The 47314-nt window shown below is 61.8% G+C and carries 44 protein-coding genes; 26 read left to right on the forward strand and 18 right to left on the reverse strand.

The window, feature by feature from the left end:
• Positions 1–218 precede the first annotated feature (218 nt).
• On the reverse strand, positions 219–2129 hold the full coding sequence (locus CN311_RS07175) for a heparinase II/III family protein (RefSeq protein ID WP_097572635.1): 1911 nt from the start codon (positions 2127–2129) through the stop codon (positions 219–221).
• Positions 2130–2245: 116 nt separating this feature from the next.
• Here CN311_RS07175 and CN311_RS07180 point away from each other — a divergent pair, with 116 nt between their 5' ends.
• Positions 2246–3487: a glycoside hydrolase family 5 protein gene (locus CN311_RS07180; protein WP_097572636.1), complete on the forward strand. Its 1242-nt coding sequence runs from the start codon at positions 2246–2248 to the stop codon at positions 3485–3487.
• A gap of 130 nt (positions 3488–3617) precedes the next feature.
• Positions 3618–5507: an asparagine synthase (glutamine-hydrolyzing) gene (asnB, locus tag CN311_RS07185; protein ID WP_097572637.1), complete on the forward strand. Its 1890-nt coding sequence runs from the start codon at positions 3618–3620 to the stop codon at positions 5505–5507.
• A 12-nt stretch (positions 5508–5519) separates the two neighbouring features.
• Here asnB (CN311_RS07185) and CN311_RS07190 read toward each other — a convergent pair whose 3' ends face one another.
• Positions 5520–6641, reverse strand: coding sequence for a glycosyltransferase family 4 protein (locus CN311_RS07190; RefSeq protein WP_097572638.1), 1122 nt, complete (start codon positions 6639–6641; stop codon positions 5520–5522).
• Between the two features lie 171 nt (positions 6642–6812).
• Here CN311_RS07190 and CN311_RS07195 point away from each other — a divergent pair, with 171 nt between their 5' ends.
• On the forward strand, positions 6813–8252 hold the full coding sequence (locus CN311_RS07195) for an oligosaccharide flippase family protein (protein ID WP_097572639.1): 1440 nt from the start codon (positions 6813–6815) through the stop codon (positions 8250–8252).
• A gap of 69 nt (positions 8253–8321) precedes the next feature.
• On the opposite strand, the gene CN311_RS07200 is transcribed toward CN311_RS07195, so the two are convergent.
• The 4 genes from CN311_RS07200 to CN311_RS33325 all read right to left on the reverse strand — a co-directional run bounded on the left by CN311_RS07200 (position 8322) and on the right by CN311_RS33325 (position 12677).
• Complete coding sequence (locus CN311_RS07200; RefSeq protein WP_245440765.1) at positions 8322–9035, reverse strand: WecB/TagA/CpsF family glycosyltransferase; 714 nt, start codon at positions 9033–9035, stop codon at positions 8322–8324.
• A gap of 86 nt (positions 9036–9121) precedes the next feature.
• Positions 9122–10459: a UDP-N-acetyl-D-mannosamine dehydrogenase gene (wecC, locus tag CN311_RS07205; protein ID WP_097572641.1), complete on the reverse strand. Its 1338-nt coding sequence runs from the start codon at positions 10457–10459 to the stop codon at positions 9122–9124.
• Complete coding sequence (gene wecB / locus CN311_RS07210; RefSeq protein WP_097572642.1) at positions 10452–11606, reverse strand: non-hydrolyzing UDP-N-acetylglucosamine 2-epimerase; 1155 nt, start codon at positions 11604–11606, stop codon at positions 10452–10454. The genes wecC and wecB overlap by 8 nt, the downstream gene beginning before the upstream one ends.
• Positions 11607–11957: 351 nt before the next feature.
• Positions 11958–12677, reverse strand: a complete 720-nt coding sequence (locus CN311_RS33325) for a hypothetical protein (protein WP_245440766.1) — start codon at positions 12675–12677, stop codon at positions 11958–11960.
• Between CN311_RS33325 and CN311_RS33330 the strand changes: the two genes are divergently transcribed.
• On the forward strand, positions 12564–13223 hold the full coding sequence (locus CN311_RS33330) for a glucosamine inositolphosphorylceramide transferase family protein (RefSeq protein WP_425351055.1): 660 nt from the start codon (positions 12564–12566) through the stop codon (positions 13221–13223). The two genes, CN311_RS33325 and CN311_RS33330, sit on opposite strands and share 114 nt — an antisense overlap.
• 14 nt (positions 13224–13237) lie before the next feature.
• Here CN311_RS33330 and CN311_RS07220 read toward each other — a convergent pair whose 3' ends face one another.
• A complete protein-coding gene (locus CN311_RS07220) occupies positions 13238–14536 on the reverse strand; it encodes a VpsF family polysaccharide biosynthesis protein (RefSeq protein ID WP_245440768.1) in 1299 nt (432 codons plus the stop codon).
• A 163-nt stretch (positions 14537–14699) separates the two neighbouring features.
• Here CN311_RS07220 and CN311_RS07225 point away from each other — a divergent pair, with 163 nt between their 5' ends.
• Both CN311_RS07225 and CN311_RS07230 read left to right on the forward strand, forming a co-directional pair.
• On the forward strand, positions 14700–16262 hold the full coding sequence (locus tag CN311_RS07225; RefSeq protein ID WP_097572644.1) for a GumC family protein: 1563 nt from the start codon (positions 14700–14702) through the stop codon (positions 16260–16262).
• A gap of 8 nt (positions 16263–16270) precedes the next feature.
• Positions 16271–17419 (forward strand): glycosyltransferase, encoded by a 1149-nt coding sequence (locus CN311_RS07230; RefSeq protein ID WP_097572645.1) that lies wholly within the window; start codon positions 16271–16273, stop codon positions 17417–17419.
• Positions 17420–17442: 23 nt separating this feature from the next.
• On the opposite strand, the gene CN311_RS07235 is transcribed toward CN311_RS07230, so the two are convergent.
• Entirely contained in the window at positions 17443–17652 is a 210-nt protein-coding gene (locus CN311_RS07235; RefSeq protein WP_097572646.1) for a hypothetical protein, read from the reverse strand.
• A gap of 692 nt (positions 17653–18344) precedes the next feature.
• Between CN311_RS07235 and CN311_RS07245 the strand changes: the two genes are divergently transcribed.
• A complete protein-coding gene (locus tag CN311_RS07245) occupies positions 18345–19460 on the forward strand; it encodes a hypothetical protein (RefSeq protein ID WP_097572648.1) in 1116 nt (371 codons plus the stop codon).
• 29 nt (positions 19461–19489) lie between these two features.
• Here CN311_RS07245 and nadE read toward each other — a convergent pair whose 3' ends face one another.
• Genes nadE through asnB (CN311_RS07265) form a run of 4 tightly spaced genes read right to left on the reverse strand, consistent with a single transcriptional unit; the run spans position 19490 to position 24280 of the window.
• Positions 19490–20497 (reverse strand): NAD(+) synthase, encoded by a 1008-nt coding sequence (gene nadE / locus CN311_RS07250; RefSeq protein ID WP_097572649.1) that lies wholly within the window; start codon positions 20495–20497, stop codon positions 19490–19492.
• Positions 20494–22041, reverse strand: a complete 1548-nt coding sequence (locus CN311_RS07255) for a class I adenylate-forming enzyme family protein (protein WP_097572650.1) — start codon at positions 22039–22041, stop codon at positions 20494–20496. Before CN311_RS07255 ends, nadE begins: the two co-directional genes overlap by 4 nt.
• Before the next feature lie 22 nt (positions 22042–22063).
• Entirely contained in the window at positions 22064–22324 is a 261-nt protein-coding gene (locus CN311_RS07260) for an acyl carrier protein (RefSeq protein ID WP_097572651.1), read from the reverse strand.
• Between the two features lie 18 nt (positions 22325–22342).
• Positions 22343–24280: an asparagine synthase (glutamine-hydrolyzing) gene (gene asnB, locus CN311_RS07265; protein WP_097572652.1), complete on the reverse strand. Its 1938-nt coding sequence runs from the start codon at positions 24278–24280 to the stop codon at positions 22343–22345.
• Between the two features lie 349 nt (positions 24281–24629).
• On the opposite strand from asnB (CN311_RS07265), the gene CN311_RS07270 reads away from it, so the two are divergent.
• From CN311_RS07270 to CN311_RS07300, 7 genes are all read left to right on the forward strand, one after another.
• Positions 24630–25811 carry a carbohydrate kinase family protein gene (locus tag CN311_RS07270; RefSeq protein ID WP_165779620.1) on the forward strand — a complete coding sequence of 394 codons (1182 nt, stop codon included), beginning with the start codon at positions 24630–24632 and terminating at the stop codon, positions 25809–25811.
• A 27-nt stretch (positions 25812–25838) separates the two neighbouring features.
• Positions 25839–26615, forward strand: coding sequence for a glutamine amidotransferase (locus tag CN311_RS07275; RefSeq protein ID WP_097572654.1), 777 nt, complete (start codon positions 25839–25841; stop codon positions 26613–26615).
• Between the two features lie 25 nt (positions 26616–26640).
• Positions 26641–27411, forward strand: coding sequence for an ATP-binding cassette domain-containing protein (locus CN311_RS07280; RefSeq protein ID WP_097572655.1), 771 nt, complete (start codon positions 26641–26643; stop codon positions 27409–27411).
• Positions 27412–27446: 35 nt separating this feature from the next.
• Positions 27447–28433, forward strand: a complete 987-nt coding sequence (locus CN311_RS07285; RefSeq protein ID WP_097572656.1) for an autoinducer 2 ABC transporter substrate-binding protein — start codon at positions 27447–27449, stop codon at positions 28431–28433.
• An 82-nt stretch (positions 28434–28515) separates the two neighbouring features.
• Complete coding sequence (locus CN311_RS07290; protein ID WP_245440769.1) at positions 28516–29424, forward strand: ABC transporter permease; 909 nt, start codon at positions 28516–28518, stop codon at positions 29422–29424.
• The gene (locus CN311_RS07295) at positions 29421–30377 is read left to right on the forward strand and encodes an ABC transporter permease (protein ID WP_097572658.1); all 957 of its coding nucleotides are present in this window, start codon (positions 29421–29423) and stop codon (positions 30375–30377) included. The genes CN311_RS07290 and CN311_RS07295 overlap by 4 nt, the downstream gene beginning before the upstream one ends.
• A gap of 3 nt (positions 30378–30380) precedes the next feature.
• A complete protein-coding gene (locus tag CN311_RS07300) occupies positions 30381–31697 on the forward strand; it encodes a M20 family metallopeptidase (protein ID WP_097572659.1) in 1317 nt (438 codons plus the stop codon).
• A gap of 11 nt (positions 31698–31708) precedes the next feature.
• Here CN311_RS07300 and CN311_RS07305 read toward each other — a convergent pair whose 3' ends face one another.
• Complete coding sequence (locus tag CN311_RS07305) at positions 31709–32542, reverse strand: LysR family transcriptional regulator (protein WP_245440770.1); 834 nt, start codon at positions 32540–32542, stop codon at positions 31709–31711.
• 341 nt (positions 32543–32883) lie between these two features.
• Between CN311_RS07305 and CN311_RS07310 the strand changes: the two genes are divergently transcribed.
• The 5 genes from CN311_RS07310 to CN311_RS07330 all read left to right on the forward strand — a co-directional run bounded on the left by CN311_RS07310 (position 32884) and on the right by CN311_RS07330 (position 37170).
• Positions 32884–33552 (forward strand): phosphoribosyltransferase family protein, encoded by a 669-nt coding sequence (locus CN311_RS07310; RefSeq protein WP_097572661.1) that lies wholly within the window; start codon positions 32884–32886, stop codon positions 33550–33552.
• Positions 33553–33749: 197 nt separating this feature from the next.
• Positions 33750–34322: an aminotriazole resistance protein gene (locus CN311_RS07315; RefSeq protein WP_097572662.1), complete on the forward strand. Its 573-nt coding sequence runs from the start codon at positions 33750–33752 to the stop codon at positions 34320–34322.
• A 19-nt stretch (positions 34323–34341) separates the two neighbouring features.
• Positions 34342–35868, forward strand: a complete 1527-nt coding sequence (locus CN311_RS07320) for an ABC transporter ATP-binding protein (protein WP_097572663.1) — start codon at positions 34342–34344, stop codon at positions 35866–35868.
• Positions 35865–36545 (forward strand): energy-coupling factor transporter transmembrane component T family protein, encoded by a 681-nt coding sequence (locus CN311_RS07325; RefSeq protein WP_097572664.1) that lies wholly within the window; start codon positions 35865–35867, stop codon positions 36543–36545. The genes CN311_RS07320 and CN311_RS07325 overlap by 4 nt, the downstream gene beginning before the upstream one ends.
• Before the next feature lie 106 nt (positions 36546–36651).
• Positions 36652–37170, forward strand: coding sequence for a phosphoribosyltransferase family protein (locus tag CN311_RS07330; protein WP_425351056.1), 519 nt, complete (start codon positions 36652–36654; stop codon positions 37168–37170).
• A 62-nt stretch (positions 37171–37232) separates the two neighbouring features.
• Here the strand turns inward: CN311_RS07330 and CN311_RS07335 are convergent, their stop codons facing one another.
• Positions 37233–37757 carry a hypothetical protein gene (locus CN311_RS07335; RefSeq protein ID WP_097572677.1) on the reverse strand — a complete coding sequence of 175 codons (525 nt, stop codon included), beginning with the start codon at positions 37755–37757 and terminating at the stop codon, positions 37233–37235.
• A gap of 299 nt (positions 37758–38056) precedes the next feature.
• On the opposite strand from CN311_RS07335, the gene CN311_RS07340 reads away from it, so the two are divergent.
• Genes CN311_RS07340 through CN311_RS07360 form a run of 5 tightly spaced genes read left to right on the forward strand, consistent with a single transcriptional unit; the run spans position 38057 to position 42578 of the window.
• The gene (locus CN311_RS07340) at positions 38057–38941 is read left to right on the forward strand and encodes a cytochrome c oxidase subunit II (RefSeq protein WP_097572666.1); all 885 of its coding nucleotides are present in this window, start codon (positions 38057–38059) and stop codon (positions 38939–38941) included.
• A gap of 22 nt (positions 38942–38963) precedes the next feature.
• A complete protein-coding gene (ctaD, locus tag CN311_RS07345; protein ID WP_097572667.1) occupies positions 38964–40733 on the forward strand; it encodes a cytochrome c oxidase subunit I in 1770 nt (589 codons plus the stop codon).
• The gene (locus CN311_RS07350; RefSeq protein WP_097572668.1) at positions 40730–41434 is read left to right on the forward strand and encodes a cytochrome c oxidase subunit 3; all 705 of its coding nucleotides are present in this window, start codon (positions 40730–40732) and stop codon (positions 41432–41434) included. The genes ctaD and CN311_RS07350 overlap by 4 nt, the downstream gene beginning before the upstream one ends.
• A 13-nt stretch (positions 41435–41447) precedes the next feature.
• Entirely contained in the window at positions 41448–42170 is a 723-nt protein-coding gene (locus CN311_RS07355; protein ID WP_097572669.1) for a heme-copper oxidase subunit III family protein, read from the forward strand.
• A gap of 9 nt (positions 42171–42179) precedes the next feature.
• On the forward strand, positions 42180–42578 hold the full coding sequence (locus CN311_RS07360; protein ID WP_097572670.1) for a cytochrome C oxidase subunit IV family protein: 399 nt from the start codon (positions 42180–42182) through the stop codon (positions 42576–42578).
• A 73-nt stretch (positions 42579–42651) separates the two neighbouring features.
• Here CN311_RS07360 and CN311_RS07365 read toward each other — a convergent pair whose 3' ends face one another.
• Positions 42652–43470: a DUF2189 domain-containing protein gene (locus CN311_RS07365; protein ID WP_097572678.1), complete on the reverse strand. Its 819-nt coding sequence runs from the start codon at positions 43468–43470 to the stop codon at positions 42652–42654.
• A 292-nt stretch (positions 43471–43762) separates the two neighbouring features.
• On the opposite strand from CN311_RS07365, the gene CN311_RS32505 reads away from it, so the two are divergent.
• A complete protein-coding gene (locus tag CN311_RS32505) occupies positions 43763–43918 on the forward strand; it encodes a hypothetical protein (RefSeq protein WP_165779621.1) in 156 nt (51 codons plus the stop codon).
• On the opposite strand, the gene CN311_RS07375 is transcribed toward CN311_RS32505, so the two are convergent.
• From CN311_RS07375 to CN311_RS07385, 3 genes are all read right to left on the reverse strand, one after another.
• Positions 43911–44189, reverse strand: coding sequence for a hypothetical protein (locus CN311_RS07375; RefSeq protein ID WP_097572672.1), 279 nt, complete (start codon positions 44187–44189; stop codon positions 43911–43913). The two genes, CN311_RS32505 and CN311_RS07375, sit on opposite strands and share 8 nt — an antisense overlap.
• Positions 44190–44325: 136 nt before the next feature.
• The gene (locus tag CN311_RS07380; RefSeq protein WP_097572673.1) at positions 44326–45315 is read right to left on the reverse strand and encodes an ATP-grasp fold amidoligase family protein; all 990 of its coding nucleotides are present in this window, start codon (positions 45313–45315) and stop codon (positions 44326–44328) included.
• A gap of 3 nt (positions 45316–45318) precedes the next feature.
• Positions 45319–45897, reverse strand: coding sequence for an NUDIX domain-containing protein (locus tag CN311_RS07385; RefSeq protein ID WP_097572674.1), 579 nt, complete (start codon positions 45895–45897; stop codon positions 45319–45321).
• Between the two features lie 213 nt (positions 45898–46110).
• On the opposite strand from CN311_RS07385, the gene CN311_RS07390 reads away from it, so the two are divergent.
• Entirely contained in the window at positions 46111–47214 is a 1104-nt protein-coding gene (locus CN311_RS07390) for an NADH:flavin oxidoreductase/NADH oxidase (RefSeq protein WP_097572675.1), read from the forward strand.
• The last annotated feature ends 100 nt before the right edge of the window (positions 47215–47314 follow it).

Consider the following 47314-nt stretch of genomic DNA (forward strand, 5'->3'; position numbering starts at 1 on the left):
TGAGATGGCTATCCGGCGAACTGCGCAGCAAGAAAAGTGCCAACCCACTGCATGTCGCCTGCAACCAGGCGGCTTCTGCGGATGCGACGGGCAAAAGCATGCCGGATTATTTGCGCCAGACTAGCAGATCAACCCTAACAAAACCGCTAAATGTCCAAACGTAATTAATATCGAATGCGGCTGGACACCCGCCAGCCAGCCCGCGTCGGCCGCCTGTCTTATCGTTGCGAACGGGCGATCGCGGCGAGGTGTATCTGGATGCCGTCCTCTCCCACTTCGCCATGCCAGGCGAGGCGTTCGGCCGGCTGCCTGGCGCCGAAACGTGGTGAGACCCAGCCACCCTGCCCCGGCGCGTCGCCGCCAGCGCGGATGTCGACCGCCGCGTCCGGAAAGCGGATCGCCAGCAGCGGCTCATCACCGCGCAACACCGTGACCGTGGCTCCGTCCCGGCTAGCGCGGAGGCCGGCGGCGAGTTGGAAGACGATTTCGGCCACGCGCCTGCCGCCAAGCAACTGGTCGGTGACCAGGATGCCATCCGCCTGTTGCGCAACGGTGCGCTGATGCACAACGCCGAAGCGGCTCTTATATCCGTCATGCCGGGCACGCAGCTTCCAGTGCCGTCCCCGCTCGCTCTGCGCCAATGCCGCAACCGCCTTGTGCGACCAGTTGAACGCCCCGGTCATGATGCTTTGGCTTTTCCCGTCGATATTCAGCGTGTTGTGCGCCGGCGTGGACCGGAACCAGTCGCGCCAGCCACCGCCCGAACCATAAAGCCAGGTGCCGGGATCGACCAGCACCGGCTCGCCATCGATGCACATTGTGAGCGACAGCGCATCGGCGTGGCCGTGGGCCGCTATCGAGAGGTAGCCAAGCGGGCCGTGGTCGAATGTCAGCTCGACATCGCGGCCATTCATCTCCCCGCGCCAGATGGAGAGCCCGCCCTGCACGAATGTTTGCAACCCTTGCGCCGCCGGCGCCGGCGCCGTCGGCGCCCCAAAGAAAAGCGAACGAAAATCGTCGGGCTCCGGCATACTCCCGGGCATCCCCAGCAAGCCATGGATGGCGGCTGCGACGGATCGGACATAGCCCGGCTCGTCTCCCAATGTCAGGACACGGCCTTCATCGTCGTCGCCAAAGCCGATGGCATTCCGTGGCAGCCAAGCCACGAAATCGGCGAACGCCGCCAGACGCGCTTCCGCTGCCGCTGGAAACGGCTTGCCTGCCTGACGCGCCGCAGCAGTGCACAGCAAGATGAGTTCTGCCGTGAAGGCTGCGTAAGTCGGGGTCTGCTCGGCACCGGCGCCATCAGCAAGAATTTGCTTGTGCACCTCGGCCAGCAGAGCGTTGCGGGCAGCGGCGGATTCGGTCCCGAGCGCCAGGCTGATCAGGTACTGGCCGGCCAGTTCCGCGACGAGATGGTTATTGGCGGAGGAAAAACGCGACGGAAACCGCGGCAGCCAATAGGCGCTTGCCGCCAGTATTTCGCCGACGCGCAGTCGTGTCGCCGCGCCAAGCCGGTCGCCGACGAGATCCAGAGTGACGATCAGGCTGATGGCCCGCAACGCCACTTCGATGCCGGAGGCCCAGCCAATGCCCCGGAACGGCGGGTTGGCGGAATGCCAACTGTCGATCGCCGCCTCGATGGCTGCCCCAGCCTGATCGTCGCCGGCGAGAAGCAGGTGGGCTGCCAGCGGCGGCAATTGCTGCAGCCGGTTGATCTCCCAGATGTATTTTACGTCGCCGCGGTCATCGCGATGGCGAAAATCGATATCGAAAGTGTGGCTCTCGGGGCCTGGCCAAAGCTTGCCGGTCACCGGATCGAGACGCCAAAGCTCGGGAGCAAACAGCTGATCGCGGTCGCGCCGTGGCCATGTCTGCCCAAGTGCGGAAAATTCGCCGCTAAGCGTATTCTGCGCCGCCGCCTCTATGGCTTGCCGCTGCGTCGGTGTCGCGGCCAGCACGGCATCGCGCAATCCGCGCAGCACCTGGTGCAACGGGGGCGAAGGATACCGCTTCCAGCCGTCGTCACGGCGCCGCGAAACGATCCTTCGGCGCTGCTCGTCCAGCCTGTGCAACACCTCGGCCGGCCCCATGCTGCGCAATCGGTTGATGTACCAGCCGATCCTCATACGCGTTCCGCCAAGGTTTCTATCCTTGTATACCATGCTGCCGAAAAGCCGCGCCGCGGCAATCCTCTTTTCCGCACCTGCGGTTAATATCTCGACCCATGATGCGGAGAGTGGCGATGAAAAGAGTGGTGTGCGTTGCAGTCTGGCTGCTCGCCATTGCGACAGCGGCCGGGGCTGCGCCAATTCGCCTCGAGCGCGGCGTTGGCGTGCATGAATGGCTCAACTGGTCGCCGGTAGGCAAAGATGGAGCCTACAGCTGGCCACCCTACCGCAGTGAGCAGGAATGGCTTGCGGGACACAGGCCGCTGACCGATTGGCCGGGCGGCGACGAATTTGCGCGCATTCGATCGATGGGCTTCGACTTCATCCGGCTGAGCGTCGACCCCGGTCCTCTGCTTGCCAGCGAGGGCGCCAGACGACAGCAGGCGCTGGACATACTTGCCGCCGCGGTCGAGCGGGTAACATCGACCGGCCTCAAGGTGGTTTTCGACCTGCATGGCGTCACTCAGGTTCGGGCCTATAGCATGGAGATGATCTATGGCGGCGCCGACAGCGAGGGTGTCGCCCACTATCGTGAAATGGTCGTGGCGGTCGCCACCATGCTGGTCAAGATCGGCACCGACAAGGTAGCCCTCGAACCTTACAACGAGCCGGCATATTACCCCTGTGATTCCAGCGGAAGCGATGACTGGCAGCGGATCATGGCCGGCACGGTCCACGACATTCGCATGGTCAGCAGCGAGCTCACCATCGTTGCGACCGGAGCCTGTGGCGGCAGCATTGCCGGATTGGTCAACCTCACTCCCAGCTTTGACGATCCGAACCTCTACTACAGCTTCCATATGTACGAGCCGCACAGTTTCACGCACCAGCGGCCCGACGAGGCAAACGCCTTTGCCTCGGGCCTTCCGTGGCCAGCCAGCAGCAGTACGCCCGAAGTGGTGAGCGAATTGCTCAAAATCCGCATGGATGCGGCCGGCTTGAGCAAGGTTGAGCAGGTGATGAACATGGCCACGGCCCAACAAGCGATCACCCGATATTTCGCGCAGGACTGGGGCCAGGGCCAACTCGAGGCGAGCTTCCGCCAGGCGCTCGATTGGGCTGAGGGACATGGCATTCCGGGCCGGCGGCTCTTCATGGGTGAATTCGGCGTCATCCTCATGTCCGCGGACGGTCGCATGGGCGCACCCGATGCCGACCGTCTGCGCTATCTCTCAGCGGTGCGCCGGGAGGCCGAACGCTTCGCGATCCCGTGGTCTGTCTGGGAATTCTCCAATCCCTATGGAATGACCCTCATCCTGCCCGATGGGCCGGCGGTCCCGGACCCGGAGATGCTGCAAGCGCTGGGCCTGCCGTAACCTCGCTTCGCGGGTCAAGCTTGGCTTCAATCCTCCGGCGGTTTCCTAACGATGCGGCCTGTCAGCCACCAAGTGTTTAATACATTCGGTGTTAGTAGCGTCGTGAATACGAGTATCCGGGGGAGAGACGATGTGTGGAATTTCCGGCTGGATCGGGCGGAGAGTCAAGAATCCGCAAGACCGCGCTGCCAGAATGTCAAACGCATTGCGGCATCGCGGTCCCGATGCTGAAGGCACCGAGATCCTGGACTTGAATACCGGCGAGGATCAATTGGCATTGGTGCATCGCCGACTGGCGATCATTGACCTGAACACCGATTCAAATCAGCCCATGCAGATCGAGGACGGCCGCCTCAGGATCATCTTCAACGGCGAAATATACAACTACATCGAGCTGCGCCAGGAGCTGATCGGCCTCGGTCATCGTTTTCGAACGCGCTCCGATACCGAGGTGCTGCTCAGAGCCTATGATCAGTGGCGCCTGTCCATGTTTGATCGATTGAGCGGCATGTTTGCTTTTGCGATCTGGGATGCTCAAAGCCAGGAATTGATCCTTGGCCGGGATCCCTTCGGCAAAAAGCCGCTTTACCTCATGCAAAGCGAGAAATTGCTGTCGTTTGCTTCTGAGATCAATGCGTTATTGTCGTCGCAGCCGGATGCACGGCAACTCGATCTGGGCGCTGTGCACGACTATCTGAAGTGGCGTTACGTGCCCGGGCCGCGCACGCTTTTCAAACAAATCCGCAAACTCAACCCCGGAAGCTATGCTGTATGGTCGCAAGGGACAGTGACGGAAATGCGTTACTATACGCCTCCAGATCAGACGGATCTGACCGAGGATATCGACGAAAAAACCGCCAAGCGACGATTTTTGGAACTGCTCGACCGTTCCGTCGAGATCAGAATGCGCAGCGATGCACCCTTTGGTGCCTTTCTCTCCGGAGGGCTCGACTCCTCGGCAATCGTCGCCCTGATGACCAAGCACAGCGACAAGCCTATCCGTACATTCTCGGTCGGTTTCAGCGAACCGACTTACAGTGAGCTCCCATTCGCCCGACGCGTCGCCGATCACTTCAAGACTGATCATTGCGAGTTGGTCCTTCAAGCGGACGACCTGATTGACCACCTGCCCAAGTTGAGTCGTCATCTGGGGGCGCCTGTTTCACAAAGTTCGGACATTCCAATTTACCTGATGTCGGAGCGGGCCTCGCAGGACGTCAAGATGGTGCTCACTGGGGAAGGAGCAGACGAGATTCTGGGCGGCTATCCCAAGCATCGCGCGGAGACGCTGGCTGGACTCTACCGGTCACTTGTTCCGGCGCTGCTGCATGACAATCTTCTCGCCCCCTTGATACGCGCCATGCCTGGCGCATCGGCCAAGTTCGATACATTTGCGCGAAGCGCGGGCGAAAGGGACTTTGCCGCCCGGATGATCTCCTGGTTTGGAGCTTTGACAGCACGCGAACACGATCGCCTTATCGGCGCGTCCGCCAATTGCCGCAAGGAACGCAACGACTTCCCGTTCTCCTCGAGCGCGCAGGCGTCCCATCTTCGCCGCGTGCTGTTTTTCGATCAGACGTCGTGGCTGCCCGACAATCTCCTGGAACGAGGCGACCGTATGATGATGGCCGGTTCAATCGAAGGAAGAATGCCGTTCCTCGACCGCGATCTGGTTGCCTTTGCCAGCTCGTTGCCCGATCGCTACAGGCTGGGCCGGCGGCACAGCAAGCAGATCTTGCGCGACAGCATGGCCGACATGCTTCCTGAGGGGATTCTCCGTCGCCGCAAAATCGGCTTCAAGGTGCCAGTCGCGGAATGGTTTCGCGGGTCGATGAGGAACTACGTACACGACCATCTCTGCTCCCCTCATTCCGTCATCCGTGCCTATTTGAGCGCCAAGGAGCTTGATCGGATCGTCTCGGAACACGTCAAGGGCGCCGCGGACCACGAAAAGCTGATATGGGCGCTGTTGAATTTGGAGATATTCCACCGCGAATTCGCGCTTGGAGCGCCGCAGTGACGCCATAGGGCGTCAGCGCTTGACCGACTGGGCGGCCTTTGAAGCGGCTGACCTCCAGACATCGCAGATTGCGCCGACAAACGGTGCGAGATCGAGCCGCTCCCGATGCACCGCAATAGCGCCGGCGCCCAGGCGCTCGCGCAACGTCTTGTCCTCGACCAGCCGTGTCAGCGCCTTTGTCAACGCCGCGACGTCGCCGGGCGGCACCAACAGCCCGGATTGCTCGTTGGTGACGATATCCTCCACGGCGCCGACAGGCGTCGTCACCACCGCGAGACCGGCGGCCATCCCTTCGATGACCGAGACCGGCAGGTTTTCGGCAAAGGAGGGCAGCACCAGAATATCGGCCGAAGCGATCAGCGACGCGACCTCATTGGGCCCGACCCATCCGGGAAAGGCAACGCGCTCGGCAAGGCCCAGTTCGGCAGATCTCGTTCGTGCCGTCTCGACTTCGCCATCGCCGGCGATCGTGGCGCGCCAGCCCTTGATGGCCTTCATGCGGTGCAGCGCATCGCACAATTGCGGCACGCCCTTGCGATCGCCGATACGGCCCAGGAACAGGATATGAACGCTGTCGCCGCCGCCGACATGCGCCAGGGATGGAACTTCAGTGGCATTGGGCACGATCACGATGTTGTCGGCGGCGCCTGGCGCCCGGCTTGCGATGAAGTCGCGCCAGATGCGGCCCAGAACCACAACGCGGCTGGCATGCTCGAACATCTGCCGGATACGGTGGCTGATGAAGCTGCGGTCTTCATGCCAGAACGTCTGGTATTCTGCTCCATGCAGATGCAGCACATAGGGAATGCCGAGCAGCCGCGCGCATTTGGCAATCACCAATTTGCGGTAGGTGCTGCCATATCCCGACAGGTTGATGTGAACGACGTCGGCATGCCCGACGACGCGTGCTGCCAGCATCCGAAAGCAAAAGCCGGCCATATAGAAGGCCGACAATGCGACTGGGCCCGAACCGCGGCTGGGAAGAAAACGCGCAGCGATATCGGCGCTCCCGTGCCGTCTGAGCCCTTGATCGAGCGTGGCCATGATGCGGTCGATGCCGCCCTGCCCCGAAACGCCCGAGGGCGTCGCCACCAGGACATGTATTTTTCGATTGCGGATGAGGCGCTGCAGCATGACGGGATTTCGCATAGCACAAGCCGCGTAACTGGAAAGCTAAGGTTCCCCATAAGGTTTACGACAAATCTCTTGTCTCAAACTCAATCTGTTCACCCTTCGCTGTCATCGTGCTGGTGTTTCCGCCGGTCGACAGTTAATCGAAGTTGAACTTTCCAGGAACTACCCCCTTTGCTGCTCCGCTCCACGCTCATCTATGCTCCGGCGATCCTGCTGACGCGCATCTCCGCGCTGCTCTTGCTGGTCATCGTGACGCGTCTGATCGACCAGACCGAGTATGGCCTGCTGACCCTGGTGGTGACCGTTGGCGAAATGACCGACATTGCCGTCACCAACTGGCTGCGCATCGCCTTGCTCAGGCTTGGCGGCAAGGGCGATGTCAGCCGTGGCAGCCTGATGCTGGCCGGACGGGTGCTGCTTGCCTCCACGGCGCTGGCGCTGATTGTATCCGTGGTCGCCTCGGCATTGATCGTGCCGGAGCGCTGGGTCGAGTTCTCGATCGCCGTCGGCAGCTATCTCATAGCCGGTGCCGTCGGGCGCTTCGCGTTGACGGTGCTGCAGATGCAGCAGCGTCATTCGGTCTATTCGATGCTCGAATTCCTGCGCGCGGTGCTGCAACTCGCGCTGCCGATCGGCGCTATCATGTTGTTCCAGGATTCCTTTCTGACGGTTTCGCTTGGCACCAGCCTCGGCGTTTTGATCGCCGGTATCGTGGCGGGCATCATGGCGTCCCGGCGCGTCGTTGCCGGTCCGCCACGCTTCACCCAGAAGGAGTTCTTCGTCCTCGGCGTGCCCCTAGTCATCATGGCGCTGGTGGGCTTCGGCCTCCACAGCGCGGAGCGTTTGTTCCTCAAGGTCTATTACGATGCCGGCGCCGTGGCGATCTTCGCTGCAGCCTATGCGCTGGCCCGCCAGCCGATCGATATGGTCGCCAATGCCATCAACATGGGCGCCTTCCCCGAGGTCGTCAGCCGGTTCGACGAGGAGGGATCCGCGGCTTCGGGCCGGCTGCTGTCGCAATTGATGGCTTTGATGATCCGCCTTTGCCTGCCGGTTGCAGCCATGCTGGTCGCACTCAGCAGCGACATCACGCAGCTCCTGCTGCCCTCTGCGTACCACGGCCGCGTTGGCCTGCTCTTTCCGATCATTGCCTTCAGCGTGCTGTGTGGCAACCTTACGAGCTTCGTTTATGGCACCGTGGTGCACGCGCACAAGCGGCCGTGGCTGCTGATCATCGCCACTTCGTTCGGCTCGGTAGCGACAATCGCGTTGTCCGTGCTGTTGATCCCTCCGATGGCGGAGGTCGGCGCGGCCTTGGCGCTGGCGGGCGGATCGCTGGTAGGCTTCGTTGCCTGCGTCGTGATCAGTGAGCGGCTCACGCCGGTGCCGGTGCCGTGGCGCGACATCGGCGTTTCGGTCGTCATCTCATTTGCCGCTGGGTTGGCCGCGAGCATTGCCAGCGCTTTGCTCGCTGGTGTGCCGGCCATCTTCTCGCTTATCGTGGCCGGCACCGCTGGCGCGGTGGTTTTCTTTGGGTTGACCTGGCTTTTCCACCCCGCGGCCACGATGCAATTCGTCGGCAAGCTCCGGGCGCGGCTACGAACCGCATAAATGGGTGTTATGCCGTGACGGCCTGAGCGCCAAGCGGTTCCAGCTTCGGGGCCGTTCCCGAAGCGGAATTCATGAATTGACGTTTCGGCGCTGCTGACGGTTCCAAAATTCCCGCAATAGCAGCCCTGCATAGGCAGTGTTGGTATCGTAGTAGCGGCGCCAAAGGCGGCGCGGTTCCTGTGCAACACGAAACAGCCACTCCAGACCGGCCGCCTGGATCAGTTTCGGCGCCCGGGCAACCTTGCCGCCATAGACATCGAAACTGCCGCCCACGCCCATGACGAAGCTCGGGGCGAGTTCGTCGCGATAGCGCTTGAGAAAGCGCTCCTTGCGCGGCGTCGGCATGGCCACCAGCAGGCAATTGGCGTCGGAGGCGTTGATCGCCTCGACAATTGCGGCCTCGTCTTCAGGTTTGAAATAGCCATTGCGCATGCCGGCGACGACGAGGTTCGGATGATCCTTGGCAAGTCGCTTTGTAACGGCATCGAGAACGTGCTGTTCGGCGCCCAGGAGGTAAGGTCTGAAGCCGCGCTTAGCGCATAGGCCCAGCAGATTGATCATGATGTCGACGCCGGCCACCCGCTCCGGAAACTCGACGCCGCAAAGACGCGCGCCCCAAAGCACGCCGATGCCGTCTACGTTGATGACGTCCGCCGTCGCAACATCCTCTTGCAATTCGGCATTCTTGCGCATGTTCACCAGCTTGGCGACATTCACCACCACATGATGCAGCGGCCGCCGCAGGGTCATCGCCTCATCGGCGATTGCCAGCGTCTCGGCCATGGTCAGAGCATGGAGCGGAGCGCCAAGGAACTCCCGGCGCCGTGACGCCAACAGAGAATGCCGTGCCCATGCGGAGTCGTGCGCGTTCATGCTGCCTCATCCCTGTTTGCCGGGAGTGCCTGGCGTTCAAGCTGCGCTTTTTTTCCCTCGATGCGGGCATCGGGCTTGCGTGCCTTGCGCCACGTCCACAGACCCCTTGTGTCGACGAGCTTCTTGTCCTTAAGCGCTTCGGGGTCGACAAAATTGAACTGCCGATGATCGACCAGAAGGACGACGATATCGCATTTGTCGATGGCGGAGAGTGCGTCGGTAAAGACGATGCCCCTGCCCTCCAGCTCATGCGGCAGCGCATGAGCGTTGGGTTCGGCCGCGACGATCTTCAAATTGGGGATGTCGGACAGGAGCTTCACCACTTCGACGGCCGGGCTCTCGCGCATATCGTCGATGTTGGGTTTGAAGCTCAGCCCCAGACAAGCGATCGTCTGCTTGCGGGAAGGGTCGAGCAACGCCTGGATGTCCCTGACCACCGACATGGGGCGCTCGGAATTGATCCGGCGTGCCGAAGCTATCAGCCGCGTGCTGTTGGGCGCGGCGTCGATGATAAAATACGGATCGACCGCGATACAGTGACCACCAACGCCCGGGCTCGGCTGGAGGATGTTGACGCGGGGATGCCGGTTGGCGAGATCGATCACCTCCCAGACGTTGAGCGACAGATCCTGGCACACCGCCGCAAGCTCATTTGCGAAGGCGATATTGACGTCGCGGAATGCGTTCTCGGTCAGCTTCACAAGCTCCGCGCTTTCGGCCTGGGTCATGAACAAGTCACCAGCAACGAAGGTTGAATAAAGTGCCGCGGTCCGTTCGGACGATTTGCGCGACAGTCCACCGATCGAGCGATCGTTGTTGATCAGCTCGGTCAGCACCTTTCCCGGCAACACCCGCTCGGGCGAATAGGCGACCAGGACATCGGCCTCCTCGCCATGCGCGAGAGGAAACTTGAGATCGGGCCGCAACTCGGCAAGCAGCCCGGTCATGATGCGCGTCGTGCCGACCGGCGATGTCGATTCCAGCACCACGAGGTTTCCCCGCTTCAGCACCGGGGCGATGCTTCTTGCCGCCGCAAGCACGTAGCTCACATCCGGCCTGTGGTCTTCGGTCATCGGCGTCGGCACGGCGATGATGTAGGCATCCGCCGGCTGCGGCGTGTTGAATGCTTTGAGCTTGCCGTTGGCGACGACCTTCTGGATCAGGCCGTCGAGGTCCGGCTCGACGATATGGATTTCACCCCGGTTGACCTTCTCGACCACAGCCTCGTTGACGTCGACGCCGATGACGTCGAGCCCGCGACTGGCAAAAATGGCGCAGGTCGGCAGGCCGATATAGCCCATGCCGATAACGGAAACGGTCTTGATGTCAGCCATGATGCAGCAGTTCCTCAACGATCCGGTTACTGGCCCGGCCATCGCCATATGGGTTGTGTCGTTCCGCCATGCCGCGATAGGCCACTTGGTCATCGAGTAGACTATTGGCATTGGACAGGATTTTCTCGATATCGGTGCCGACGAGACGCGCGGTGCCCGCCGTGATCCCCTCGGGTCGTTCGGTGTTCTCGCGCATCACCAGCACCGGCTTGCCGAGCGAAGGCGCCTCTTCCTGCACGCCGCCGCTATCGGTCAGTACTAGGTAGCTCTGCTTCTGCAGGTACAGGAACGGCAGATAGTCCTGCGGGTCGACGAGATGGATGTTCGGCACGCCCTCCAGTTCCGCATTCACCACCGAGCGCACATTGGGGTTGGGATGAACCGGGTAGACGATCTGCACGTCCCCGCGTACCGCCAATCCCTTCAGCGCCGCACAGATGCGGTGGATGCCGCCGTCGAAATTCTCACGGCGATGGCCAGTGACGAGGATCATTCTCTTGGCGGGATCGAGGAAGGGAAACCGGGCCGCGAGCTTCGCGCTCATCAGCCTGTCGGCGTCGATCGCACCAGAAAAATGCAACAGCGTGTCGATCACCGTGTTGCCGGTCACAAAGATGGAGTTTTCAGCCTTTCCTTCGGCGATGAGGTTGTCGCGCGCCTGAACGGTCGGTGCGAAATGCCAGGTAGCGATCTCGCCGGCGATCTTGCGGTTCAGTTCCTCTGGAAAGGGAGAATTGATATCGTGGCTGCGCAATCCCGCTTCGATGTGGGCGACTGGAATGCGCTTGTAGAAGGCAGCCACGGCGGCAGTCATCGCCGTCGTCGTGTCGCCCTGTACGAGGACGATATCCGGCTTCGCCTTCTCCAGCACTTCGGCCATGCCCAGGAGCACGCGAGAGGTCACGTCGAACAACGTCTGGCCAGGCTGCATGATGTTGAGGTCGTAATGCACCGGCAGGCCCGTCAGTTCGATCACCTGGTCGACCATCTCACGGTGCTGGGCGGTGATGCATGTTTCGGTGACGAAACCTGGATGGGCAAGTGCTGCACGCACCACCGGAAAGCATTTGAGCGCCTCCGGCCTCGTGCCGAATACGATCAGCAGTTTTTGCCTGGAAGGCAGTTTTGGATGTGAAAGGACGTTCATTGCTGATCCTGGGCGGCTGCAAGACCGATAATAGCGGCAGAAAGCGGCTCCGTGGTGCCAAATCTTAATATATGATTAACAGCCAAGACCCTCTTATTCTCCCCTGATAAGCCTTTTGAAAGTCTAGGCAGATAGGTAGTCTACGAGGACAGTCTTGAAAAAGAACATATTCGATTGAGTAACATTTTAATCATCGGCCACGCCGACGGATCTCGGCGCTGGGAAAATGAACTTCTGAGGCGATTGAAGGCGGCTGGCCACGTGGTTTCAAGTGGCTTGGCGCAGGCGCCCGCGCCCGCCGCGCGCGGGCTGGACACGGTGCTTGATATCGAGAGCCGACGCTTCGGCCCCTCACTGGCAAGCCGCTCCGAGCCGTTGCCATCTGGCGATCCAGGTCCTGTCGACCTCATAGTCGATCTTACTGCCACTGCCGCGCGACGAGGCACGCCGGTCCTGACGCTCGAATTCTGCGGCCAAGGCACCTTTCTCGCCGGTCTGACCGAAATGCTGGCCGGCCACCGGTCGCCCGAACTTGCCGCTCGCCTCGATGGCGTTGCCGTCGCCAAGGGACGGCCCATGCTCAGCGATCGGCTCTGGCTGTCTCGCAGCTGCAACGACCTGCTCGCCGGAGCCATATCGCTGGTTGCTCAAAGCGTTGCCCGCTTTTTTGCGGGCGAACTTGTGCCAATTGCCGACAGCCCAGCGCCAATCCCAGGCAGCCACGGCTTTTTCCGAAACTATCTGCCTTTTTTCTGCAAGGGGTTGGCCGACCGCGTCATGCAGAAAGTCAAACTTGGACGCCGCCCCTTCTATTGGCAGGTTGCCTATCGGCTGATCGACGGGCCAGGCGTAGCCGAAACCGGACAACTGGACGGCACCCCGTTCACTGCGCTTGCCGACGACGGCCAGCGTTTCTACGCCGACCCGTTCGTCCTCGATCGCGATGGCCGCCACTATCTGTTTGTCGAGGAATTTCCCTATGCCACGGGTCGCGGCGTGATTTCGGTCGCTGAACTTGGTGATGACGGTATTTTCGGCGTACCGAGGGTGGTGCTGGAAGAAGCGCACCATCTGTCCTATCCGCAGGTGTTCGCCCATGCTGGCGAAATTTTCATGATCCCCGAAAGCAGCGCGGCGCGCGAAGTTGTGCTCTACCGTGCCGCGCAATTTCCAGATCGCTGGGTACGCGACACCGTGCTGATCGCGGACAGGAATTTCAATGACGCCACGCTGCTCGGATCCGATGGGCGCTTCTGGCTGTTGGGAACGGAGTGGTTCGGTCACGGCAGCGCGTCGGACACGATGGTCGTTTATTCGGCGCCATCGCTGCGCGGGCCATGGACAGCCCATGCGCTCAATCCCATCGCTGTCGACCACTCGGCCACTCGACCCGGCGGCGCCTTTATCCGGCAGGGCGACGCTCTGGTGCTGCCGGTGCAAAACGGGTCGAGAGCCTATGGCGGCGGACTGGGGCTGATGCGGCTGGAGCGGCTTGACGATTTCGACGTCCGTTTTACGCCGCCCCGCCCGATCGAGCCGGGGACGGCATGGGCCCGCGCGGGCATCCACACGCTCAATCGCGCTGGCAAGGTCGAAGTTGTCGACAGCGCCGGCTGACTGTTTCTCGAGACCTATCGGACCCGATCCAGTTTCGGCTTGGCTGCAACAGCGGTCGAAGATTTGACCTCCGGCGGATTTCTATAGGCAAGCAGCAACACCACGATGATCGTCATCTCCGGCGTTTTTGACGAAAGCGCATTGTTCGACAGCGCGGCAAGCAAGAACGTTATGGTGCCGATCCATGCCGGCAGTGGCGCCCCGCGCAGCAGCCGAAAAATGAACCAGAATATCAGCGCCGTAAACAGCAGGGCGATGGGCAAGCCGAAGAGCATGACGATGACCACCGGCGCGCTTTCGATGTAGGGCAGATGCAGCTTCTCTCTGACGATCGCCAGCAGGTCGTCAACGTTCATGCCAAATAGGATGTCTTTCCAGCTAACCAGTCCGAACACCTTGTAGATGGTCACCCGGGCCATGAAGTTTTCATCGAAGATCGTGTTGCTGAAGCGGTTCAGCAGCCCGCCAGAAACCAGCACGGCCAACAACAGTGCGCCGCCCGCCAGGGTAAACAGCAGCACGACAGTCTTGGCCTGCCGCTGGTGCTTGAGCGTCAGGCGCGGCCAAGGCACGAACAACAGCAGGATGAGGGTTTCTCCGGTCGCGAGCATCAGGGCGGCGCGGGCGCCTGAAGCAGCACAACCGACGAACAACACGAAGATGGCCATCACCCGCACCCATATGCGCCAGTGCGTGAGCGGCACGAATCCGATTGCCGTGGCGCAGAGCGCGCCCAGTGCCAGCGGGTGCGCCGACAGGCCGGTTGGCCTGAACTGCAATTCGTTCAGACCGTAAGGCAGAAGCCGATGATGGGTAAGCGCTTCGATCGTGCCGATCACAGCGCTTAGCATAGCCATGCCAAGCACCACGTCCCCCAACGCCCGCCGCACATCGGCGTTCAATGCCAGCATCAGCAGACCCGCGGCGCCCGCGACCAGATAGGTATCGATGATGAACCCGGAAGAACCCGCACGGCCTGTGATGAACAGATACGGCACCAGCGCGAAGGTCAGCGCCGAATAGCGCATCAGCGCCTTGAACAGCCCAATTTCGTCGCCCCGTAGCAAAAATGGTCGGCTGAAAAGAACGAAAGCAAGCAACAGGAAGATGGCATAGGTGCCGAAATGCAGTTTCTCGTAAAACGAACCGCCCTGGGCCGTATAGTCGACGACCATGTTCATTATCTGCGGCGATACCGTGAAGCGAAGCAGGAACGCGAATGCCGCGCACAGGAAAAACAGCAGCGACAGCGCGTTTTGACGGCGCGCCTGGCTGGACAGCAATCGTTCCGATCCGGCGGCGGTAGAGCTCATGGCCATCCAAGCGGGTATTCAAAGGCATCCAGGCCAATGACGTTCATTCAAGATTCAATGAACGGACGTGGCGCGTAAAATGGTAAATAAGCCAACTTGGAAAATGAGATGTTAACGATGTTTCTGTAAGCAGGGCACGCGTAACGAATAATAGGGTTGCATCATGCCTGCCGCCTCCGGCCCATCCTCCCCGTCCGCGGCGGATTCCGATATCAGCGCACTCGAACGGATCGCCAATGCGCGGCGCAGGGCAATGCTGCAACAAGGTGCCCAAGCCACACAACGCGTCGCCACGCCGGTCGTGCCTTCGCATGCATCCGAGCCAGTCGCGACGGTGACGCTGGACAAGATCGGCGATTTCCTCGAACTCGATTTTCGACGCCTGTTTGTCTGGCTGCGGGCCGGGCTCGCCGCGGCATGCATGCTGGCCGTGGTCGGCGGCGTCGTCGGTGCCGCCTATGGACTGCTGAGCAAACAGCGTTATACCGTGGCGACGGAAATCCTCATCAATCCTGCCAATTTGCAGGTTGTGGAAAACGATCTCTATTCGCAACCGGGCCAGGTCGATAGCCAGATACTCAACGCGCGCAGCAAGCAGCGGATCTTGACCTCGGGCAATGTGCTTGCGCGGGTAGTGGACGAGCTCAATCTGACCAGCGATCCAGAGTTTTTCGACCCGGACCGGAGCGCCACCGCGTCCGGAAGTGGAGCCAGCGGCGGCAAGTCCGATCCAAAGCTCATCGCCCAGGAGAGCCTGGCGGAGCGGGTCAGCGTCACTGCAGATGAAACGTCGTTCGTCACTACCCTCGAGGTATCGGCGGAAACCGCCAGCAAGGCGATCCTGATCTCGCAAGCCATAGTCAAGACCTTTCAGGAAGAGCTGGCCGAAGCGGAATCTGCTGGCGCCGGCCGTGCCGCGGCTGCTCTTGACAGCCGGCTTGGCGAGCTCAAACGCGGTGTGCAAACGGCAGAGGAAAAGGTCGAGGCCTACAGGCGCAGCCATAACCTGTCTACCAGCAACGGTCAGCTTGTCAGTTCGCAAACGATGACCCAGCTCAACAGCGAAATTGTGGACGCGCAATCGCGCGTCATCGCTGCGCAATCAAGTTACGACGCCCTGATTGCCTCCGGTGTCAATGGGGCCAATCCTGACCCTACGGTTTCGGAAGCGCTCGCGGCGCTGCGCGAAAAGGCAAACGGCCTGCGACAGCAAATCGATTCACAATCCATGACCTTTGGTCCGCGCCACCCGACGATTGTCAGGCTCAAGACGGAATTCGAAACTGTCAGTTCTCAACTCAGGGCGGAGTTCTCCCGCACCGTCGGCACGGCAAAAGCCAACCTGGACAAGGCCAAGGCTTCATTGGCTTCTCTCAGCGCTAGGATGAACGACCTGAGGGGCAACGTTTTCAGCGACAGCGAGTCCGAAGTGGCCTTGCGTGAGCTTGAACGCGACGCCGCTTCGAAGAGAGCGGTCTATGAGAGCTTCTTGTCACGTGCGCGCCAAATCGCCGAGCGCGAGCAGATCGACACCACGAATGTACAGGTGATTTCGACCGCAGTACCGCCACAACGGCGCTCATGGCCGCCGCGCACTCCCCTGGTAGCAGGCGCGGGAGCTTTCGCCGGCTTTGCCCTGGGCATGCTGCTTGCCATTGCCATGGGCATCATGCGCGACATGCGGCAGCCGCCGAACCGATCGAGCGTTGGCGCCAGCCGAGCCTGAACCCAGGCATGGGAAAGCGCGTTATTTTTCATGTTGCCAGTCTCAGGGGCGGCGGCGCCGAGCGCGTCTTCGTCCTCATGGCAAATGAGTTGGCGTCGCGTGGGCACGATGTCACGCTTTTTACCTGGAACGCGGAAGGGCCCAACGCCGCGCTACGCTCCCCTGGCGTGCATCTGGTCGATTTCAGCCTTCCTATCCGGGGTGAGGGTTACGGCAAGTGGGCAACACTGAAAGGCCTCTTGCGAAGCGCGCGTTTGTTCAAATCGCTCGATCCCGATGCAGTCTATAGCGCCCCCGAATTTGCCAATCTGGTCATGGCGCTGGCGCTTTCACTGGCGCGGAGCCGGGCAAGGTTCTTTCCAAGCTTCCACGCGGCCGCCTCGCTGCCTTCTGGCAGCCTCGGTGCAAGAATGGCGGTCTGGCTTTCCGCGCTGGTTGCAGCGCGCGCAACCAAAGCCATCACCGTCTCAGTGGGTGTCGGCCGCGATATCGTGGCGCGCGGCTTCCCCAGATCCAAGGTAGTCGTCATCCACAATCCCCTGCCCCCGGCCGCGACGCCACAGGCATATGCCTGGCAGGAAGAATTGGCGGCGATGGGCGACGGCCCGGTCATCGCCACAGCCGGGCGCCTCGTGCCGGTCAAGGATCATCTGACCTTGCTGCGGGCCTTCGCTCTCCTGCGCGCCAGCCGCCCTGCCCGGCTTGTCATCTTCGGCGAAGGTCCGCTGGCCGCCGAGTTGCGCGCCTATGCCGAAGGATCAGGTATCCGTGCCGACGTACTCTTCGCCGGCTATGTGAACGATCCTGCGGCCTGCTATGCCGCAGCCGATCTGTTCGTCCTTTCGTCGACGAGCGAAGGCTTTGGCAATGTGCTGGTCGAGGCGATGGCTGCCGGTGTTCCCGTAGTCTCCACGGATGCGCCTCATGGCCCGCGCGAGATCCTTGCCGACGGCCGTTTCGGCGCGTTGGTGCCGGTCGGCGATGTCGCTGCCCTGGCAAAGGCAATGGCCGAGATGCTGGACCATCCGACTTCCGTCGACATCCTGAAGAGCAGAGCGACGGATTTCGACGTTGAAAGGATCGGCGATCAATACGAGGCGTTGCTCCAGCCAGGGCGCATGGCAGCAGACTTGCCGCATGATGCTTCTAAGATTTAGGCGCGATATCTTCGGCCCCGTGCCTATCGGCCCAATGGTTGCTTGGAAAGTGAAGCAAGCTCGGCTTCGTCAACGACCCCCGCCATGTAGTTGGCGATAATTCGGGACGCCAGCGCCTCGTTTTGACCGACAGAGTATCCTTCAAGCTTCAATTGCTCGAATATCCGACCGAGCAGAGCCAGCTCTGATGGATCAAAAATACCCGCCTCCTTAGCCCTTCGACGGATCGCCATGAAACCTCCGTTCAACGGACCGATGCTTCTCGAAAATCATTAGCTTGTCCGAGTAGCCGATCGGCACCTTGGCTGCGCATTTTTCACATTTGAAACTGGCAACTACTTTGAACCAGGACCCTTTCCTGACGATCGAGTGCGAGCACTCCGGGCACTCATATTCGAAATCAACATCAAGCAGATCATTGGAAAGGGTCATTGCCACTCCTCAAGGTTTCTTTTTGGTGCCCTGCCGGCTGCCAGCGCGATCTGGAAGGCGATGGAGCCCTCCACGGGTGAGTGAGGGCAACGCTAACGCGAGCGTTGGCATTGCCTGCTTATGGCGCGGCCTCGCCAAGGCCCCTCATGAGGGTTTACTGAATTAGGCGGGAAACTATTCCAAGGAAGTGGCGGCTTTTCCAGCGGACGTACAGCGGCAAGGGTGATCCGAGCCGACAAAACTCAATTCGCTACAAGAACTTTAATTTCGGTTTACCCGAAGTTGGTAACAGCAAGTACCCCGGTTTTCATCCGGCAAGCAAAGGGCCTGTCTTGCTGCAGCATCAAAATTCACCGGTCAGCCGCAGCAACGATTGCAACTGGTTGAGATTGCACCCCTTTTCCTGCGAACGCCTGACGTCCGTCGCGATGGCCGATGAGAACCCCTGGGTTGCGATGGCCCGTGGGCTGGACCTCGGCGCCGGGAGTTGGGCTTGAGCACCATCCGCGCTCTGGAAGCTGGCGACCTTCAGGCTGTCGCGGGCATGTTTCAACGCGTGCTGCGCAAGGACCGGACCGAAGCATCGGCCTCCCTTGTCGAGTACATGAGACGATTCTATCTGGACGCGCCCGGTGGCGGCAGTGACCTCCGATCGCTTGTCCACGTCAACGACGCCGGTCGCGTTTCCGGATTTGTCGGCGTTCATACGTTGCCGATGACGTTCAGCGGCCGGCAACTGCGCGCCGCGGCCTGCAGCTCGCTGATGGTCGAGGATCATGAGCGCGACCCCATGGCTGGTGCCCGCCTGCTGAAGGCTTTCCTGGATGGTCCGCAGGACATCTCCTTCAGCGAGACGGCCAATGATATTTCCGCGAGATTGTGGACCCGGTTGCGCGGCGTGGTTCTGCCGCAATACAGCCTCGACTGGGTGCGCGTCATGCGTCCGTCGACCTTCATGGTCAGCCTTCTCGCCAATCGCACCGGGTTTGCCCGGATGCTCAATCCGATCGCACGTGCCGTGGACCGGTTCTACTGCAGGGGAATGCAGCACAACGAGCGGCGCTGGTCCGGCGTGGCCGCGGACGGCGCAGGCCATGGCGCATTTCGAACGGCAGACATCGACAGCGGCGCATTTGCCAAACTCATCGAGCCGTTTACCGCTCACTTTGCGCTGCGCCCGGATTGGACGGAATGCCAACTCGATCATATCTTGACCGACGCAGCGCAAAAGCCGGATCTGGGCGAGCTTGTCTATGTTTCCGTGGCATCGCCGACCGGCGCCGATGTCGGCGCTTTCGCCTATTACGCACGACCGGATAGGATCGGTCGTGTGCTACAGATCCTCGCCCTCCCCGGCCAGGTGGGCTCGGTGATCGATTGCCTGATCGATCATGCCGCAGCGCGCCATGTCTGCGGCCTGCGCGGCCGCACTCAACCCGCGCTTCTGGAAGCAATGCTTGGACGCCGCATAGCTTTCGTTCCGGTGGCCTCAACCGTCGTGCACTCGCGTGATCCCGCGCTGATGGATGCTATGAAGAACGCGCAAGTCTTCCTGAATGGGCTTGCGGGCGAGCAGTGGAGCCAGCTGATCGGCGGCCGCTTCACCTGAAGCGCTTTAGTGGCCCGGCTCGAAGCAGGTCAGGTTCCGACTTCCTTAACGTCATCAACGAGTTGCGGGCGCAGGTGCAGATAGCGCGTGGCCTTTCGCTTGGCTGCGATGTCGGCCCAGACGCGTTCCACTTGCCAGGCGTCTAGCCCCGCCGCCTGCCCGACCACTTCGGCCGCCATGCCTTTGTTCAGGCCGCAAAGACAAATATCCATGCGGTCATAGGGAAGCGAGAAGTAGAACTCCTCCTGTGTCTGCGCCAGCGAGTAGGTATCGGTGGTCGGCGGCCGGTTCAGGATTTCCTCTGGGACACCGAGATAGGCCGCCAGCGCATAGACCTGCGTTTTATAGAGATGTGCGATCGGCTTGACGTCGGCCGCGCCGTCGCCGTTCTTGACGAAGAACCCCTGATCGTATTCCAGCCGGTTCGGCGTTCCAAGAACGGCGAAGTTCAGGCGATCCGCATGATAGTATTCGATCTGCTTGCGGGTGCGCTGCTTCATATTGGTGGCGGCGACGACGCCGAGATAGACCGGCAGCGGCATTCTTACTTTCGTCTGCTTGCCCTTGGGATCCTGCACCACCAGCGACGAAATATTGTAGCCCTCGCTCTCGAGCGCGTTCGCGATCACGATCTTCGAAGCCCAGCCCTCGCCGTATTCCGGGACCAATTCGCGGATGAAGGCGTCTCGGCGCTCATAGCAGCCCATCGCGCGCAGGGCTGGCCCGATATCCTCCACGATGGCCTCGACACCGAAAGTGTCGGCGACAAGACGGCCGAGCCGCAGGCTTTCCGGATCGGAATCGTTTTCCGGCATGAACAGGCACAAGACATTCTGCGGGCCTGCGGCGCGCGCCGCCAACGCCACCGAAACGCTTGAATCGATCCCGCCGGAAAGACCGAGCACGAGGCCCCGCTTGCGAATCCCGCGCAACTGCTGGCGCAAGGCGGTCACGATCCTGTCCGTCTCAGCGGCGGGGTCGATCGCCAGCGCCTGCGCCAGAATTGCCTGCGCGTCCTCGCTTGGACGGACATTCATTGTGCGGCCTCCATCATTTCCGCCGCAAGCCGGCGGCTGACCTTGCCCGTATCCGTCTTTGGCAATTCCGAGCGGAATTCGATGACCTTGGGAACCATGAAATCCTCAAGATGACGTGCGCAGTGGCGCATGACATCCTTTTCGCTGAGCGTCGGGTCCGAGCGGATGACGAGCGCGCCGATCGCATGCCCAAGCACCGGATCGGGCACGCCGACGACAACGGCCTCCGCGATGCCCGGATGGGCGTGAAGCACGGCTTCTACTTCCTTCGGGGCCACTTTCTCTCCCCGCGTCTTTATGATGTCGTCCTTGCGTCCGACGAAATAGAGAAAGCCGTCCTCGTCGGTGCTGAACAGATCGCCGGTGTATAGAACCTTCTCCCAAGGGTTTGGGCCTGGCCGCAGGGTCCGTTCAGTCGCGGCTTCGTTTCGCCAGTAACCTTGCATGACATGCGGCCCGCGAATGACCAACTCACCGGCGACGCCCGGCGGTACGAGTTGCCCGTGGTCGTCGACGACGAAGGCTTCGGTGTTCGGAATGGCTATTCCGACCGATCCCGGCCGGCGATCGAGCTCCTCGGGTGGCAGATAGGTGCAGCGCTTGCATTCCGTCAGCCCGTACATCGAATAGAGCCTGACACCGGGGAAAAGGAAGCGCAGGCGTTCTATGTGAGCCTGCGGCAAGGCCGCCGCCGTGTTGGAAATATAGCGAAGGCTGGGCAGGAAGCCCGGCGTCAGGTCGCGCATCTGCAGGATCATCGCGGCCATCGTGGGCACCAGCGGAAGACCGGTGACGCCCTCCTCGCGGATACGTTCGAAGATCGCTTGAGGAAAGGCGAAGGACTTTTCGAGCACGAGCGTGGCGCCCAGTCTGACAGCCATCAGCAACTGATAGAGACCATAGTCGAAAGCAAGCGGAAGAACATTCAAAATGACGTCATCCGGCGAGTTGCACAGATAGGTGGTGATGGAGTCGGCGGCCGCATCGCAATTGCGGTGGGTCATCATCACGCCCTTGGGCCGGCCCGTTGAGCCAGAGGTGTAGATCAGCATCGCAAGATCGATGTCGATGCCGCGGTGGTCTGTCTCCCTGGCTTCGAACGTCAGGCAGTCCGCCAGGGAGGTCGCCCCTGCCGGGCATTGGTTGTCGGCGCCAATGGTGGAAGCCACGAAGATGCCGGTCTTGCCACTCGAGCCGCAAGCCTCGGCGGCGACGGGCATCAGTTTTGCTTGCGTGAGGATCGCGGCTGCGTCGCAATCGCCGATGATGTAGGCAAGCTTGTCGGCCTTGGTGGATGAGTTGATCGGACTGAACGTCGCCCCTGCCTTGAGGACCGCCAAAATCGAAACCGCGGCCTCCCAGCAATTGTCCATGAAGATCAGGACCCGGTCGTTGCGCCTGACGCCGTTCGCGAAAAGGGCGGCTGCCAGGCGGCTGGAGAGATCGTCCAGTTCTTCGTAGCGCAGCCTTTTGTCCTTGGTGATCAATGCCGTTTTGGCGGGATGGGCAGCGGCCTTGGCAGCCAGGAAATGTTCGATCCGCATAATCCCTCCTCGCCGACCGCACTTACGCCGCCAGCGCCTTTGCTCTTGCACTGATGAAGGATGAGAGACGTTCAATCGAATCCAGATTGGCCGGCACGACGTCGGAATCGACCATCGCTATGCCGAAATCGTCCTCGATGAATGCGACGAGTTCCAGCACGGCGGTCGAGTCGATGATGTCGTTCTCGATCAGCGAGGCTGTGTCCGCAAGCGGGTACGACTTGTCGCCGAACAGGAAGTTGTCGACGATGAAAGTTCTGACCTTGTCCTTGACTGTATCCATTTTTCTTTCCGTCCCTTCTCAAGCTGCTCGTGCTGCACCGACCTCTTGGCCGGTGAAGTTCTTCTGCCACAGCTGGGTCGACAAAATGCCTACGAAGGCCGCGTTGTCGCGGAACCCGGACGCAGGCTGCGTGCGGCATTTCTCATGAAGTTTTGCCACCGCCTTGGCGTTGAACAGTCCGGCGGCGGCGATGCTCGCTTCGCTCAAGGCGTCGCGGACGTAATCCAGTTCTCCAGTTCCCACGAAGGAGCTGGCGTCCGGAGCCCGGTAAGGCTGTTTGGTGCGCTCCCCGATCGCCTTCGGAAGCAGGTGCCCGGTTGCCTTGCGCAATATGTGCTTTTCCACCAACCCCTTGAGCTTCATTTCAGGCGGAAGCCTTGCTGCGAACTCCACCAAACGATAGTCGAGGAATGGAAACCGTCCCTCGATGCCGTGCGCCATGGCCATGCGATCGCCCTGGCTGGAAAGGATGTAGCCTGGCAGAAGGAAGCGGGTCTCGAGATATTGCGCCTGATGCAGCGGGTGCCAGCGCGAAAATACCTCGGGCAACCGGTCGGCCAGCTCCTCGACCGCGTTGTAACCGTTCAACGTCGCACGCAGGTCGCCTGAAAAGAATATCTTCGCCGCCGCCGTGGTCTTGAAGCGTGGCCGATGCGAGAACAGCGGGTCGTCGAGAGAGGTGTTGTCGACGCCAAAGAATGCGGACAGATACTCGACGGATTGCTGTTGCAGGCCCGGCAGATAGGGATAGAGCTTGCGGAACAGCTTTGGCCTCATGCGCGATGCCGGCTGACGCGCGCAGAACCGGCGCACACGCGCCTCCTTGAATATGTCATACCCTGCGAAGACCTCGTCGGCGCCCTCGCCGGTCAGCACGACCTTCAGGCCGGCCTGGCGAACCAGGCCGGACAATTGATAGAGCGGCGCCGGCGCCGTGCGGATGATCGGCTTCTCGGCAAAATGGATGACTTCGGGAAAGACATGGGCGATATCGCCAGCATGGCTGAGGATGGTTCGGTGATCGGCGCCAATTGCTGACGCCATCTCGGTCTGGAAGGCGCTTTCGTCATGCTCGGCGCTGTCGAAGGCTACGGAAAATGTCTGCAATTTCCGAGGCGTCATGCCGGCGGCGAGCGCCGAAACAACTGAGGAATCGAGCCCGCCCGAAAGATAGGAGCCGACCGGCACGTCGGCCCGCATGCGAAGCCTCACCGCATCGGCCAAAAGCGCCTGCAGTTGCTCAGCCGCCTGGTCCTCGTTCGTGATCTCCGACTGCTGCTCCCGATGCGGATAGTCCAGCTGCCAATAGGGTTTGATCGTGACCCGCCCCTGCTCCGCTATCATGACGCTCGCCGGCTCCAGCTCGCTGATATTGCGGAAAGCCGTGCGCGGGGCGATCGGCGCCCACAGCGTAAAGATCTGGTCGAGTGCAATCGGGTCGATCTCGGCCGAGATGCCGGGCACTTCGAGCAGGGCCTTGATCTCCGAGGCGAAGTAAAGCACCCCGTCCTTGCTGGTGTAGAACAGCGGCCGGACACCCATCCGGTCTCGCGCGAGCATCATGCGCCGGCGCCTGTTGTCCCACAGCGCGAAGGCGAAATCACCGTTCAGCAGGGACAGGCAGTCTTCGCCCATCTCGTCATAAAGCTGCAGGATGACTTCCGTGTCGCTCGACGTACGGAAGCGCCGGCCCTTGGCCAACAGCCCTTCGCGCAGCTCCAGATAGTTGAAAACCTCACCATTGAACGCAATCGTCAATTCGCCTGACACGTCCGACATCGGCTGTTGGCCGTCACCAATCCCGATCACGGACAGCCGCGCATGCCCGAGCCCGGCGTCAGGCGCCACGAATTTCCCGTTCTCATCCGGCCCACGATGGGCGATCGCCGCTATCATGCGCGAGAGCAAAGCTTCCGCATCCCGGATAGAACCGAAATAGCCCCCGAATCCGCACATTCCCAAGACTCATGTGAACCGCAACCATCGATATATAGCCGCGAAAATAGGCATCCGCGGTTAATCGGATATTTTCCCCGCGCGTGCGGTTAACGGGAAGTTAAGGCATCAATCGCGCCTGTCGGATCGCTGCCCGGCTTTTACCAACATTGCGCTCATCACGACTTGCAAATCACCTGCAGCATAATTGAAGAAATTTCAAAAACCGGCGACGCGAAGAACAGATTTCCAAAGAGACCTCCCATTCAGCGCCTATTTCGTCGCCGCACCTCAAAATTAGAACGAAAATCTATTGAGATTACGGGGCTTCGCTTGCTAGCGTTGAAGCGCTTCAATCAGGTCGATCATCGTGCAGCGCAAGCGCCCCACCATTGCAGATGTCGCACATGCCGCCGGCGTTTCCATCGGCACGGTGTCGAACTTCATCAACGATACGGCTGTCGTCAAGGACAGCACGCGCGAGCGCATCCAGAAAGCGATTTCCGACCTGATGTATCGGCCAAGCGCCTTTGCGCGCTCACTGCCGGGTCAGGCTCCGCGCCGATCCAGGGATGTCGAGGGCTTGCCGCGACTGCTCGTCGTCGGCCGTGTCAGCGTCGATTTCCTGTGCCGTGTCGATGTTCTGCCGCACCGCGACGACCGCATCACCGCGCGCCATATCGAGAAGGCTTTGGGCGGCCCTGCCGCCAATCTTGCCGTCGCCGCCGCGGCCGTCGGAGCGCCCTTCGCCCTCGATGTCGAACTGGCGACGGCCGTCGGCGACGATCCCGAAAGCGACTGGGCTCTGGCCGAGCTTTCGAAGCTCGGCGTCCACGCCTTGCCGATCAGGCGCACATTCAACAATCGCCTCTCGCAGGCGATTGTCATCATCGAACTCAACGGCAGCCGCACGATCATCAGCGAACCGTTCGAGCTCAGCGAAGTCGATCTGACCGCCAACATGGATGTCCAGACGCAGGCTCGTCCCGCCTGCCTTCACATCGAGGGTTTCCACTATGAAAGCATGATCGGCTCCATCGATCGCTTTCATCAGGCAGGTTGGAAAGTGAGCCTGCATTCGGCCGGCCTGCCCCGGAGTTCGAGAAACCCCGACGCCTTCGTGGAAATGGTCAAGCGGATCGACCTTACCTTCATCAACGATGTCATGCTGCGCGAGATCTTCGATCTCCGCACACCGCTTGCGACAATGATCCAGCAGACCCGCGACACCCTCGCCCGCATCAAGCAGCGCGGCACCGTCGTGGTGACGCTTGGCGAGTTCGGCGCGGTCGTCTTTCCCAAGAGCGGCGGACCGCAGATCGAGGTTCCGGCGCTTCCCGTCGACAGGGTCGACGCCACGGGTGCGGGCGACAGTTTCGCCGGCATCTTTCTCAGCCTGTGGCTGCACGGCGCATCCCTGGAAGAGGCCGCTCGTTACGCCGCGATCGGCGCCAGCCTGACGACGACGGCCGAAGGCGCGCAGGGACACATCGCGGATTTCGAGGAACTGAAGGCGGCACTGACGCCGGACAATATTGCGGCTGCCGGATGATGCCGCCAATCATAAGGAGATCATGCAGTGAGCAAGACAAGGGTGCTTCTGGTCGGTGAGAGCTGGGTCAGCGCGGCGACGCACTACAAGGGCTTCGATCAGTTCGGCAGCGTGACGTTTCATCTTGGCGCCGAGCCCCTGGTCAAGGCGCTGAAGGACAGTGAATTCGAGCTGGACTACATGCCGGCTCATGAAGCGGTGGAAAAGCTGCCATTTAGCATCGAAGGCCTGTCCCGCTACGACGCCATCATCCTCTCCGACATCGGCGCCAACTCGCTGCTGCTGCATCCCGATGTCTGGCTGCACGGCAAGACGGTGCCGAACCGGTTGAAGCTGCTGCGGGACTGGACCAAGGCCGGCGGCGGCCTGGTCATGGTCGGAGGCTATTTCAGTTTCCAGGGCATCGACGGCAAGGCCCGCTGGCATCGCACGGCTGTTGAAGAGGCTTTGCCCGTGACATGCCTGCCAAACGACGATCGCCTCGAAATACCGGAAGGGTTCCGCCCCTCGATAACCGGTCCGAAGGATCACCCGATCCTTGCCGGCATCGAGGGAGAATGGCCGCTGCTTCTTGGCGCCAACGAGGTCATCGCCAGGGATCGCGACGATGTCGAGGTGCTGGCATCGCTGCCGGAAGATGAAGGCGGGGCCCCCCTGCTTGTGACCGGACGCTACGGCAAGGGGCGCACGGTGGCCTGGACCTCCGACATCGGTCCGCACTGGCTGCCCAACAGCTTCGTCGAATGGCCCGGCTATGCGCGCCTTTGGAAGAACGTGCTGAGCTGGGTGAGTAAGGCCGCCTAGCAATTAACCCCAGGGGATTGTCGCCATGACCGCTCCTTTTCTCGTTGCCAGAGGGATCGCCAAGCGCTTCGGCGCGCTGACGGCGCTGTCCGGCGTCGATCTGGAAATCCGCTCCGGAGAAGTGCTGGCACTGCTCGGCGACAATGGCGCGGGCAAGTCGACCTTCATCAAGATTCTGGCGGGCGCGCATCCGGCAAGCGATGGCGAACTGGTCATCGAGGGCGTGCCGGTGGCATTCTCCTCGCCGAAGGATGCGGCAGCTGCGGGCATCGCAACGATCTTCCAGGAACTGGCGCTTTCCGAAAACCTGTCGATCTCGGAGAATGTCTTTCTTGGCCGCGAACTCAAGCGTTCGGTGCTCGGCGTTCCGTTTCTGCGCCGCGCTGACATGCGGCAGCGTGTCGACGGCCTGCTTCGGGAACTCGACGCGCATATTTCCGATCCGGAAGCGCCCGTCGGCAGCTTGTCGGGCGGCCAGCGCCAGGCCGTCGCCATTTGCCGCGCGCTCAACCTGAACGCCAAGCTGGTGATCATGGACGAGCCGACCGCGGCACTTGCCGTGGCCGAAACGCGCAAGGTGCTGGCCCTGACGCGGCGCCTGGCCGAGCGCGGCTGCGCCGTGGTGCTGATCAGCCACAACATCTCCGAGGTCTTCGAGGTCGCCGACCGCATCGTCGTGTTCCGGCGCGGCCGCAAGGTGGCCGAGCGGCTGCGTGCCGAGACCAATCCCGAAGAAATCGTTTCCTTCATAACAGGCGCTCATCCCGACGTGCGGGCGCTCGAAAAAGCCAACTAGAAATGCACGTCAAATTCCAGAGAGGTTCAAACCAAATGCTCAAGCACATCAGGAAAGCTCTTGCGATCTCGGCACTTTTTCTTGCCGTTTCGACCGCCGCCTTTGCCCAGGACAAGCCAAAAGTTGCCTTCGTGCCGCAATTGATCGGCATCCCCTATTTCAACGCCATGGAAGCCGGCGGCAACCGCGCGGCGAAGGAACTCGGCGTCGATTTCATCTACAGCGGCCCTGTCGATACCAATCCTGTCGACCAGTTGCAGATCGTGCAGAATCTCATCGACCAGGGCGTCAACGCGATCTCGGTCAGCGTTCTCGACGCCTCCAGCATCGCCCCCGTCGTCGAGGCCGCCAAGGCCAAGGGCATCAAGCTGTTCACCAGCGACAGCGACGCCCCCGACAGCGGCCGTGCGGTCTACGTCGCCCAGGCGACGGACGAAGGCCTCGGCAGCACCATCATCGACGAGCTGGTGAAGCGCGTCGGCGAGGACGCCAAGATCGGCATCGTTTCGGGCGAAGCGACGGCGTCCAACCTGAATGCCTGGATCGGCTTCATGCAGAAGCAGGCAGCGGCGAAATACCCGAAACTCAAGCTCCTGGAGCCGCAATATGCCGGTGGCACGGCGGAGCGCGCCGCGCAGATCTCCGGCGATCTGATGGCCGCCAATCCCGACATCAAGGCCATCATCGCGGTTGCGTCCACGACCTGCCCAGGCGTCGCGCAGGCCATCGAAACGGCGGGCAAGATCGGAAGCGTGATCGGTGCGGGCTATTGCAGCCCGAACACGGCGCGCTCCTACCTCAAGAGCGGCGCGTTCGGATTCACCGTTCTGTGGGACCCGGCGCAGCTTGGCTACCTCACGGTCTGGGCCGGTAAGCAGCTGATCGACGGCAAGGCATTTGAAGCGGAAAACAAGGTTCCGGGCTTCGACAATCCCGTCACTTACGATGCCGCCACAGGCATTCTCCTGCTCGGACCGCCGGCGGTGTTTACGGCCGAGAATGTCGACAAGTTTGATTTCTGAGCCGATACGGACGATGCGACAGCTCAGGAACGGGGTTTTCTCTTTGAATGGGCGCGAGTGGTCCCTGCTCGTCGCCTGTGTCTTGGCAATCATCGTTTTTTCTGTCGCATCGCCCTACTACGCCACCTCGGGCAATGCCGGAACGGTCCTGCGCAACAGCATCGAATTGCTGCTGGTCGGCTTGGGAATGATGCTGCTGCTGGCCATGGGCGGCATCGACGTATCCGTCGGCGTCGTCATGGGCCTGGCGGCGATCGGCGTTGGCCGGGCGCTCGGAGCCGGCGTCGATCCCGTTCTCACTGCTTTTGTCGGCCCGCTGACGGGTGCGCTGCTGGGCCTGCTGACGGCCGCCGTCATCGTGCTTGGCCGGATTCCCGCCATTGTCGGCACGCTTGGTCTTCTCGGTGTCTACCGCACGGCGATCTTCGTCCTGCTCGGCGGCCAATGGCTTTCCGGCCTGCCGACCGGCCTGACGCTGCTGCTTGGCACCACCATTCTCGGCCTGCCAGTCGCCGCCTGGGTGATCGCATTTGCCTATCTCGCCGTCTGGGTTGCGCTTAGGCGAACGCCCTTCGGCTTGCATCTCCTGGCCATCGGCAATTCGGAAGAAAAAGCGCGGCTGTCCGGCATCCCGGTCGTCAAGGTCAGATTTGCGACCTTCATCGTCAGCGGCGCCCTCACCGGCCTCGCCGCCACCTTCTACGTCGCCAACTACCGCAATGTCGAAATGACAGTCGGCAGCACGCTGGCGCTCGATGCGATCGCGGCCGTGGTTCTCGGCGGAACGAGCATACTGGGCGGCAAGTGCAGCCTTGTCGGCACCGTGCTTGGCGTGCTGCTCCTGAGGATCCTCCAGAACGGGCTGCTGCTGACAGGCGTTCCTTCGCTCTGGCAACCGGTGGTCACCGGCGGACTGCTGATCGGCGTGCTCGGTTTCGAGGTGCTTTCCAACCGTCTGTCCCTCTCGCAACTTGGGTGGGCCAGCAAATGAACCGCATCCGCAAGCTGCAGGGCCCGGCGCTCATTCTCGCTTTGTTGGCCCTGTTGTGGATCATCGTGATCCTCGTCCTGCTGGTGTTGAAACCATCCGTATTCAGCCTGGCAACGGTCACGACGATCCTCCAATTCTCGACCATCCTGGCGCTCGTCGCTCTGGGACAGGCGATCGTCATCATGGCTGGTGGAGCCGGCATCGACCTCTCGGTCGGCGGCATTGTTTCGCTTTCAGCCATATCCGGCATGCTCGCCCTGAAACTCGGGCTTCCTGCTTTCCTCCTGCCGCCCGCCTGCATTCTCGCCGGAGCCGTCCTCGGCGCCTTCAACGGCGTCCTCGTCACCAAGCTGTCCATCCTGCCGCTGATCGCGACGCTCGGCACCTTCTTCGTCTATTCGGGCCTGGCGCTGGCGCTGACTGGAGGAGCCGCGCAATCGGGCGTACCGAGCTGGCTGCTGATCTGGGGACGCGGCGTTTTCTCCGGCATTCCGGTTCCCTTCCTCACCATCGCAATCCCTGTCTTTGCCATCGCCGGGATCGTGCTGATGTGGACGGCCTGGGGCCGCTGGATCTACGCCATGGGGTTCAACGAGCGCTCGGCGCGTCTGGTCGGCATTCCGGTCGATCGCGCCCGGCTCATCCTCTACAGCTTGAGCGGCGTGCTTTCCGGAGCCGCCGCCCTGATCTCGCTGGCATGGCTCGGAAGCGGCCGGCCCAATATCGGGCAGAACCTCGAACTGGAATCGCTGACGGCCGCAATGCTGGGCGGCATTGCCATATTGGGCGGCCGTGGCGGCGTCGGCGGTGTCTTTGCCGCCGTCATGCTCTTGGTAACGCTCAAGACCGGGCTCTTGCAGCTTAACGTCAACACCGTCTGGCAAGTGGGCATCGTCGGCGCTCTCCTGGTGTTCGTGCTTCTAGCCGATCGACTTTCCCAGAATTGGAGATAATTCATGCCGTCTTTCGAGGACATCATTGCCAAGCGGGTCGAGGCCGAAGCCGATCGCATCGTGCAAACATTGAGCGATCTCGTGTCGTTCCCGTCGATCGTCAAGTCGAACCCGAAAGACGCCGGTCCCGGCGAAAGGGATTGCCAGCTCTATCTGCAAAAGAGGCTGGAGAAGCTGGGCTTCACCACCGATCTCTGGGATCCGGACGGGCCGGCACTTTACGAAAAATACAAAGGGCGTCCCGGCGCCAACAAGGGCCGAACCTTCGAAGGCAGGCCCAATCTCGGCGGCGTGCTCAAAGGCACGGGCGGCGGCCGCTCGATCATGCTTACCGGCCATATCGACGTCGTGCCACCGGGTGCGCCCGAACACTGGACGACTGACCCGTTTCAACCAGTCCTGAAGGACGGCTTTCTGCATGGCCGCGGCACCGTGGACATGAAAGGCGGTGTCGCCTGCATGCTGATGGCCGTGGAAGTCCTCAGGGGGCTTCAGGTGCCCCTATCGGGCGACATCGTCTTTACGACCGTGGTTGACGAGGAGATCGGCGGCATGGGCTCGCTGGCGATGGTCGACCGCGGCTTTCGCGCCGATGCCGGTATCATGACGGAGCCGACGGCCAACAAGATCGCGCCCCTGTGCCACGGAATTCTGTGGGGACGGATCATCATCGACGGCATCGGCGGCCACGCCGAGCTGACACCGAATGCCTGGTATTCGAGCGGTCCGGTCGATGCCATTCAACTGTGCAGGCAAATGCTGGACGGCATCGACATATTGAACCGCCGCTGGATGTTCGACCCCAGGAAGAACCATCCTCTCATGGACCTGCCCAACCAGATCATCGTCACTCAGCTGAACGCCGGAGAACATCCCTCCTCCATGGCCGGCCGGGCGGAGATCGTCATCGATGCGCAATATCTGCCGAGCGAAAAGGACGAGTTCGGCCTCGGCGGCAAGGTCAAGCGCGAGATTGAGGAACATGTCCTGAACATCTGCCAGGCCGATCCCTATCTGCGCGAACATCCCGCCCGTGTGGAGTGGATCCTCGATGCCGACTGCGCCGAAATTCCAGCCGACAGCCCATTCGTCAGCGTCTTCCAGGGAGCGGTCGAAAAAGCAAACCTGTCGCCGGTCCTGTCGGGTTTCGGCGCGCACAGCGATATCGGTCTGCCGACCGGTCTCGGGAAAACCCCGACCGTCAATTTCGGCCCGGGCGATCCGGCCCAGGCGCATCAGCCCAACGAGCGTGTGTCGGTGCGCGATCTCGTCGATTGCACCAAGGCGATCGCGCTGGCGATTGAACGATGGTGCCGGTGAGAGCGCGGTCTTTATTTGCCGCCGTTTTGCTCAAGGTCGTCGAAATAGACCTCGAAATAACGCCGCGCCAGGATCGAGGTCAGCGAGAACTTCCGCTCCGGCGCAACGATCAGAGATAATGTCAACGGCGGAATGCTCTTGTCACCAAGCGGCAGGTATGTGAGGCCGTCCTTCGTGTCTGTCGACGACTTGTCGGAAATTGCGGTCAGGCCGAAGCCGCAGCCTTCCCGCACCATCAACCTCATCAGTTCCAGATTGTTCGTCGTCAGGATCGGCTGAAGCCGGGTTCTGCTCTTGGCAGCGGCGATGTCGACGATGTCGCGCAGGTGAACACTGGCGTCCGGAATGATGGTCGGACGCTGAAAAAACTCGCTCAGCGATATGGTCTTTTTAGGCCGCAGGTCGTTTTCGGCTGGCACTACCGCCCTGACGTGAAAGCTCGCCGAGCGCGTGGCGGTCACACCCGGCTGAGGCGGCGGGCTGAAGGTGAGGCCGAAATCGGCCTGACCGTCCAGTACCATCTGGCGGATCCGATCGGACTCGACAACCGCGATATGGTTGGCGATGCGTGGGTGGTCTTTCATGAAGCTAGCCAGGGCACCGGGCAGGAAATCGAACACCGTTTCCTGAGACACCGCGATCTTAACCTCGCCTCGGCGCAGGCCCCTCAGTTCCTCGATCTCAAACCGGATGCGCGCAAAATCCTTTTGCCAGCTCCGCACGCCATGCAGGAGAATTTCACCGGCCGAGGTCAGCCGCATGCCGCGCGGCAGACGTTCGAAAAGGGCGACACCCAGCGCTTCCTCCGCATGGATAAGCTGCTTGTCGATCGCCGAGGCCGACACATTCAGCTTGTCCGCTGCCTTGCGGATCGACCCCAGCCGGGCGATTTCGTCCAGATAATTGGCGAACCGGGAAAACAGAACTCGCCGCATCGAGCGCCTTTCCGAGCGTCAAGAAAAAGAGAACGCTCAACACGATTTTTTTCGTTTGTAATGATGCGCCCAATCGCCGTCTATCACGTTGCGCCTCGAATCTGCGGCGTATCCCACTATGAATGGGTCTCCCGGCCGACAAGAAGGAAGCCGCCCGTAATGCTTGTCCGTCAAGGCCAGTTGCCGCCAAACGTCAGGTGCCCAGGACGCGGATGCCCAAGGATCGGGTGCCCAAGGATGGGCTACCAAGAATGCTGACCGCCACGCCAGAATTCTATCAGGCGGAAATAGCCGGCGAAGCGTTCAGCCTGCCGATCATCCAGCTCGACGACCAGCGGGCGATCGCCCTGCTGATGGTGATCGACATGGGCGTGCGCTTCGGCGATATCGTTGGCGAGGCCATCGCCCGGCATTTCGGGCCCTTCAAGCCCGACATCGTCGTCGGCAGCGCCACGTTGGGAATTCCGATCGCGATCGAGGTTTCGCGCCGCCTCGGCAAGGACCAGTACGTCATTTTGCAGAAATCGCCGAAGTTCCACCTTGCCGACGCGATGGTCGAGGACGTCCGCTCGATCACCACGGCCACACCGCAGCGGCTGCTGCTCGATCGGCGATCGATCACGCTGCTGCAGGGCAAACGCGTGCTGGTGGTCGACGACGTGGTGGCGACCGGTTCGAGCATGGCCGCCGCCATCCGCCTTGTGCGCCGTGCCGGCGCCGAGGTGCTGGGCGCCGGCGTCATTCTCACCGAGGGTCATTCCTGGCGCGACGCGCTCGGCAAGGATGCCGAACTGATCGAAAGCCTCGGCCATATTCCTCAGTTCGATGTCGTGGATGGCGTGGCGACGCCCGATCCGGCGACCGAAAGCGGCGCGTGGCCTGTTGGCGCGCCACGATTGGCCAGGACTGCGTCAAGGTAGGTGTGAAAATCGTGTCCAGCGTGACGGTAGCGTTTCAACAAAAAGAAGAAGGCGGCTGAACGCATGCGGTTCGGCCTGTCTTACGAACAATGGATGGGAGGACTTCGATCGGGGCGCTCGCTGTTCCGGTCGCGTGTTGCGTTAACTCCGGCTCTGCCGGGCATGTCCTGACGAATGCAAACAAGGGGAACAGTCAAATGCAGTCATCAACAATATCGCAAGACGAAGGCAACACCCTCTTCCCGATCGTGCTCTCCGTCGTCGCAGCCGCGGCGACAGGCGTCCTGTGGGCGTATGCCAACCCGATCCAACTGGTGCCAGGCGTAATCCAATGGCGGATTTTCGCCTTTCTGCCGCCTTTGATCGGCATCCTGCTCGGCTGGCGCAGCGGCTTTATCTGCGGCTACCTCGGCACCATCGTCTGGTCTCTGCTGGCCGGCACTTTCATCCCTGCCCATTCGTTGCTGATCGACGGCATAATGGTCGGATTGACCGGCCTGATCCCGGGGATGCTGTTCGATCCGTCGAAATTGACGTTCGACCGCGGCGTGCTGATCAGGATCGCCCTGGTCTGCCTGGTCGTTGGAGTGGTGATGGTGGCGGCCGTGTCGGCAAGCCTCGCCTATCTCGGCATCTTCCCGTTCTGGTGGGCGTTCGGCTATATCGGCCTCTCCGACATCGTGCCGATGGTCATCGGAACCCCGCTGCTGATCGTTCCGGCGCTGAAGATTCTGAAAGCCGCTCATCCGGCGGGTTTCAAACGCTTCTGAACGGCATAGACGCTTCGACGTGCTTAATATTGCGAACCTGAACCTCGGTTTCGGCGGCCCCGGCCAGGTCGTCGCCGAAGCCACATGCAGCGTGGCGGACGGTCAGCGGCTGCTGATCTGCGGTGCGGCCGGCAGCGGCAAGACGACGTTCCTGAATGCAGCGGCAGGCCTCATCCCGCGATTGCTGGCGATCCCATACTTCAGCGGAGACGTCACCCTCAGGGGGCGTCCGGTCTCCACCATCGCCAGGGACGAGCTGTTCGGCACGGTCGGCTTCGTGTCGCAGAATGTCGAGGACCAGCTATGGGACCTCAGCGTCGAGGACGCCATCGCTTTTCCAATGGAAAACCGTGGCATCGACAGGCAGAAGGTCCGCGCCCGGCTCAAGGAGCTGATCGACGACCTCAGGCTGGCGCCGCTTCTGGGACGCCGCGTGCTGACCCTGTCCGGCGGCGAACGCCGCATGGTTGCAATCGCCGCGGCCCTGGCGTCGAACCCGGCGCTGCTCGTGCTCGACGAGCCGACGACCGGACTCGATCCGGAGGCGCGTGAACGGCTGTCGCGCACACTGCGCGAAGCGGCTGCCTCGGTCTCGGCTCTTTTGATATCGGAACAGGACCCCGCCTCCCTGCGTTCCGTCGTCGACACGGTCGTCCTCTTGAAAGACAGACGGCTGTCGGCGCCGTACCGCCGCGACGACGTCCTGCCGCTGCAACGGCCCTGGCGGGAGGCGGGTATCTTGCCGCCGAACCGGACCCGCTCGCAGCGAAAACCGGTTGACCCCGGCGTGCTGCTGCTTGAAGTATCCGGCTTGACGACGCGGCTCGCGCGACCGGACGGCAAGCCGGTGCTGAGGGATGTCGGCTTTCAGATCAGGGCAGGCGAAGCCGTCGCGCTGATCGGCCGCAACGGTGCTGGCAAGACGACGCTGTTCAAGTCCATCCTCGGGCTTGCCAGGATCGCCTCCGGCTCGATCGCCCTTGACGGCGCCGACGCCAACGGCTGGACCGCTGCCCGGCGCGCCCGCAAGATCGCTTATGTGCCGCAGAACATGCGCCATATCCTGTTCAACATGACGGTGACCGGCGAGGTTGTGTTCTCCATTACCGCATCGACCGCGACGACGGCCGAGAAAGCAGTGGCTGATCTGGCAGCAACCATGCTGGCGCGTTACGGACTTTCCGAACTCGCGCAAGCCAATCCCTTCGCGCTGTCCGCGCGCCAACTGGCGCTGCTCGGCCTGGCCTGCGCGGACGCCGCCGGCGCACCGGTGGCCATCGTCGACGAACCGCTGCTGGCGCGTGATGTCGAAGGGCGTCGCATGCTCGATATATTTCTCTCCTCCATGCTCGATTCTGGCCGCGCGGTGATGCTGATCTCGCACGATCTGGAGCTGGTGGACGATGTCGCCACGCGCCTGGTGATCCTGGATGACGGCGGGATCGCCTTTGACGGCGCGGTGATGGACGGCTGGAAGAGCCCGGCCTTCGCTGCCCTTGGCTGGGCCGCGCCCTACGCCACGCCGCGGCTCGGAGGCGTTGCATGAGCCGGCTGCACGACCTCAACTTCTTCGTCAAGCTGGCGTTCGCCTTCGCGGTCATGGCGGTGGCCTGGCTGGTGCCCGGCTGGCGGTTCGGGGTGCCTTTCGCCGTGCTCTGCGTCCTGGTGCTGTGGGCGATAGGCGTCCCCGGCTTGCACGGATACGTCAAGGGCGCGCTGTTGCTCACCGCCATGGTCATGGCGAGCTGGCTGGTCAATCTCTTTTTTCAGGGCGTCAGCCTCCGCGACGCCCTGCCGGTGGCGGCTGCGATGGCTGCCCGGCTGATCGCCACGACGGCAGCGTTCTATTTCGTCATGGAGACGAGTTCGCCCGGATCAATCCTCGCCGCGGCCAGCGCCGCGCGGCTGCCGCCGATAGCGACCCTGGTCCTGTCCCTCACCTTCGGCATCATTCCGATGCTGCGGGATGATTTCGAGCGCATTGCCGATGCCCAGCGTGCGCGGGGCATGGAAGTCGATGACGTCGCCTTGCCGACGAAGCTGCGCTTCGCGCTGGCGCGCGGCGTGCCCTTGCTGGTGCAGGCCATCCGCATGGCGCATGCGATTTCCTTTTCCCTGGCAATCTACGGCTTCGACCTCAAGCGCAACCGCACGACGTGGCGCAATGTCGGCCTGATGGTCGAACCCCGCTTCCCTCAGAAGGACACCAATAATGAAACCTGACAAATCGGAGCTTGCCGCCCACCAGCTTTGGACGGTCGATGTCGCCGGCTATCCGGTCGAGCTGCCGATTGTGCCGATCAAGCCCGACTTTGCCATTTCCCTGATGATGGTGATCGATCTCGGCGTGAGGTTCGGCGAACATGTCGGCCGCGAGCTTGCCGCGAGGCTCGCGCCGCTGAAGCCGGACATCATCGTCGGCGCCGCCACTCTCGGCATTCCGGTTGCGATCGAGGTGACGCGGGCGCTTGGTCAGGATCACTATGTCATTTTGCAAAAATCACCAAAGATCCACCTGGCAGATGCGCTGGAACAGCGCATCTCGTCGATCACCTCGAAAGGCGAGCAGCGGCTTCTTCTCGACAGGGAGGCAATCCCGCTGCTGGCGGGTCGGCGCGTCGTGGTGGTCGACGACGTCGTGGCGTCCGGGTCCAGCCTCAAGGGAGCGCTCGAACTGGTGCGCCGCGCCGATGGTAATGTCGTCGGCATAGGCGTCATCCTCACCGAGGCGCGCGACTGGCAGGAAGCACTTGGCGCGGATTGCGCGCTGCTCCATAGCCTCGCTCACATACCTCAGTTCACCAGACACGGTGCCGGATGGGTGCCCATTCCGGAAACATTCCTGTAGCGCCTGCGCATCGCAGCCGCAGCTGCGATCTCCTCAAGCGAGAGCGGCCGCTGCCGACCTGCTCAAGGCAGCTCAACATTACAGGTGCTGGCGATCTGGCCGACGGCCTCGTCAACCCCGGCAAGATCGAAATCGGCTTCGGCTCGCCCCGACAGCAGCCCGAATCGCCAGGACAGCAGCAGCCGGTTCGCCGAAACCAGGCGCTTGATGCCGTCGGAGCCGTCGCGGACCAGCATCCTGCCGCGCGTGCCGACCGCCCAGCTTTCGCTGACCTTCTTGCCCTGGTCGGCGGTCACCGACATGGTGATCGTGCCCCTGGCGGAGACGGCATCGTTCACATGCAGCCATTCGCTCCAGCGCGGTTCGCCGTCCTTGCGGCAAGCGATGGTCAGCACCGGGCTGTAGCTCAGGGCGCCACCGCCGGTGATCAGCTTGTTGGTGGCATAGAGCGAGGCCGTGACCAGGCCGTCGCTGCCCTCGTCGAAGCGCCAATTGTCGAGCGCGGTGCCGGCCTGGGCGACGCCGCAGACCGAGGCAAGCAGCAATGCCGTGGCGATCGCGCCTCCGATACCAACGAGTAGCCTCAACGATGCCTCCAGCAGCCCTGCGTTTCGCAACACAGCGCAGATAATGATCAAGGCTTCGTATCGCCAGTCATCACCCCTCACTTGCCCGGATGCCTGTTGCCGCGGCGCCACAACGAAGAAGGCCGTCTTGGCAACCTGTTCTTCGATGTAGCCTTCCCCAGGCTTTTCCACATCATTGCTATGCTTTTTCGGTCAATCCGAAGACCGCACTAGAATTTCGACGGCAAATCACGCTATGATGTAACAGGCATTTTCCCGGGACGGCTTCGCGCCCCCTGAAATGCCGGGAGGAACGGGACATGGCCATAGCGCTTGTACTCGTTTTGATTGTTGTGGGCTCAGTGTTGTTCCACTTCCTGAGCCCATGGTGGTGGACGCCGATTGCTTCCAACTGGGACTATATCGACCACACCATCGTCATTACCTTCTGGATCACCGGCGTCGTCTTCGCCGCCGTCGTCTTGTTCATGGCCTATTGTGTCTTCCGCTTCCGTCATCGGGAAGGGAATCGGGCGGCGTATGAACCGGAGAGCAAGCGGCTCGAATGGTGGCTGACGGTCGTCACCGCGGCCGGAGTTACCGCGTTGCTGGTTCCCGGCCTGTTCGTCTGGAGCCGCTTCGTTAATGTTCCGAGCGAAGCGACCGATGTCGAAGTCGTCGGCCAGCAATGGCAGTGGAGCTTCCGCCTGCCCGGCAAGGACGGCAAGCTCGGCACATCCGACACCCGTGACGTCACGCCTGAAAATCCGCTGGGCGTCATCGCCAGCGATCCCAATGGCCAGGACGACGTCGTCGTCGAGGCGGCCGATCTGCACCTGCCAGTCGGCAAGCCGGTCAAGATGCTGCTCCGCTCGATCGATGTGCTGCATGATTTCTACGTGCCGGAATTCCGCGCCAAGATGGACATGATCCCGGGCTCCGTTACCTATTTCTGGTTCACTCCGACCAAGACAGGAACCTTCCAGGTTCTGTGCGCCGAACTTTGCGGCCAGGGCCATCCCTTGATGCATGGCGTGGTCATGGTCGACACCGAGCAGGACTACCTAGCCTGGCTCGGTGAACAGCAGACTTTCGCGCAATTGTCGGCGCCCCAGCAAACGGGCTCGGCCGGCCAGGCACCGGAGAAGACGATCGCGTCAGGGCTGGAAATTGCAGCAGAACTCGAAACGGTCGGGTCTCGCTGAAAAAGGACACGGAGGTGTTCCTATGGTCGATGTCACGCCTGCAGATGCCATACCGCCGGCCGAAGTCGCGGAAATGGAACTCTACCATCCGCACAGCTGGTGGACGAAATATGTCTTCTCGCAGGACGCCAAGGTCATCGCCATCCAGTATTCGGCGACGGCGACGGCGATCGGCTTTGTCGCCCTGGTGCTGTCCTGGCTGATGCGGCTGCAGCTCGGCTTCCCCGGCACCTTCGACTTCATCACCCCGGAAGCCTATTATCAGTTCATCACCATGCACGGCATGATCATGGTGATCTACCTGCTCACCGCCCTCTTCCTCGGCGGCTTCGGCAACTATCTGATCCCGCTGATGGTCGGCGCGCGCGACATGGTTTTCCCCTATGTCAACATGCTGAGCTACTGGATCTATCTGCTCGCCGTGCTGGTTCTGGTGGCGAGCTTTTTTGCGCCTGGCGGACCGACTGGCGCAGGCTGGACGCTCTACCCGCCGCAAGCCATCATGACCGGCACGCCAGGCGGCCAGGACTGGGGCATCATGCTGATGCTGGTCTCGCTGATCCTGTTCATCATCGGCTTCACGATGGGCGGCCTGAACTACGTCGTGACGGTGCTGCAAGGCCGCACGCGCGGCATGACGCTGATGCGCCTGCCGCTGACCGTCTGGGGCATCTTCACCGCGACCGTCATGGCACTGCTTGCCTTCCCGGCGCTGTTCGTCGCCTGCGTGATGATGTTGTTCGACCGCGCGCTCGGCACCTCCTTTTTCATGCCGGCGATCGTCGAGATGGGCCAACAATTGCAGCATGGCGGCGGCAGCCCGATCCTGTTCCAGCACCTGTTCTGGTTCTTCGGCCATCCCGAGGTCTACATCGTCGCGCTGCCGGCCTTCGGCATCGTGTCCGACCTGATCAGCACCCACGCACGCAAGAACATCTTCGGCTACCGGATGATGGTCTGGGCCATCGTCGGCATCGGCGCGCTGAGCTTCGTGGTCTGGGCGCACCATATGTATGTCAGCGGCATGCATCCCTATTTCGGCTTCTTCTTCGCCACCACGACTTTGATCATCGCCGTTCCGACGGCGATCAAAGTCTACAATTGGGTGCTGACGCTGTGGCGCGGCGACATACACCTCACCATACCGATGCTTTTTGCCCTGGCCTTCATCGTCACCTTCGTCAATGGGGGCTTGACCGGGCTGTTCCTCGGCAATGTCGTCGTCGATGTTCCGCTGTCGGACACGATGTTCGTCGTCGCCCATTTCCATATGGTCATGGGCGTCGCCCCGATCCTCGTGATCTTCGGCGCGATCTACCACTGGTACCCGAAGGTCACCGGCCGGATGCTGGACGAGAGGCTGGGCCAGTTCCATTTCTGGGTGACGTTCCTCGGCGCCTATCTGATTTTCTTCCCCATGCACTATATCGGCCTGATGGGCGTGCCGCGGCGCTACAACGAACTGACCGATGTGACTGTAATGACAGAGTCGGCGCAGCATCTGAATTCGTTCATCTCCATCATGGCGCTCATAGTTGGCTTTGCGCAGATCGTCTTCCTGTTCAATCTGATCTGGAGCATTCGCCATGGCCGGGAGGCCGGCGGCAATCCTTGGCGGGCAACGACTCTCGAATGGCAGACGCCGCAGACACCGCCGGCGCATGGCAATTTCGGCAAGGATCTGCCGATCGTCTATCGCTGGGCCTATGACTACAGCGTGCCGGGCGCCAAGGAGGACTTTATCCCGCAAAACATGCCGGGCGCCTTCGGCACCTCCACGGAGCCGGCATGAGCGTCATTCTGGTCTTCTTGGCTGTGATCGCCGGCTTTGCCGCATGGTGGCTTTCCCATCAGCGGCTGATGGCGAAGCCATGGCTCGAGCAAGGTGTGATCGGGGACCTTGTCGGCGTGGAAGGCTCGGCGCTGCCCACCGCCAAGATCGGCCTTGGCGTCTTCCTCGCCGTCGTCGGCTGCCTGTTCGCGCTGTTCACCAGCGCCTACTTCATGCGCATGGAGCTGTCGGACTGGCAGCCGCTGCCGATCCCACGCCTGCTCTGGTTCAACACCGGGGTGCTCGTGCTGAGCAGCATTGCGCTGCAATGCGCTTCGGTCGCAGCACGCAGGGGCCAGATGGACATGGTCAGACTAGGCCTTGCCACTGCCGGGCTCACCGCGCTGGCCTTCCTGGTAGGACAGTTCATGGCATGGCGGGAACTGACCGAAGACGGCTATCTGCTGGCAGCCAATCCGGCCAACAGTTTCTTCTACCTGATCACCGGGCTGCATGGCCTGCACATACTCGGCGGGCTTGTGGGCTTGGGCAGGACAACCGCCCGCGCCTGGAACGGCGCACGGCCGGAGCAGCTTCGCCTCAGCGTAGAGTTGTGTGCCATGTACTGGCACTTCCTGCTTTTCATCTGGCTTGCCATCTTCGCGCTTCTGGCCGGCTGGGCCGCGACGTTCATGGACATTTGCCGGCAGTTGCTGACCTAAGGGGATCAGGCTGATGACAGAGACCACGCTGACGCATATCGGCCAAACGGAGCCCCGCCCCGACGGCTGGCAAGGCATCGCCGCCGACTGGTCGTCGGATCAGCGCGCATTCAAGGACGTGTCGTGGGGCAAGGCCATGATGTGGATCTTCCTGCTCAGCGACACCTTCGTCTTCGGCTGCTTCCTGCTCTCCTACATGACCGCCCGCATGTCCACACAGGTGCTCTGGCCCAATCCGAGCGAGGTCTTTGCCCTTCACATCGGCGGCTCGAACGTTCCGTTGATCTTAATAGCCATCATGACCTTCGTGCTGATCTCGAGCAGCGGAACGATGGCCATGGCGGTCAATTTCGGTTATCGCCGCGACCGCCGAAAGACGGCGATCCTCATGCTTCTGACCGCGGTGCTCGGCGCGACCTTCGTGGGCATGCAAGCCTTCGAATGGACAAAGCTGATCACCGAAGGAGTCCGGCCATGGGGCAATCCCTGGGGCGCTGCACAGTTCGGATCATCCTTCTTCATGATCACCGGCTTCCACGGCACGCATGTGACGATCGGCGTGATCTTCCTGGTCATCGTGGCGCGAAAGGTCTGGCGCGGCGATTACGACACCGGACGACCCGGCTTCTTCACCAGCCGCAAGGGCCACTACGAGAATGTCGAGATCATGGGGCTATACTGGCATTTCGTCGATCTGGTCTGGGTGTTCATTTTCGCATTCTTCTATCTTTGGTGAGAGGCAGATATGGCTGAAGCAACCGCAAACGGCCTGGGGCAACACGCACTTCACACGGCCCATGAAGCGCCAGCGGCCGGGGTCGCCCAAGCGGAGGTTCATCAAGAGCATCCGATCAAGCTCTATCTGGTGGTCTGGGCATGGCTGTTCATCCTCAGCGCCTGCTCCTACATGGTCGATTATTTCGGCGTCCACGGCTATCTCAGATGGTCGTTGATCCTGATCTTCATGATGTTGAAGGCAGGGTTGATCGTCGCCGTTTTCATGCATATGGCCTGGGAGCGGCTGGCGCTGACCTATGCGATCATTCTGCCGCCGGTGCTGGTGCTGGTGTTCGTGGCAATGATGGTCTTCGAAGCGGATTACACGCTGCTCACGCGGACGTCTTTCTTCGGTACCGGCCCCTGACGCGCGTCCGGATCGCCGCTCGAACCAGCCTGCCGCGCCGGCGCTCTCGCCGATGCGGCAAGGCAGGGTTCTTTCAGCCCGCCGGTCTGGCGGACGCCGGCGGTTCCACGACCTTGCGGTAAACGTGCCAGGTGGCGTGACCGAGGATCGGCAGCACGACCGCCAGCCCTGCGAACACCGGCACCGAGCCGATGATCAGGGCGACGGCGACGATCAGGCCCCAGGCAGCCATGGTGATCGGGTTCGCCAGCACTGCCCGCACTGAAGTGTGGATGGCTTCGTAAGCGCCAACGTCGCGGTCGAGCAGCAGCGGGAAGGCGACGACCGTTGTGCACAACACCACCACGGCGAAGACGAAGCCGATGGCGTGCCCGAGGATAATCAGCGTCCAGCCGCGGCCAGTGGCGAATATCTCATCGATGAAGCCGGATATCGATGCCGGCGGAGCCGGACCAAAGAGATATTGGTAGAACAGCTGCGCCGTCAAAAGCCAAGTGATGAAGATTGCCAGCAGCATGATCCCGACCGCCGCGATCGCCGGCAAGGCCGGCGAGTTCCTGACCTCGAAAGCGTGCCGCCACGACGTATCAAGCCCCGCCTCTCGCCTGCGACTGATCTCATAGAGCCCAATTGCCGCGAACGGGCCGATCAGCGCGAAGCCGGACACCAGCGGAAACAGCAGAGGCAACGCGTTGGCGCCCGATGTCCAGGCGGCGAGAACGACGCCGACGAGGGGATAGATGAGGCAGAGAAAGACGATATGCGATGGCTTGACCATGAAATCGTCGACACCACGCCTGAGCGCGTCGAAAAGGTCGGAAATGCCGATCTTTCGAATTCTGGTATGTTCCAGCGTCTCGCTGGCGCCTGCTATCACATGAAAGCTTGCCATGACCATTCCTCCAGATCAGGTCCGGCGAGGTCGCGCGTTCAAGGGTGCTACCGTTCGGCGTGATTGGCCACGCACAACCGCGACCGCACCATGATCAACATACTCTCTTGCGGGAGATTTGTCGCCCTTTGTCAGAGAGGCTTGAGATCGTGAACTGAACGGCGCCCGTTTCAGGCGGTCATGCCTTGTTGCCAAGTTCCTCCGGACCATGGGGCAAGAGGCCCTGGACATCAAGGATTTCCGAGCGGTATCGCCACCAATAGGAGGATACAGCTTCGCCTTGGGGCAGACGATGGGCAACAGTATTCGCGACAGCAACCCTACGCTCAAGAAGGGAGATGCGCTTCAAGGCATTCTCGGTTTGCCCGACCAGTTCAATGCCGCCTTGGCGCACCGGCTGCTGTTCACATCCTCGCCTGACGGCCCCTCCCGGAGCGCGCTTACTTGATGTAAACGAGCACGTAGCGATTGTTATAGGGCTGGTAATATTTCGTACCGCATTTCCAGACGACGATCCCGCCGCTGTAGGTGGTCTTCACGCATCCTTTGGGCAGAGTGTTGATGTAGACGGTCGTTCTTTGGATGACGACCGTTTTTGCCTCCGCTACGCCGACAAAGCGGTATCCCAAGACGCCATCCAAACCGTTGCCGGCAAACGAGAAGATTGCGAACATGCCGCAAACGGCCGCTGCGCGGCCGAACGAACCGCGATTGATCATAGATGTCCCCCTTTTCCTCCTGACGCTCATCAAGCCTAGCAGGAATGAGGAATAGTCACAACGGAACTAAATTAGCTATTCCTAATTATATGTGTCGATTTCCGCCCGAGCCGGCAACAATGGCGGCCGTTCGTGATCAGATGTGGCCGGCAGCGGCAAGCGCGGCCCTGTGCCAGCGTGCAAACAGGCCTGGCGGGCAATTCAGATAACGGGACGCGGCAATGTTCCAACGCGCGCCCAGCTCACGATCGAAGGCCGGCGGGTCGAATTGCTGCAGGCCGCTGCGTGGATAGATCGTGAATTCTCCAAAGACCGGTTCGCCCGCGTCTTCGTAGAAATCGACCCGTATCATGTCGAATTCGCCACCCAGCGCTTCGGCCGCCTCGACCATGCGCGAAAAGCTTTCCGGCCTGGCAATTTCCAGCGTTGCGTCAATGCCGCCCTGGGCGACCGCCAGCCGCCGCCAGTCGCGATCGAAAAGCGCCGTCTTGCGGACGCTTGAGCGGAAGGCGGTGACCACGACAAGAGCGACACGGCCGGCGACGACATTGAATTTGTAGTCGATGGGCTGATAGGCCTGATCCTTGCCGATCAGCGCCTCGACGAAGACCTTGCGCTCGATATGGGCGTAGCTGCGTTCCAGCTTGCGCTCGCCATAGGTCTCGCCGAGATGCCGGGTCATGTCGGCAATGATTGCGCCGCTGTCAGCCTGGGCGGGATCCGCAACAACGGCATTCATGGCGCAGCCGTGATTGCATTTGACGATATAGGGGACCTTCAAGTCACCAAAGGGAATGTCGCGCGGATTGTCGCCTTGCCACAACACCACCGGGACATGCAGCCAGGGGAGCCGACCCCTGACGAACTCCTTGGCTTGCAGCTTGTCGAGGACGATCGCGAAACGCGGATCGTCATCGAAAATCTTGCGCCAATGTATCTTCTCCGTGAAGGTCGCCGGGGCCGCGAAGTTCGGCAGATGCCGCATCCTTTCGAGGAAGCGCTGGGTCAAGCGCCGGTAACGGACCAGCAGCGCAACATTCAAGACCAGGAGAAACGCCTTCGCGCCAACGCGCGTCAGCCGGCCCGGCCGCCGGCGCGCTTCCCCTCGATCTCCAGGCCCAGGCATGGATCAAGCCCGGATCGGGTTCAGCTTCAGGTGCTGGATCAGGATGATCGTCTTGGCATCGACGATGCGGCCGTCGGCGATGCCGGCCAGGGCGTCATCAAGCGGCATCTCCAGCACTTCGATGTCCTCGCCTTCCTCCGGCGCACCGCCACCGGCCGAGATGCGGTCGGCGGGCGAATAGCGCGCCATGAAGAACCAGAGCCGCTCGGTCACGCTGCCGGGGCTCATGTAAGGCGCAAACAGCCGTTCCACGTCCTTCAGGTGGTAGCCGAGTTCCTCCTCGGCCTCCTTGCGGATGCAGGTTTCCGGGTCGTTTTCATCGAGCAGTCCGGCGCAGGCCTCGATCAGCGGCTCGCGGTGGCCGGTGACATAGGCCGGATAGCGGAACTGCCGCACCAGGAGCACCGTCGAGCGCTGCGGGTCGTAAGGCAGGATCACCGCGCCGTCGCCGCGATCGTAGGTCTGACGAATTTGCGTTTCCCACCGCCCGTCGCGCCGGCGATAATCGAGGATGGTCTTTTTCAGGACCGCCCAGTCGTCGGAGAGAATTTCCTCCGAACGGATGCGAATGCGATCTTCCATGAACGGGCTCCTGCTGCCGGCGCGAGGACTACGGCGCCGCGTGTCGCCTGGATGCAGAAAGGCTGCGGCGGCGGATTTCGGCCATGCGTTAGCCTCGAACCGATCTCTGCGCAATCCTGATAGTCATTGGTCCAGAGCGCGTTTCACCGCCTCGTGTCTGGCGCCGGCGCAATCCTTTGCCTAAATACGACAACCCCTCCCGGAGCTTTTTTGATGACCACATCCCTTTTCCAGCCGATCACGCTCGACGGCCTCACTTTCCCGAACCGCATAGCGGTGGCGCCGATGTGCCAGTATTCCGCCGATGACGGTTCCGCCAGCGACTGGCATCTGTATCACTGGATGAATCTCGCCATGTCCGGCGCCGGCATGGTCACGGTCGAGATGACCGACGTCGAGCGCCGCGGCCGCATCTCGCATGGCTGCCTTGGTCTTTATTCCGAAGACAACGAGGCTGCCGCCCGGCGCACGCTGGACGCCGCAAAGCGCGTCGCCGCCCCCGGTACGAAATTCGGCACCCAGCTTGCCCATGCCGGCCGCAAGGCGTCCAACCAGAAACCGTGGGAAGGTGGCGGACCGCTGAAGCCGGATCAGGACCCGTGGCCGATCGTGTCCGCCTCTGCAATAGCCTACGACACGGGCTGGCAGGTGCCGCGGGCGCTGGAAGACGAGGAGATCCTGCAAATCATCGAACGCTTCGCCGAGGCGGCCAGGCGTGCCGAACGCGCCGGCTTCGACTTCATCGAGTTGCACGCAGCACACGGCTATCTGATCTTCCAGTTCCTGTCGCCGCTTTCCAACCAGCGTACCGACCGCTGGGGCGGCTCGCTGGAAAACCGCATGCGGTTCGCCGTCGAGATTGCCAAGGCGGTGAGAAAGGCCGTGCCGAAGCTGATGCTCGGCGCTCGCCTGTCGGTCAAGGAATGGGTCGATGGCGGCTTCGACGTCGAGGAGGCGATCGAGGTGGCCAAGGCGTTGCAGGCGGCGGGCGTAGCTTATCTCTGCTGCTCGAGCGGCGGCAATTCGCCCTTGCAGAAGCTGCCGACAGGCCCGGGCTACCAGGTGCATCTGGCGGAGGCGGTGCGCAAGGGCGCCGGCATCCCGACGCGGGCCGTCGGCCTGATAGACGATCCCAGGCAGGCCGAAGCGATCGTGGCCGACGGCCGCGCCGACATGGTGGCGCTGGCCCGCGCCTTCCTCGCCGACCCGCGCTGGGCGTGGCGCGCCGCGGCGACCTTCGGCGAGAAAATCCACCCTGCCCCTCAGCTTGCCCGTTCGGTGACCACGATGCAGCACTGGATGAAGGCAGCGGGCTGACCGGCCCGCTTGTTGTAACCGACCTAGGGCACGCGTCGCTGGACAGCGTGACGCGGCTTCGCTTTAATCGGCCCGCGCATCGGTCCTAAGGGGTTGGGAT

The sequence above is a fragment of the Mesorhizobium sanjuanii genome, from assembly GCF_002529485.1.
In the GTDB taxonomy this organism is placed as follows: Bacteria; Pseudomonadota; Alphaproteobacteria; order Rhizobiales; family Rhizobiaceae; genus Mesorhizobium; species Mesorhizobium sanjuanii.

Excerpts from the sequence above, each read along its gene's own strand:
- CN311_RS07175 (WP_097572635.1), bottom strand. The coding sequence starts at position 2,129 with ATGAGGATCGGCTGGTACATCAACCGATTGCGCAGCATGGGGCCGGCC.
- CN311_RS07180 (WP_097572636.1), top strand. The coding sequence starts at position 2,246 with ATGAAAAGAGTGGTGTGCGTTGCAGTCTGGCTGCTCGCCATTGCGACA.
- asnB (WP_097572637.1), top strand. The coding sequence starts at position 3,618 with ATGTGTGGAATTTCCGGCTGGATCGGGCGGAGAGTCAAGAATCCGCAA.
- CN311_RS07190 (WP_097572638.1), bottom strand. The coding sequence starts at position 6,641 with ATGCTGCAGCGCCTCATCCGCAATCGAAAAATACATGTCCTGGTGGCG.
- CN311_RS07200 (WP_245440765.1), bottom strand. The coding sequence starts at position 9,035 with ATGGCCGAGACGCTGGCAATCGCCGATGAGGCGATGACCCTGCGGCGG.
- wecC (WP_097572641.1), bottom strand. The coding sequence starts at position 10,459 with ATGGCTGACATCAAGACCGTTTCCGTTATCGGCATGGGCTATATCGGC.
- wecB (WP_097572642.1), bottom strand. The coding sequence starts at position 11,606 with ATGAACGTCCTTTCACATCCAAAACTGCCTTCCAGGCAAAAACTGCTG.
- CN311_RS33325 (WP_245440766.1), bottom strand. The coding sequence starts at position 12,677 with ATGGTGCGCTTCTTCCAGCACCACCCTCGGTACGCCGAAAATACCGTC.
- CN311_RS07220 (WP_245440768.1), bottom strand. The coding sequence starts at position 14,536 with ATGAGCTCTACCGCCGCCGGATCGGAACGATTGCTGTCCAGCCAGGCG.
- CN311_RS07225 (WP_097572644.1), top strand. The coding sequence starts at position 14,700 with ATGCCTGCCGCCTCCGGCCCATCCTCCCCGTCCGCGGCGGATTCCGAT.
- CN311_RS07230 (WP_097572645.1), top strand. The coding sequence starts at position 16,271 with ATGGGAAAGCGCGTTATTTTTCATGTTGCCAGTCTCAGGGGCGGCGGC.
- CN311_RS07235 (WP_097572646.1), bottom strand. The coding sequence starts at position 17,652 with ATGGCGATCCGTCGAAGGGCTAAGGAGGCGGGTATTTTTGATCCATCA.
- nadE (WP_097572649.1), bottom strand. The coding sequence starts at position 20,497 with ATGAATGTCCGTCCAAGCGAGGACGCGCAGGCAATTCTGGCGCAGGCG.
- CN311_RS07255 (WP_097572650.1), bottom strand. The coding sequence starts at position 22,041 with ATGCGGATCGAACATTTCCTGGCTGCCAAGGCCGCTGCCCATCCCGCC.
- CN311_RS07260 (WP_097572651.1), bottom strand. The coding sequence starts at position 22,324 with ATGGATACAGTCAAGGACAAGGTCAGAACTTTCATCGTCGACAACTTC.
- asnB (WP_097572652.1), bottom strand. The coding sequence starts at position 24,280 with ATGTGCGGATTCGGGGGCTATTTCGGTTCTATCCGGGATGCGGAAGCT.
- CN311_RS07280 (WP_097572655.1), top strand. The coding sequence starts at position 26,641 with ATGACCGCTCCTTTTCTCGTTGCCAGAGGGATCGCCAAGCGCTTCGGC.
- CN311_RS07285 (WP_097572656.1), top strand. The coding sequence starts at position 27,447 with ATGCTCAAGCACATCAGGAAAGCTCTTGCGATCTCGGCACTTTTTCTT.
- CN311_RS07295 (WP_097572658.1), top strand. The coding sequence starts at position 29,421 with ATGAACCGCATCCGCAAGCTGCAGGGCCCGGCGCTCATTCTCGCTTTG.
- CN311_RS07300 (WP_097572659.1), top strand. The coding sequence starts at position 30,381 with ATGCCGTCTTTCGAGGACATCATTGCCAAGCGGGTCGAGGCCGAAGCC.
- CN311_RS07310 (WP_097572661.1), top strand. The coding sequence starts at position 32,884 with ATGCTGACCGCCACGCCAGAATTCTATCAGGCGGAAATAGCCGGCGAA.
- CN311_RS07315 (WP_097572662.1), top strand. The coding sequence starts at position 33,750 with ATGCAGTCATCAACAATATCGCAAGACGAAGGCAACACCCTCTTCCCG.
- CN311_RS07325 (WP_097572664.1), top strand. The coding sequence starts at position 35,865 with ATGAGCCGGCTGCACGACCTCAACTTCTTCGTCAAGCTGGCGTTCGCC.
- CN311_RS07330 (WP_425351056.1), top strand. The coding sequence starts at position 36,652 with ATGGTGATCGATCTCGGCGTGAGGTTCGGCGAACATGTCGGCCGCGAG.
- CN311_RS07340 (WP_097572666.1), top strand. The coding sequence starts at position 38,057 with ATGGCCATAGCGCTTGTACTCGTTTTGATTGTTGTGGGCTCAGTGTTG.
- ctaD (WP_097572667.1), top strand. The coding sequence starts at position 38,964 with ATGGTCGATGTCACGCCTGCAGATGCCATACCGCCGGCCGAAGTCGCG.
- CN311_RS07350 (WP_097572668.1), top strand. The coding sequence starts at position 40,730 with ATGAGCGTCATTCTGGTCTTCTTGGCTGTGATCGCCGGCTTTGCCGCA.
- CN311_RS07355 (WP_097572669.1), top strand. The coding sequence starts at position 41,448 with ATGACAGAGACCACGCTGACGCATATCGGCCAAACGGAGCCCCGCCCC.
- CN311_RS07360 (WP_097572670.1), top strand. The coding sequence starts at position 42,180 with ATGGCTGAAGCAACCGCAAACGGCCTGGGGCAACACGCACTTCACACG.
- CN311_RS07365 (WP_097572678.1), bottom strand. The coding sequence starts at position 43,470 with ATGGCAAGCTTTCATGTGATAGCAGGCGCCAGCGAGACGCTGGAACAT.
- CN311_RS32505 (WP_165779621.1), top strand. The coding sequence starts at position 43,763 with ATGGGCAACAGTATTCGCGACAGCAACCCTACGCTCAAGAAGGGAGAT.
- CN311_RS07375 (WP_097572672.1), bottom strand. The coding sequence starts at position 44,189 with ATGATCAATCGCGGTTCGTTCGGCCGCGCAGCGGCCGTTTGCGGCATG.
- CN311_RS07380 (WP_097572673.1), bottom strand. The coding sequence starts at position 45,315 with ATGCCTGGGCCTGGAGATCGAGGGGAAGCGCGCCGGCGGCCGGGCCGG.
- CN311_RS07385 (WP_097572674.1), bottom strand. The coding sequence starts at position 45,897 with ATGGAAGATCGCATTCGCATCCGTTCGGAGGAAATTCTCTCCGACGAC.
- CN311_RS07390 (WP_097572675.1), top strand. The coding sequence starts at position 46,111 with ATGACCACATCCCTTTTCCAGCCGATCACGCTCGACGGCCTCACTTTC.